This window comes from Streptomyces sp. NPDC050564, assembly GCF_044457265.1.
Classification (GTDB): domain Bacteria; phylum Actinomycetota; class Actinomycetes; order Streptomycetales; family Streptomycetaceae; genus Streptomyces.
In genome coordinates, this window is the sequence record NZ_JBITGS010000026.1 from 114461 (window position 1) to 172131 (window position 57671).

Genomic DNA, 57671 nt, shown 5'->3' on the forward strand with positions numbered 1-57671 from the left:
GGCTGCCACGGGGGCGCACCGGACTCGGCGGAGGCCGCGCGACCCGGCGGGGTTCGCCGGAGGCAGTCGTGCGGTCCGCCCGTCAACCTAGCCAATTTGTGTGCCTCGTGTGAAGGTTGAAGTGCGAAGTGTCCGATATGTATTTGTGACCTTCGCCGTACTGGCCGCCCCGGCCCGAGCGGTTGGTGTGACCCTGCCGGCGTGCTCGCATTCTCCGCCTTGTGTGTGTACACGATGGTCCGCCTGCCCCGAGCTCGTCGCCTGGCTCGGGGCGCCAACGACGCATGACAGTTCAGCTCGGCGTGCGACCGCGACTCTCGGCATGAGATGCGCGGTCACGTCATCGGCTGCATCGACGGCCCGGAGTGCTGCAGTCCTGGCAGCGGCCAGCTCTGGAACGGAGTCAGAACGGCCAGGATCAGGAACGCCACGCCCACCGCGGTGCTGAATGCCGGTCCGAGCCGCCACAGCTTCTCCATGAAGATGACGACCGCGAGTGCGGCCATCGCCGCGATGTTCATGGTGCCCAGCGGGATGAGGACGATCATGAGCCCCCAGCAGCAGCCCACGCAGTAGAGCCCATGGTGGGCCCCGACGTGCAGGTCACGGGCGCCCGGCCGGTAGCCGCCATGGTGCAGCCGATCGTGCCGCAGCCGTTCTGTCCCGCAGCACCTGGCCCACCTGCGAGGACGGGGGTGAACCGAGGGGATGACCCGCGTCAGCGAGCGGATGAACCACCGCTATGACCCGGCCTGTCGTGCGGCTGCGCGGTGACCGCACCCACCGGCGCCGCCGCCCCGAAGGCGTCCGCCGGCGAGGCGCCTGCCCGGCGCGACCACACGTCGGCCCCTTCGAAGCGACTCATAAGATGACCTTATGAGGTCATAGGCCCGGCCCGACTACTGACTTAGGTTTGCCTTAGCTTAGGCTTCCCGGCGAGTACGTCTGTCACCGCTCGAAGGGAACTGATCATGCCTCGCCCCCTGCGGGTAGCCATTGTCGGAGCCGGCCCCGCCGGGATCTACGCCGCCGACGCGTTGCTGAAATCCGCGGCGGCTGCCGAGCCAGGCGTGTCGATCGACCTCTTCGAGCGGATGCCGGCCCCGTTCGGACTGATCCGCTACGGCGTCGCTCCTGACCACCCCCGCATCAAGGGCATCGTCACGGCCCTGCACCAGGTGCTCGACAAGCCGCAGATCCGCCTCTTCGGCAATGTCGACTACCCGGGGGACATCAACCTGGACGACCTGCGCGCCTTCTACGACGCGGTGATCTTCTCCACGGGTGCGACGGCCGACCGGGCGCTCGACATACCCGGCATCGACCTCGACGGCTCGTACGGCGCGGCGGACTTCGTCTCCTGGTACGACGGGCACCCGGACGTGCCCCGGACCTGGCCGCTCGAGGCGGAGAAGGTCGCCGTCCTCGGCGTCGGCAACGTCGCGCTCGACGTGGCGCGCATCCTGGCCAAGACCGCGGACGAACTGCTGTCGACCGAGATCCCGCCGAACGTCTACGACGGCCTGAAGGCCAACAAGGCCCTGGAGGTCCATGTCTTCGGCCGCCGTGGCCCGGCGCAGGCGAAGTTCAGCCCGATGGAGCTGCGGGAGCTGGACCACTCCCCGAACATCGAGGTCATCGTCGACCCCGAGGACATCGACTACGACGACGGCTCGATCGCGACCCGGCGGGGCAACAAGCAGGCCGACATGGTCGCCAAGACCCTGGAGAACTGGGCCATCCGCGATGCCGGCGACCGCCCGCACAAGCTGTTCCTGCACCTCTTCGAGTCGCCGTCCGAGATCCTCGGGGAGGACGGCGAGGTCGTCGGTCTGCGCACCGAGCGCACCGCCCTCGACGGCACGGGCAACGTCAAGGGCACCGGCGAGTTCAAGGACTGGGATGTCACCGCGGTCTACCGTGCCGTGGGCTACCTGTCCGACGAACTGCCCAAGCTGCCCTGGGACGTCGAGTCCGGCACCGTCCCCGACCAGGGCGGCCGGGTGATCGAGGAGAACGGCGAGCACCTGCAGTCGACGTACGTCACCGGCTGGATCCGGCGCGGCCCCGTGGGGCTGATCGGCCACACCAAGGGTGACGCCAACGAGACGGTCGCCAGTCTGCTGGACGATCACGCGAACGGCCGTCTGCACACACCCGCTTCGCCCGTTCCCGAGGCCGTGGACGCGTTCCTCGGCGAGCGCGGCGTCCGCTTCACCACGTGGGAGGGCTGGCACCGGCTGGACGCCGCGGAGAAGGCCCTTGGCGAGCCGCAGGGCCGCGAGCGCGTGAAGATCGTCGAGCGCGAGGACATGCTCGACGCGAGCGGCGCGTAGGACCGACCCTTCCTGCCGAGATGCAGGGGTGGATCGATGACTGACGGACAGTCAGTCGTCGATCCACCCGCGGGTCACCCCGGCGGTCACCGAAAACCCACCTGACCCCACCGCCCGACTCGCCTATCGTCAACGTGATTTCCGGCGGACGCCTCGGCTCATCGGCAGGGACGACGGCGGTGACGAAGTGGAGGGTGAGGGTGCGCTACCGAGAGCTGGGACGCGGTGGGGTGTCGGTGTCCGAGATCGGTTATGGGGCATGGGGGATCGGTGAGTCCGCCTGGGTCGGCGCCTCGGAGGACGAATCCGTACGTGCCCTGCACCGCGCCATCGATCTCGGCGTGAACTTCATCGACACCGCGCGCGGCTACGGCGAGAGCGAGCGGATCGTCGGCCGGGTCGTGCGTGAGCGGGCCGATGACGAGGTGCTCGTCGCGACCAAGGTGCCGCCGAGGAACCGTAGGTGGCCGGCGCCCGACGGGCTGGACCCCGCCGAGACATTTCCGGGCGAGCACATCCGCGACAGCCTGGAGAGCAGTCTGCGCGCCAGTGGCCTCGACCACTTCGACGTACTGCAGTTCCACGTCTGGAGCGACGACTGGGTCGGCCGGGGCGACTGGCTGGAGACGATCACGCAGCTGAAGCAGGAGGGGAAGATCCGCCTCTTCGGTGTGTCCATCAACGATCACCAGCCGGACAACGCCCTCGCCCTCGTCCGCAGCGGCGCCGTCGACTGTGTGCAGGTCATCTACAACGTCTTCGATCAGGCTCCGGCCGACGCGCTGCTGCCGGCCTGCGAGGAGCACCGCGTCGGTGTCATCGTGCGGGTCGCGCTGGACGAGGGCGGCCTCACCGGTCGGATCACCGCCGGCACCACGTTCCCCGAGGGCGACTGGCGCAACCGTTACTTCCGCGGGGACCGGGCGGCGCAGGTCGAGCGGCGGGTGGCCGCGATCGTCGCCGACCTCGGCATCGCCCCCGACGAGATGGCCGAGACCGCGCTGCGGTTCGTGCTGAGTTCGCCGGCGGTCTCCACCGTCATCCCGGGCATGCGCAGCGTACGCAACGTCGTGCGCAACACGGCCCTGAGCGACGGACGGCCGCTCACCGCCGAGCAGCTCACCGTGCTGGCCAAGCACCGATGGCAGCGCAACTTCTACTCCTGATCCGTCGGAGCCGTCGATCCGCCGGAGCCGCCGATCCGCCCATGCGTGGGAGCCGCGGGCCAGCCCGGTCGCGTGGGATTTCGAGATTTCCGGGAGAAGCTGTCGATCCAGCTGCGTCCTGTTCGACGCACGGGTGAGAGCGGGAAACGACGAACCCAAGGAGCACGGCCATGCCCCAGCTGCGCGTACACAACCTCACCGTCTCGCTGGACGGCTTCGCCGCCGGCCCTCATCAGCGTCTGGAGCACCCGCTCGGTGAGGGCTTCGAAGCCATGCACGAGTGGATGTTCGCCGCGATGCGGGACCGCGCCGACGGCAAGAGCGGGATCGACGTCGAGTACGTCGAGCGGAGCGAGGAGAACATCGGCGCCACGATCATGGGCCGCAACATGTTCGGGCCGCAGCGCGGGCCGTGGCAGGACGAGTCGTGGAGGGGCTGGTGGGGCGACAACCCGCCGTACCACAACGACGTGTTCGTGCACACGCACCACCTGCGGCCGTCGCTGCCGATGGAAGGCGGGACCACGTTCCACTTCACCGACGAGCCCATCGAGAGGGTGCTGGATCGGGCCTTCGACGCCGCGGCGGGCAAGGACGTGCGCATCGGCGGAGGGGCGGCCACGGTTCAGCAGTATCTGCGCGCGGGGCTGATCGACGAGCTGCACCTGGCCATCGTCCCGAAACTCATCGGCAGCGGTGAGCGCCTGTTCGACAACCTGGGGGACGGAAACGACGGCTACCGGGTAGCCGAGCTGGTCGGCTCGCCCGCCGTCGCGCACGCCCGGCTGGTACGCCGCTGAGGCCCCTCGCAAGGGGGCCGGCTCAGCCTTCTCGGGCCGGACTCTTCTGCGACCGGCCCGAGGCGGGCGCGCCCCGCTCGCCCGGCCCGTAGGCCTCCGTTTCGCCCGACGCGGGCGCGCCCGCCCGCAGTCCGTCCATCACGAGATCCAGAAGCCGTGTGGCGCGCGGCTGCCAGTCGGCGTGCGGGTCGAGCTGCCAGAGCCCCGCGATGGCGAGCATGAAGTCGTCCTGGGTGACCCCCGGGCGGATCGTGCCGGCCTCCTCGTTCGCCTCGAGGAGCAGCGTGACGGCCGAGCGCACCGATCCGTGTCCCAGTCTGGTCAGGGTGCCGCGCGTCACGGTGGACGAGCGCAACGCGTCGGCCAGTCCTGCCTTGGCCATGCCGTACTGGGCGAGCCGGTCCATCCACTCTCGCAGCGCCCGGTCCGGTGTGCGGGTCTTGAGGAGCTGGGCCGCGGTGTCGGCGACCTGCTGCACCTCGTGGCGGTAGACCTCCAGGACGAGAGCCTCGCGGTTGGGGAAGTTGCGGTAGAACGTGCCCTGTCCGACGCCCGCCTTCTTCGCGATGGCGCTGAGCGGGGCGTCCGCCGAGTTCGTCAGCTCCACCAGGGCCACTTCGAGGATGCGCTCGCGATTCCGCTGCGCGTCGGAGCGCAGCGGCGCGTCCTTCTCGGAGTCCACCCGTCCTCCTTCCGGAATCACGGCCAGGCCGCCCTTGCTAAGCGGACAGCTGTCCGTTAGGTTTCATTGGTAGCGGACAGCTGTCCGCTTAAAGCTCACTCTAGTGGCTGGCCCGCTCCGTGCGTATGGCCGGAACCGATCGCCGACCGGCATTCTCGCCCACCAAGCGAGCTTTCGAGCCGCGACTGTCTCCCCATCGACTTCGACTTCGACTTCGACGCGCAACGCATACGCGAAAGAAGGCTGATCATGGCCCCATCGACGTCCAGCGCCATCACTTTGAACATCAACGGCGAGAAGTACACGCTGCCCGTCGACCACCGCACCACCCTGCTCGACGCACTACGCGAGCAGCTCGATCTGACCGGCACCAAGAAGGGCTGTGACCAGGGACAATGCGGAGCCTGCACGGTGATGCTCGACGGCCGCCGAACGGTGTCCTGTCTGCAACTCGCGGTCGCCGCCGAAGGGCGCGCGATCACCACCATCGAGGGTGTGGCGGACGGTGAGCGGCTGCATCCGGTGCAGCAGGCCTTCCTCGATCTCGACGGTTACCAGTGCGGTTACTGCACGCCTGGCCAGATCTGTTCGGCCCTCGGAGTGATCGAGGAGCATGCGGCGGGCTGGCCGAGCGCCGTGACCGCCGATGTCCGGCCCGAAGCGGGAGTTCCTGCGCTCACCGCCGAGGAGATCCGCGAGCGGATGAGCGGCAACCTGTGCCGCTGCGGCGCGTATGTGTCGATCGTCCAGGCGGTGGCGCGGGCGGCGGAGGCCCAGGTCGCCGGAGCCGGGGACGACACCGAGGAGGCGGCGGCATGAGGGAATTCGGCTACGAACGCGTCCTCGATGTGTCCGGCGCGGTAGCGCTGCTCGGCGACGACCCCGACGCGCGCTTCCTCGGCGGCGGCACCAACCTCGTCGACCTGATGAAAGCCGGCGTGGAGAGGCCGACCCGGCTCGTCGACGTACGCGAACTGCCGCTCGACCGGATCGAGTTCACCCCGGACGGCGCGCTGCGCATCGGAGCGACCGTCACCAACAGCGATCTTGCCGCCCATCCCGAAGTACGCCGCCACTTCCCGGCGTTGGCGCAGGCCGTCCTGGCCGGAGCCTCGGGGCAGCTGCGCAACATGGCCACGGTGGGGGGGAATCTGCTCCAGCGCACCCGCTGCGGCTACTTCACCGACCTGGCGAAACCGTGCAACAAGCGTGCCCCTGGGAGCGGTTGCCCCGCCATCGAGGGCGAGCACCACAATCACGCGGTCCTCGGTGCCTCCGAGCACTGTGTGGCCACCCACCCCTCGGACATGGCGGTCGCCCTCACAGCCTTCGACGCCCTCGTCTCGTACGAAACGGCGGACGGCCCCGGCGAGTTGTCGCTCGCCGACTTCTATCTGCCCGTGGGCGACGCCCCGCACCGCGAGACCGCGCTGCCGGCCGGCGCACTGATCACCGGTGTCACGCTGCCGCCGGCACCGGTCGCCGCACACGCCCGGTACCGGAAGGTGCGCGAGCGCGCCTCGTACGCCTTCGCGATCGGCTCCATCGCCGCCGCTCTCGATGTCCAGGACGGCGTCGTACGCGAAGTGCGGCTCGCCTTCGGGGCGGTGGCGTCGCGGCCGTGGCGGGCCGGTGCAGCCGAGCGGGTGCTGACCGGTGGTCCGGCGAGCGCCGAGGCTTTCGCCGCCGCCGCGGACGCCGAGCTGGCGGCCGCCCGACCCCTGCCCCACAACGGATACAAGGTGCCGCTGATGCGCAACCTCGTCGTGGCCGTGCTGACCGAACTCGCCGAGGAGGCCGCCCGATGACCACGACCACCGGAACCGCCGCGACGACGAGGGCCGTCGGCACCGCACACACCCGTGTGGAGGGCCTCGCCAAGGTGACCGGCGCGGCCCGCTACGCCGGAGAATTCCCCCACCCCGAACTCGCCCACGGCTGGCTGGTGTTGTCGACCGTGGCCCGCGGCCGCATCCGCTCGGTGCAGGACGCCCCCGTGCTGGGCATGCCTGGCGTGCTCACCGTCCTGCACCACGGGAACGCCCCGAGGCTTGAGCGGGACTACACCGTCCCGCTCGGGCAGCCCGACCCCGCCCTTCACCTCTTCCAGCACGACCGGATCCCGTACGTCGGCTGGCCGGTGGCGCTGGTCGTCGCCGAAACACCCGAGCAGGCAAGGGAGGCGGCCGAGGCGCTCGTGGTCGCGTACGACGAGGAGCCGCACGACGTGGCGTTCTTCGCCGGGCGCCCCGGGATGTACACACCGGAGGGCTCCGCGGCGCAGAAGGGCGACCTGGAGGCCGAACTCGCCGCGTCCGCCGTCGTCGTGGACGCCGAGTACACCACGCCGGAAGAGCACCACAGCCCGATGGAGCCGCATGCGGCGACGGCGCGCTGGGACGGCGGTCGGCTCGAAGTCCTCGACTCCAACCAGGGCAGCAGGTTCGTGGCGGACGAGCTCGCGAAGCTGTTCTCGCTCGACCCGGACTCGGTGCGGGTGCGGTCCGAACACGTGGGCGGCGGCTTCGGATCCAAGGGGACGCGCCCGCACTCGGTGCTCGCGGTGATGGCGGCCACCGTCCTGCACCGCCCGGTCAGGGTCGTCATGACCCGCCGTCAGATGTTCTCGCTCGTCGGCTATCGCAGCCCCACCGCGCAACGCGTCAGGCTCGGCGCCGACGCCGACGGGCGGCTGCGCGCGCTGGACCACCAGGCGGAGTGCCTGACCTCGACCGTCTTCGAATTCATCGAGCGCAGCGCAGATTTCGGGCGTCCGGTGTACGACGCGGACGCGCACCACACCACCACCCGTGCCGTACGGCTCGACGTACCGACCCCCACCTGGATGCGCGCCCCGGGCGAGGCGCCGGGCTCGTTCGCGCTGGAGTCGGCGTTCGACGAACTCGCCGAGAAGTGCGGCATCGATCCGATCGAGCTGCGCCTGCGCAACGAACCGGCCGTGGGCCCCCTGTCCGGGCTGCCGTTCAGCAGCCGCAATCTCCGCGCCTGCTTCGAGGAGGGCGCCCGCAGGTTCGGCTGGGCGGACCGCGACCCGCGTCCCGGCGTCCGCCGGGACGGCCGCCTGCTGCTCGGCACCGGCGTGGCCGCGTCCGCGTTCCCCACGCTGTCCGCTCCCTCCACGGCCGCCGTCACCGCGGAGGCGGACGGCACCTTCACCGTACGGGTCACCGCGATGGACATCGGGACCGGTGCGCGGACGGCGCTGACCCAGGTCGCCGCCGACGCGCTGGAGGTGCTACCCGAGCGCGTCCGGATGCGGATCGGGGACAGCGACTTCGGGCCGGCGATCATCGCGGGCGGCTCGATGGGCACCCGTTCGTGGGCCTGGGCGATCATCGCCGCGGCGCGCGAACTGCGTGAGCGACTGGTCCCGGGCGGGGCCATACCGCCCGAGGGAATCACCGCCCGGTCGGACACCTCCGCGGCCATCGGCGCGCTGGCGAAGAAGGAACGGCACACCTTCGGGGCGCAGTTCGCCGAGGTCGCCGTCGACGTCACCACCGGGGAGGTGCGCGTGCGGCGCATGCTCGGCATCTTCGCCGCGGGCCGGATCGTCAACCCGCTCACCGCGCGCGGCCAGTTCATCGGTGCCATGACGTGGGGCCTGTCCATGGCCCTGCACGAGGAGGCGGTCAGGGACCAGGCCTCCGGCGGCCTCGTCGGCGCCGACCTCGCGGGCTACCACGTCGCCGCGCACGCCGACGTACCGGACATCGAGGCGGACTGGGTGGACGACCCGGACCCGGACGACCCGGTCGGGATCAAGGGCATCGGCGAGATCGGGATCGTGGGCGCCGCCGCGGCCATCGCCAACGCGGTCTGGCACGCGACCGGTGTACGCCACCGGAACCTGCCGATCCGGCCCGATCGCGTCCTGCGGGCGGCCGAGGGAGCCCTGGGTGCTTGACATCTCCGGCGAGCTGAACCGGTGGGTCGAGGAGGGCCGGGACTTCGCCGTCGCCACCGTCGTGACCGTCGGCGGCAGCGCACCGCGCGGTCCCGGCGCCGCCCTCGCCGTCGACAGCCACGGAACAGCCATCGGCTCGGTCTCCGGCGGCTGTGTCGAAGGGGCGGTGTACGACCTGTGCGTCCAGGCGCTCCAGGACGGCGCGACGGTCCTCCAACGGTTCGGCTACAGCGACGAAGATGCCTTCGCGGTGGGCCTGACCTGCGGTGGGGTCATCGAGGTGCTGGTCACACCAGTACGGGCGGCCACCTTTGAACGTCCGGACGCGCCCGTGTTCGCGGCATGGCTGGCCGCCGCTGCCCGGGGCGAGACGGTGGCTCTCGCCCGGGTGGCCCGCGGGCCTGCCGAACTGCTGGGCAGGGCGCTGCTGGTGCACGCCGACGGCTCGTACACGTCGTACGAAGGGAGCCTGACCATCTCGTACGACGGCGGTCTCGTCGATCCTTCGGAGACGGACCGGACCGCCGCCGCGCAGGCCCGCGCGATGCTGGATGCGGGGCGCACCGGCACCGTCGAGATCTCCGAGGACGGATCGGGCTGCCCGGGCGGTATGACGCTGTTCGTCGAGTCGAGCGTGCCGCCGCCCCGGATGATCGTCTTCGGTGCCGTGGACTTCGCGGCGGCGCTGGTACGGGCGGGCAAGTTCCTCGGCTACCGAGTGACCGTGTGCGACGCCCGGCCCGTCTTCGCCACCCGAGCCCGCTTCCCCGAGGCCGACGACATCGTGGTCGACTGGCCGGACCGCTACCTCCGGCGCACCGGCACCGACCACCGCACCGTCCTGTGCGTACTCACCCACGACGCCAAGTTCGACGTCCCCCTCCTGGAGACAGCGCTGCGCCTGCCGGTCGCGTTCGTCGGAGCGATGGGCTCCCGCCGCACCCACGAGGACCGCAACCGCCGCCTGCGCGAAGTCGGCGTCACGGAGCGGGAGCTGGCCCGCCTGCGGTCACCCATCGGCCTCGACCTCGGCGCCCGTACCCCTGAGGAGACGGCCCTGTCGATCGCGGCGGAGATCGTCGCGGCCCGGCGGGGCGGGAGCGGCGTTCCGCTCACCGGCTCGCGGACGCCGATCCACCACGACCGGGTGACGGTGTCGGCGACCGCAGTCGGATGACTCGTGCGGAACGACGCCTCACACCGCAGTCTGGAGGTAGGGATTGCGGAGCCGGAGGTCTGGAGGTCGACATGAGCACGATGCATGCAGTGCGCGGTCACCGTCGCGGCGGGCCGGAGCAGCTGACGTACGAGGTCGCACCGCGTCCAGAGGCGGGCGAGGGGGAAGTGCTGGTCGCCGTGCGATCGGCCTCGATCACGTTGGGTGAGCTCACCTGGGACGCGACCTGGACCGACAGCTTCGACGGCAGTGGCAGCTCGCGCACGCCGATCATCCCCTCCAAGGAGGTCTCCGGGATCGTCGCCCGGGTGGGTCAAGGGGTGACCGACTGGGACGTGGGCGACGAGGTGTACGGGCTGATCCCGTTCACCAGGGACGGAGCCGCCGCCGAGTACGTCGCCATCCCCGCGGCCGTGCTGGCGGCCAAGCCGTCGCGGCTCGACCACGACCGTACGGCGGCCCTGCCGCTCGCCGGGCTGACGGCCTGGCAGGCGTTGGTCGGGCACGGCGGGCTGCGCCCCGGCTCCCGTGTGCTGGTGCACGGCGGCGCGGGCGGTGTCGGTTCCGTCGCCGTGCAGCTGGCGGCCGCGCTGGGTGCCTCCGTCACCGCGACGGCCTCGGCCGGATCCGCGGACTTCGTACGCGAGCTGGGTGCGGGGCACGTCGTCGACTACCGCACCGAGCGCTTCGAGGAGCACGTCAAGGACATGGACCTGGTCCTCGACACCGTCGGCGGCGACACACAGGAGCGCTCCTGGCAGGTGCTGCGCCCGGGTGGTGCGCTGGTGAGCATCGTCTCTCCGCCGGACCCCTCGCGGGAGGGCGGGGTGTTCTTCATCGTCGAGCCCGACCGGGCCGGTCTCGACGAGCTGACCCGACTGGTCGACGACGGCAAGCTGGAACCGCGGGTCGAGCGTGTGATGCCGCTGGCCGAGACCGCCCAGGCGTACAGGGCGCTGGAGGAGGGACACCGGCTCGGGAAGATCGTGCTCCGAGTGGCGTGAGCGAGAGGCGGCTGAGCCGCCGGCGTGCACGGGCGGGGCCTGTTCGCAGGCGCCTCACCACGTGTCGATGAAGGAGCGCCCGCGCTCCTCGGGGAGGTCTGGGCCGCCTTCCAGCGCCGCCAGAATCCACGCGCGCGACTCCGCCGGATCGATCACCGCGTCGATCTCCAGCGCCGCCGCCGCGTTGACCGCCTTCCCGTGCTCGTACAGCTCGGCCACCCGCGCCTCGAAGGCCCGCTCGCGCTCCTCGGGGTCGGTGATCGCCGCCAGCTCCTTGCGGTAGCCGAGGCGGACCGCGCCCTCCAGGCCCATGCCGCCGAACTCGCCGCTCGGCCAGGCGGCGGTGGCCAAGGGGGCGCGGGTGGAACCGCCCAGCATGGCCATGGCGCCGAGGCCGTATGCCTTCCGCAGGACCAGGCCGACGAGCGGTACGCGGAGGTTCGCGCCGGTTACGAAGAGGCGGGCGAAGTGCCGCACCGTGGCGGTGCGTTCGGTGTCCGGGCCCACCATGAAACCCGGGGTGTCGCAGAGCGAGACGACCGGGAGCCCGAAGGCGTCGCAGAGCTGCAGGAAGCGGGCGGTCTTGTCGGCGGCGTCGCGGTCGACGGCGCCGCCCAGGTGGCCCGGGTTGCTCGCGATGAGCCCCAGTGGGCGCCCCTCGATACGGACGAGGTAGGTCAACACCCCGGTTCCGAAAGCCTGTCGGAGCTCCAGCAGCGATCCCGTGTCCGCCAGCGTCTCGACGGCCGTGCGCATGTCGTACGCACGGCGCCGGTTCTCGGGGACGACATGCCGGAGCAGACGCTGGTCCGGTGCCTCCCAACTGGCCTGTGTGCCTTGGAAGTACGACAGGTACCGACGAGCGACCCGGACCGCCTCCGCCTCGTCGGGCACCGCCAAGTCCACGACACCGTTGGGGACTTGGACCGAGAGCGGACCGACCTCCTCGGGGCGGTACACGCCCAGGCCGCCGCCCTCGATCATGGCGGGGCCGCCCATGCCGATCGAGGCGTCCGGCGTCGCGATGACGACGTCGCAGCAGCCGAGCAACGCCGCGTTGCCCGCGAAGCAGCGGCCGGAGGCGATCCCGACCAGAGGTACGAGGCCGCTGAGCCGGCCCATCCGCTGGAAGGTGGTCACGTCCAACCCGGCGATCGAGGTGGTGTCCGTGTCACCGGGACGACCGCCGCCGCCCTCCGCGAACAGCACGACCGGCAGCCGCCGCTCCTCCGCCAGCGCCAGCATCCGGTCGGTCTTGCGGTGGTTCTGCAGACCCTGCGTGCCCGCGAGCACTGTGTAGTCGTACGACATCGCCACGCACGGCGCGCCGCCCACGTGCCCGGTGCCGGTGACCATGCCGTCGGCCGGCGTCGATCGGATCAGGTCGTCCAGCGGGCGCCGCTGTCGCTGAGCGGCGATCGCCAGCGCGCCGAACTCGGTGAAGGTTCCCTCGTCGCACAGGTCCTGGATGTTCTCGCGGGCGGTGCGACGGCCGATGGCGTGGCGCTTCGCGACGGCCTCGGGGCGGTTCTCGTCCAGGCCGACGGCATGACGGCGCACGGCCTCGGCCAGATCGGGGCGCACGGCGTCCAGGTCCGGCGTCTCGTCGGGGCGCGCCCCGACGCTCACGTCGCTCCTCTCCTCCCATGCCAGGAGAGGCCGGCCTTCGCCCACCGTTTCGCCGACACCTGCGTACAGGGCGCGTACGACACCGGCGACCGGAGCACGGATGACGTGCTCCATCTTCATGGCCTCCAGGACCAGCAACTGCTCCCCGGCGCCCACCGGTTCGCCCGGCGCGACCGCGATCGAGACGACCGTGCCGCTCATCGGCGCGGACACCGTCCCCTCGATCGACACCGGCTGGTCGTTCTCGGGCGGCAACTGCGCCAAGTGCTCCTCGACGAAGCCGGTGTGCTGCCAGAACCCCGGTCGGTCGAGGACCGTCCGCAGCAGAGGGATTCCGGTCCGTACGCCCGCGATCCCGAACTCGTCGAGCGCTCTTCGGGCGCGTTCGCAGGCGGCGGCCACGTCGTGCGGCACATGGGCGATCACCTTGGCGAGCAACGAGTCGTAGCGGACGTCCACTTGGGACCCGGCACGCATCGCCGTGTCGACGCGCACGCCCGGCCCCGTCGGCACGTCGAACCGCGTGAGCCGTCCGGCCGACGGCCGCACCGTCCCGTCGGCGGACGTGACCTCGGCGTTGACCCGGGTCTGGACGGCGAACCCGCGGGGCGCCGGCGGGGGTCCCGCGAGCCCCAGCTCCTCCAGCGTCCCGCCCGCGGCCAGCCGCAGTTGGGCGGCGACCAGGTCGACGCCCGTCACCTCTTCGGTGACCGTGTGCTCGACCTGGAGCCGCGGATTGGCCTCGATGAAATGGAACTCCTCGCCCTGTCCCCGGACGAGGAACTCGAAGGTGACGAGCCCCGTGCAGCGTGTGGCGCGGGCCATCCGCAGGGCGGCGGACAGGAGCATCTGCCTTGTGGAATCGGCCAGTTCGGGAGCGGGAGCTATCTCGATCAGCTTCTGGTGACGGCGCTGGGCGCTGCAGTCCCGCTCCCAGAGGTGCGTGACGGCTCCGGTCGCGTCGCCGACGATCTGCACCTCGATGTGCCGGGCGCCCTCCAGCAGCCGTTCGACGTACAACTCTCGGCGTCCGAAGCTCTGTTGGGCCTCCGAGCGGCACCGTTCCCATGCCTCGGCCAGCTCCCGGTCGGATCGCACCACCCGCATGCCGCGTCCGCCGCCCCCGCCGACCGCCTTGATCATCAGCGGGCCTCCGGCCAGGAACTCCCGTGCCTCCTCGAGCGTGGCGGCACCGTCGGTGCCCGGCAGGACGGGCACTTGGAGCCGCACGGCGAGCGCACGCGCGCGTGCCTTGTCGCCGAACAGGTCGAGGACCTCGGGGGAGGGGCCCACGAAGGTGATCCCGGCCGCGGCGCAGCGCCGTGCGAAGGCGGCGTCCTCGCTCAGGAACCCGTACCCGGGGTGCAGGAACGCACAGCCGGTGTTCCGTGCGGCGGTCACGATCGCGTCGGCGTCGAGGTAGTCCTTCACCGGCACGGCCTCGTCGGCCCGCCGGAGATGGGGGTCGTCACCGTCCGCGTACACCGCGACCGTGCGCAGCCCCAGCTCGGAGGCGGCGCGCAGCACGCGTACGGCGATCTCCCCGCGATTGGCGACGAGTACGGCGGCAGCACCCATGAGTCCACCTTCCCGGAAGTTGTGGAAGTTCAGGATGCCGGAGTCGTGCTCGCGAGCCAGTCGTGGGCCGACTGCGCAGTGAACTCGGCCTGGCCGCCGCGCAGCAGCAACCCGGCTGTCGCGAAGGCGGGGTCGTCGGCCTGCGCGGCGACGTACGGGATCGCGATGCAGCGCATCCCGGCCGCGTGCGCGGCAGCGGCACCCGGCGCGGCGTCCTCCACGACCACGCAGTCCGCCGGGGCGGCACCCAGGCGACGCGCCGCTTCGAGGAAGACATCGGGGGCGGGCTTGCCGTGCGCGACCTCATCGGCCGAGACGACCGTCGCCAGAAGGGAGGCGAGACCCGTGCCCGCAAGGATCGCCTCGATGGCCGCCGGCGAGGAACCCGAGGCCACGGCCATCGGGACACCCTCGGAGGCCAGCAGCTCCACGAACTTCCGCATCTCCGGGTACGCGTGCGTGGAGGCGCGGGCCAACTCCAGATAACGCCGGTTGTTCTCGGCGAGCAGGGTCTCGAGCGGGGTCGTCAGGCCGTAGCGCTCCCTCCAGAGCACGAGTGTCTCTTGGGTGCTGATGCCGACGTACTGCTCGTGTTCGGCCCAGGTGAAATCGGTGATGCCCAGCCCGGCGAGTGTCTGCCGCCCCGCTTCGAAGTAGTTCGGCTCGCTGTCCACGAGCGTTCCGTCGAGATCGAAGATGACCGAGGTGCCGCAGAGAGTGCTCATGGGGTCAATGATGCCAAGGAGCGACGGCCGGCCCTGCGGCTCCGGTCAGCTCTTGGAGGCCCGCCCGATCGACTCCACCAGCGGCAGCACCCGGTGCGGAACGCGCTCGCGCAGGGCCACCTCGGTGCGCGTGCGGACGACGCCCGGAAGGCTGATCAGCGACTGAATGACATCCTCCAGGTGCGCGTTGTCGCGTGCCACGACCCGGGTGATCAGATCGCCGCCGCCGGTGATGGAGAACGCCTCGATGATCTCCGGGACGGCGGCGAGCGCGTCGCCCACGTCGTCGAGATGGCCCTGCGTGACCTCGATGTGCACAAAGGCGAGGACCGGGTGGCCGAGGGCCGCGGGGGACAGGGACGGGCCGGTCCCGGTGATCACGCCGTCGCGCTCCAGCCGGTCGAGGCGGGCCTGGAGGGTGCCGCGGGCGACGCCGAGCATGCGGGCGTACTCGCGCACGCTGGTGCGCGGCTGCTCCAGCAGCAGCCGCAGGATGCGGGTGTCGAGCTCGTCCACGGCCATGGTCCGTTGGCCTCCTTGCGGCCTGAAGTGATCACCATCGACTGTACCAATGGCTCAGCCCGGACAGAGCCTGTTGAGCCACTTCCCGTCTGCCGCTTACCTTGTCTGTATTGATGGCGCTGCGCAGCGCCGGACGGCAAGGACGCCGCACCGGACCCGCGGCGCCATTCGCATGTGTCGAGGTCTGCGGACCACGAGGTCAAGAGCGAAGTGGGGGCGGGCCGCCGACGGTGAAGAAGATGTTCATGGCTCCGGATCCGGGACTGTTCCGGCTGCGGGTCTCGCTGCGGGCGGTCGTCGGCATCGGCCTCGCGGTGACCCTGTGCGAGCTGGCCGGGCTCTCGCTGCCGGCGTCCATCACGGGCGGACTCGCGGCGCTTCTGGCGCTGTTCACGGTCGGCGACCCGACTGTGCGCGGCCAGGCCCTCACCACCGCACTGCTACCCGTGGTGGGCCTTCCGGTCCTCGCGCTCGCGACCGCCCTGCACGGGATGCCGCCGTTGCGTGACGGGACCTGGCTCGCGGTGATCTTCTGCGGGGTGTACGCCCGCCGCTGGGGCCCGCGCGGGCATGCGCTCGGCATCTTCGCGTTCATGATGTTCTTCACCACGCAGTTCCTGCACGCCGTTCCCGGCCAGCTCCCGCAGCTGTACGCGGCTCTCGCGCTGTCGCTGGCGGCGTCCTCGGCGGTGCGCTTCGGCGTGTGGTGCATCGAGCGGCGCACTCCGCTGCCCGCCGCCCCGGCCCCGCTCGACGGACGCGGGCTCGCGCGCCCCGCGACGCGCCAGGCCTTCCAGGCGACGGCCGCCTGCGCCTTCGCGCTGTTCGCGGGCCAGGTGCTCTCGCACGACCGCTGGTACTGGGCCGTCGGCACCGCCTGGTGGATCTTCGTGAACACCGCCTCGCGTGGAGAGACGCTCATCCGGGGCTTCCGGCGCGTTCTCGGCACCGTCACCGGCATCGTGGCCGGCCTGCTGATCGCCGTACCGCTGCACGGTGCTCCGGCACCGACCGCCGTGCTCGTCGCGGTCTGCGTCTTCGGGATCTTCTACACGGCCGCACCCTCGTACAGCTGGATGATGTTCTTCGTCACCGTCATGGCGGGCCTGCTGTACGGGCTGCTGGGCGTGCTGCACCCCGGGCTGCTCGGCCTCCGGTTCGCCGAGACAGGCGTCGGCGCGCTCGGCGCGGCCCTCGCCGTCCTGCTGATCCTGCCCATCACGACGCATGCGGTGACCGACCGGTGGGTCGAGCGCGCGTTGCACGCGGTGCACGGCTGCACCGCGGCGGCGGCGAGACGGCTCGCGGGCGACGCTCAGGCCGACCCCGCGCCGCGCGCGGTGGAGCTCGAAGCACTTCTGGGGCGCGTACGCATGGCTCTCGCGCCCCTGGTGCATCCGCTCAACCCGATGCGGGCGCGCAAGGCCCGGGCCCGCCAGATCCTCGCCCTCCTCGACGACTGCGCCCGTGAGGTACGCGGGCTCGCGGCCGTCGCCGCCGACCCTGACGCCTCGCACGACGCCCGCCTCGCGGCAGCGTGCCGACGCGTCGAGACCGCGATGGAGACCCTGGTCGGCGCCGTGCCGGAACGCGCCCCGACGGCTCATCCGGCCGCTCCGGGACACCACCCCGGCGCCGAGCAGGCCCTCGCCCACCTCCACGGGCTGGAGAGCGCGCTCGTCGCGCTGGCCGCGCCCCTGCGCCGCTCGCGGCTCATGAGCGTCTGACGCTTCCCCGCGCGCGTCCGACGGCGACGCCTGGACACCAGGCGCCGGAATGAGGCACTTTTACCGGCCACCTACAGGGTGGATCACCGCACCTGCCGGGTAACCCCGCGGCTATCAGACGCACGGAGCCCGCGGACCGTGCGGGATCGGCCCGCGGGCCGATCCGCTTAGGGGTGGCACCATGCGGGACTTCCCTCGCAGAACCGGACACGCAGAGCGCTGGGCCGGCGACGGAGATGCGGGGTGCTCGGTCTTCGGGGGCGACGGTCCGGGCGGCTGGCTGGACCGGGTCCCGGCAGGCCACAGGCGGGACGGTACGGCCCCGAGCGCACCGTACGCGCAGGCCGGCGCCGACACCGTGACCCGGACCCCGGGCCTCACGGGACGGCTGATCGGAGGCGGTTCCCCCACGGCTCACGGCACGTTCCCCGCCGGCTCCGTGCCCGCACCCTACGAACTCCTCCACGCCGCCACCGAGTTCCTCGCCCTCCACCACACCGAGGAGCGCCTCGGCGACCCGGCCCGCCGGATCTCCGCCGTGCGTGCGGAGATCGCGGACACGGGGACATATCGGCACACCACCGAGGAACTCGCCTTCGGAGCCCGCGTCGCGTGGCGCAACGCCAACCGGTGCATAGGACGGCTGTATTGGCACTCCCTGTGTGTGCGGGACCGCAGGGACGTGCGGGACGCGGAGGACGTCGCGCAGGCGTCGGCGGACCATCTGCGGGAGGCCACCCGGGACGGCCGGATCCGGGCGCTCATCACGATCTTCGCGCCCGATGCGCCGGGCCGCCCCGGCCCCAGGATCTGGAACGAACAGCTCGTCCGGTACGCGGGCTACGCACGCCCGGACGGCGGCGTGACCGGCGACCCGCGCAACGCGGGCCTCACCGCGCTCGCCCGGCGGCTCGGCTGGCCCGGCGGCCCGGGCACCCCCTTCGACGTACTTCCGCTGGTGATCCAGGGCACCCACGACAAGCCCCGCTGGTTCTCGCTGCCGGCCGACGTGGTGCTCGAAGTGGAACTCGCGCACCCCGAGTACAGCTGGTGGCGCGCGCTCGGACTGCGCTGGCACGCGGTCCCCGCGCTCGCCAACATGTGCCTGGAGATCGGTGGCATCTGCTATCCGGCGGCCCCGTTCAACGGCTGGTACATGGGCACGGAGATCGGCGCCCGCAACCTTGCCGACACCGATCGCTACGACCTCCTGCCGTACATCGCCGACCGCCTCGGCCTCGACACCCGCTCCGACCGCTCCCTGTGGAAGGACCGCGCGCTCGTCGAACTCAACCGCTCCGTCCTGCACTCCTTCGACCGCGCCGGCGTCACGGTCACCGACCACCACACCGAGTCCCGGCGCTTCCTCGTCCACCTCGGCCGCGAGGAGCGCAAGGGACGCGGGGTCGGCGCGGACTGGTCGTGGATCGTGCCGCCCATCTCCGGCAGCGCCACGCCCGTCTTCCACCGCACGTACGAGGCCGTGGAGCGGCGCCCCGCGTATGTTCACCATCCGGAGGCACTCGAACGGGCGCGGGGCACGTCCTCGTTCTAGGCCCTGTTGTCGAACTCCCGCCTGCTCCGCGACGCCTGGCACGCTCCCCACTGCCTCAAGGGCGTGGGAGGTGCCCCCACTCGCCGCACCGGGCACGGACCCGAGTACATCCAGTACGAGGGCCTGCACCCGGCACGCCGAGAGCACGCACCGGACGCCGCGGAGCCCGCCCTCCGGGCGGACGACGGGAGTTCGACGACAGGACCTGGTACGCCGCTCCAGGACGCCGACCCGGATCACCACCTTGGTCTAGACCGCCGATCTTCGACTGCTACCGTCGCCCCGAACGGCGCGGGATCGAGAGGGGACAGCAGTGGCAGACGGCGGTAGGCGGCAACAACGGGCGTTCATCGGCTCGTTCACGGCGGCGGGAGGCCTCGGCGTCGTCACCGCGGCCGTGGACCCGGGCAGCGGCGCGCTGACCGTCCTGAACACGGTGGACGGCGTTCCCGACCCCTCGTACCTCGCCCTCTCGCCGGAGCGGGACATGCTCTATGCGGTCAGCGAGACGGCCGACGGCGCGGTGGCGGCCTACCGCGTGCACGGCGACAAGCCGGAGCTGGCCGGGCCGCCCGTGCCGGTCGGTGGCAGCGGCCCGACGCACCTCAGCGTCTTCGCCGAACACGTCCTGACCGCCAACTACGGCTCCGGCAGCGTCACCGCCGTGCCCGTCCGCCCCGGCGGCGCGCTCGCGGACGGCGTGTCCAGCGTGCTCCAGCACACCGGCTCGGGCCCGCACACCCCGCGCCAGCACGGGCCGCACGCGCACCAGGTGCAGCCCGACCCGAGCGGCCGCTGGGCGGTGAGCGTCGACCTGGGCACGGACTCCGTACGCGTCTGCGCGCTGGACGGCGGAACGCTCACGCTGCACCGGGAAATCGCGCTGCGCCCCGGCTCCGGGCCCCGCCACCTCGCCTTCCACCCGCGCGGCGAGCACGCGTACGTACTCAACGAACTCGCGCCCACCGTCACCGTCTGCCGCTGGGACGCCGCCGAGGGCGGGTTGCGTCCGGTCGGCGAGACACCGGTGCTGTCGGGCGTCCCGAAAGGCGACGCGTACCCCTCGGGGATCGTCGTGTCGCCCGACGGCCGCTTCGTATGGACCGCCACACGGGGCCAGGACGTCGTCTCCGTGCTCACGCCCGACGCGGTCGGCGAGGGGCTGCGGCTGATCGCCACGGTGCCCTGCGGCGGCACCTGGCCGCGCGCGCTGGCCCTCGACCCCTCGGGCCGCTACCTGTACGTCGCGAACGAGCGCTCCGGCGACGTGACCTGGTTCGTGGTCGACCCGGACACGGGCATGCCGCGACGGGGCGGCTCGGTCGAGGCTCCCGCCGCGTCCTGCGTGGTCTTCGGCTGACCTCAGGGGCGTCGACGCCGACAGGGCCCGCTCCTGGAAGAGGAGCGGGCCCTGTCGGCGTTCTGGAACCGGCGTGCCGGACGGCTAGCGGACCGGCGTGCCCTGCGACGGCTGCGGGGCGATGCCCAGCGCCGTCGTGTACTTGGCCAGCGCGAGCTTGCCGATCGCCGGATAGGGGCCGAGCGCCTCGGCGGCGGAGCAGCCCGCCTCCGCGGCGGCCGCGTCGAGCAGTCCGGCGTCGAGCTCCGGACCGATCAGGTACGGCGCGAGCGCGAGCTGCTGGGAGCCCGAGCCGCGCAGCTGCTCGGCGGTGGCCGCGATCGCGCCCTCTTCGTCGAGCGCCGCCGCCATCACCGGCACGGCGAGCCGCGCGGCGAGCAGCATGCCGGTGATCCCGGCCGCCTGCACGGCCTCCTCGCCACCCACGGAGGCGAGGATGATGCCGTCCGCGGCGGTCGCCACGGTGAACAGCCGGGCGCGGTCGGCGCGGGCCAGACCCGCCTCGGACAGGCGCACGTGCAGCGCCTCGGCGAGCAGCGGGTGCGGGCCGAGCACATCGGTCAGCTCGGCCGCGACACGGCTGTCCATGACGGCCTGGCGGACCCGGCGCAGCAGCGCGTTGTCCGGGCCGGCGAGCAGCGGCACCACGATGGCGACGGGGCCGTCGGGCTCCGTCACGTCAGCACCGGCGGCGCGGGCCTGCTCGAAGCGCGCGACCCGCTCCTCGGCGGCGTGCGTCAGCACGGACTGCAGCGTGCGGAACTCGGCGTCGTCCCCGTCGAGGTACCCGATCCGGGCGTCGAGGCCGGGGAGCTCGGAGCGCGCGATGCTCACGACCTCCTCGGCGAGGCTGCGCGTGGCCGCGCTGGGGGTGCCCGGCACCGCGAGGACGAGCGCGGGCGCGCCCTCGGGAGCCGCCAGGGGTTCCGGGCGGCGGTGCCGCCCGGGCTGGCGGGGTCGCGGCATTCGTACTGGCAGGCCGGACGCGGGCCCAGTGGGGGAGCTCATGGCGCCGCATGTTACTGGCTTCTTGGGCTCCCCTGTTCGGGGAGGGTGCAGGTGAGCGGTTTCCGTCCGCTTTTGTCTGATGAGTTACGTAAGGATCAGAAGTGATCAGTATGGAAGGACCGCCCGTCCTGTGGTGTGCGCCAACTGCACTTGTCCGACAGGGCGGATCAATCCGTCCTTTCGGTCACTACGTACAACATCCGCTGGTCACGGGGGAGTGCGAGCTCGCCGTTCGCGAGGTCGACGGCGATACGCACGGCGCCGTCCACCGGGTTGCCGGCGGCCGGTACCTGGTGGGCGTGCGGCAGTTGTTCCGCCAGCTCCTCACCCAGGGGCACGAGAAGGGCGTCGCCCATCTTGAACAGGCCGCCGGTGAAGGCGACTTGGACCTGGCCGCCGGCCGGGCACACCGCGGCCGCCGACTCGGCCATGTGCCGGGCGGCCGCGCGCAGGACGTCAGCCGCCATCCGGTCGGTCCCGGCGCAGGCGGCCACCTCGGGGGCGAAGGAGGCCAGGACGGCAGGCCGGTCGGTGCGCGGGTACAGCTTGCCCGGCAGGTCCGATACCGGACCGAACATCTCCTCCGCGCGCTCCAGCAGCGCCGCCGAACCGCCCAGGCGCCCGTCGAAGGCCCGCAGGGCAGCCTCCAGCCCCGCGCGGCCGATCCACGCCCCGCCGCCGCAGTCGCCGAGCAGATGGCCCCATCCGTCGGCCCTGCGCCAACTCGCCAGATCGGTTCCGATGGCGATCATGCCGGTGCCCGCGGCGATCACCGCGCCCGGCCGATGGCCGAGTGCACCTGTGTACGCGGTCACCGCGTCGGCGGCCAAAGCGAGTCGACGCACGCCGAGTTCACGCTCCAGCGCCGACGGCAGCTCGGCGCGCAGCTCGTCGCCGAGCGTGGCCAGTCCCGCGGCGCCGACGGCGACGGCTCCGAGCCCGTCGACCCCTGCCTCCGCCATCAACCGCCTGGCCATCGGCAGCAGTTGCTCCAGTAGATGCCCGGCGTCGATACCGCTCGGGCCGGTACGGACCGGCTCCTTCGAGGCCAGGGGCGCACCGAAGGGCTCCCCCCGCACCGCGAGCACCACGCGCAGCCCCGACCCTCCCGAGTCCACGGCCAGCACACCTGGCAGCGCACCGCCGGGGGTCACGGCAGGCGCCAGTCCACCGGCTCCGCTCCCTGCCCGGCCAGCAGGTCGTTGGCGCGGCTGAAGGGGCGGGAGCCGAAGAAGCCGCGGTCCGCCGACATGGGTGAGGGGTGCGCGGACTCCACCGAGGGCAGGTCGCCGAGGAGAGGACGCAGATTGCGGGCGTCGCGGCCCCACAGGATCGACACCAGCGGACGCCCTCGCGCCGCCAGCGCCCGGATCGCCTGCTCGGTGACCTCCTCCCAGCCCTTGCCGCGATGCGCGGCCGGGCTGCGCGGAGCCGTGGTGAGCGCCCTGTTGAGCAGGAGCACGCCCTGCTCGGTCCACGGGGTCAGGTCGCCGTTGGACGGCTGGGACAGCCCGAGGTCGGTGTTGAGCTCGCGGTAGATGTTGATCAGGCTGCCGGGCAGCGGACGGACCTCCGGCGCGACCGAGAACGACAGTCCCACCGCGTGCCCCGGTGTCGGATACGGATCCTGCCCGACGATGAGGACGCGTACCTCGTCGAAGGGCTGTTGGAAGGCCCGCAGGACATTGGCCCCCGCCGGGAGGTAGGTGCGTCCCGCGGCGATCTCCGCGCGCAGGAAGTCGCCCATCTGAGCGATCCGTCCGGCCACGGGTTCCAGGGCTTTCGCCCAGCCGGATTCGACGATTTCATGCAACGGTCGTGGTGCCACGGGCGTCACCCTACTGCCGCACACGCGGCGGAGATCAACCCGGTGTCCGAGCGGCGACCGAGGATGACCGATCCGTCGACGAACCGGGTGCCCCTGGGACAAGGTGCGCTGCTTCATGCTCCGTTGGAGCCTCCCGAAGGGTCTGGTGGGGTCGGCATGGTCCGGTGGCGTCTTCCGGGCCTCAGTCCACGACCGCGGCGCGGACGCACAGCACGTCCGGAAGGTGCGAGGCCAGCTGCTGCCAGCTGTCGCCGTCGTCCGACGACGCGTACACCTCGCCGTTACGGTTGCCGAAGTACACGCCTGCCGGGTCGGCGCCGTCTGTGCACAGCGCGTCGCGCAGCACCGTGCCGTAGTGGTCCTCGGCGGGCAGCCCCGCCGCCAGCGGCTCCCAGCTCTTGCCCGCGTCCGCCGTGCGGTAGACACGACATCGTCGGCCTGCCGGGACACGGTCCGCGTCGGCGTTGATCGGGAAGACGTACGCCGTGTCGCCGCGGTGCGGATGCGCGGCCGCCGCGAACCCGAACGTGGACGGCAGGCCCTCGCCGATGTCGGTCCACTGCCCGCCCGCGTCGTCGCTGCGGTACACCCCCCAGTGGTTCTGCAGATACAGCCGGTCCGGAGTCACCGCGTCCTGCGCGATCTTGTGCACACACTGGCCGAACTCAGGGTTCGGATCCGGCAGGAACACCGCGGAGACACCCGAGTTGGAAGGAGCCCAGCTCGCGCCCCCGTCGTCGGTGCGGAACACCCCGGCCGTGGAGACGGCGACCGTCACGGCGCGCGGATCGCGCTGGTCGGTGAGGATGGTGTGCAGCCCCTCTCCGCCGCCGCCCGGCACCCACTGCGAGCGGGTGGGGTGCTCCCACAGGGGACGGACGAGCTCGAAGGACTCGCCCCGGTCCTCCGAGCGGTACAGCGCGGCAGGCTCCGTGCCCGCGTACACCACGTCCGGTTCGGCGGCCGCCGGGTGCAACTGCCACACGCGCTCCAGCGAAGCCCCGGTGTCCTTGGGGAACTTGACGGCGGGACGGGCCGGTTCGGCCCATGTCCGGCCCAGGTCGTCGGAGTGGAAGACGGAGGGGCCCCAGTGCGCGCTGTCCCCTCCGGCCAGCAGCCGCGGCCTCTCGCCCCGGGTGTCGATCGCGACCGAGTACACGGCCTGCGCGTTGAAGTACGGACTCTCGTCGAACTCCCAGGCGCCGCCGCGCCGTCGCCCGATGAAGAGGCCCTTGCGGGTGCCTACGGTGAGCAGTACGTCGGCCATGCCGACCACCTCCGCGACGTCGTTGTCTTGGGTACGGGCCAGTCTGCACCCAGCCACTGACAGTCACCCCTGCTCGGGGCATTCCCTCAGGTCAGGGCGGTGGTGTCGGGCCTCGGCCCGGCTTCTCGCCCGTCGTCACCGGGCTCGGCCGCGGGGCGCCGGGGCGGCTGGGGTGCAGGAGTGGGGGAGCGCGGCGTGAGCATCGGGCGGGCCGAGCGCGTATGGGAGGGAGATGTGGCGGGTTGGCGCGGTTGTGAGGAGGATGCCATTGATGGCGGCATTCCGTGGTCCGAAGGTGTGGCTGTGGCGGTGGCGGCGCAACCCGCTACGGCGGGGCAGTGATGCCCTGGAGGCCTGGATCGTGCTCGTCGCCTGGGCGCTCACCGTGCTCGGCGGCCTGTTCGCGGGGCTTGCGGCCACGCAGACCGTGGAGCACGGTCTCGCCCAGCAGCGCGCCGAGTATCGCTCCGTCCCGGCCCTGCTCACCGAGGACGCGCCCGATGCGAGCGCCACGGAGACCGGCGGCGACCTCGTGTGGGCGAAGGTGCGCTGGACCGCGGCGGACGGGTCGCCGCACGCGGGGCAGGCGAGAGTGTTCGCCGGCACCATCGCGGGCACCTCGGTCACCGTGTGGACCGACCCCCACGGTCGCCTCGTCACGAGGCCTGCCACCGCCTCCCAGGCCCAGCTGCGGGCCTCCCTGGTCGGCGTCCTGGTCGGTGTGAGCGCCGCGGGCGTTCCCTTCGTCGGCGGGAGACTCCTCCGCGGCAGGCTGGAGCGGCGGCGTATGGAGCGGTGGGACGCGGAATGGGAGCGGGTGGGGCCGCTGTGGGGACGTATGACTAGCTGAGGGGCCCGCCGCCGTGCCCCGGGCTGGAGCCGTCGCGGGCCGACCGGGCCCTCGGCTGGGCCGGACGGCCCGTGCCGGACCAGGCCTCACGGCGCGACGCTGAGGGGTGGACAACGCAGAGAGGCTTCTGCGGCGGCTCCGCCCACTCCGCTGGCCGACCGCCGACCCGGCCTCCGGCCTCGGAGGGCCGCCGCAGAGCGCAGGAGCAGGGGGAGGGTGCCCGGGGAGCATGGAGGGACCGGGGGACCGCCACCGAGGGACCGCTTCGGGGCAACGCCCGACCCCGGTCGCGCGAGGAAAACATCGCCGAGGCGCAGGTACCCGGCATGGAGACGGGTACCCGGCCTCTCCCGTGCGGCACATCAGAGCGCAGGCCCGCGCCGTGCCGCACCGCGTCTGCGCGTCCACGGCACCGGACGCGCAGACGTGTCTCCACCCCGCCGGCTGAAGGACTACCTGGAACTCAACCCCGCAGATTCGTCGGTGACCTGCTTCCCCGCCTTCCTCGGTGGCGCCGCGGACGAGTGACGCATCCGGTCCGACCCCTCGAAGCTCTTCGCCGGTCTGCAGCACGTGGCCGAGGTCATCAACGGCCACACCGTGAAGACGACCCGCCGGCCAGAGGAGGTCATCTTCAACGAAAAGTGAGCCGGAACCGACGCGGGGTCGACCCCGTCGGCGACTTCCCTCCTCCGGCAAGGCCGGCGTCGGCGCCGGTACGGCGCAGTGCACCCAGCTGTCGCTGGTGATGAAAGTGCGTGCCGCACGCGCGGGTGCTGACCGTGACCTCGCGGAAGCGGTGAGTGACGCCCGGTGTGCGGGCGCCCCCCGCCGGGCGTGCTGAGGGCCCGGTTGGGACGTCCCCGAGGCGTGACTACCGCATGGCGGCCAGCGCCGCGCGGCAGCTGTGCAGGAGCGATTCGTCCTCAAGGATGTCGTGGCTGCCGTATCCGCCGGAACGGGCCCGGTGCCGTCGTGGCCCGCTGAGTTCGGCCTGGACCAGATCCCGGGCGGGGGTGGCCGCCCTGCCCATCCGGGCGAGGTAGGTGGCGATCGTGCCACGGGTGTACGCGTTCTGCCGCCAGGCGGAGCGGAGCACCGGGAGAACCGGCTGCGGATCCCGGGCGATGTCCCACAGCGCGCATGCGGCGGCCGTCCGCTCCCACACCTCGGTGGAGGCGGCCAGGCGGTGCAGTTCCGGAAGCGCCGGGGCGGCCGACGGCCCCACGCGGCCGAGGGCTTCGGCGGCGGCCCGGGGGTGACCGTCCGACGCTCGATCGGCCGCCAATTCCCTCAACAGCACAGGAAGTACGGCATCTGCGTCCCCCGTCACCGACCAGAGCGCGTCGGCCGCCGTGACGGCGCATTCGCTGTCCAGCAGCTCGCGCAGCGCCGGTACCGCCTGATGCCCGCCCGCCCCGAATGTCCCAAGCGTCCGGGCCAGCGCCTGCACGAGCCAGTCGCGGCGCCGCAGTTCACGCGGCACGCCGTGCAGGAGCCGCAACACCTCCGGCAGGGCGGCGTCGTACCGCAACCTGCCGAGCGCGAGCAGCAGGGGCGCCGCCCGGTCGTACGTTTCCGGGGAGTCGAGGGGGACGTCGCGGAGCCGCTCCCGCAGCAGCGGGGCCAGCTGCTCGCCCGCCGGGCCCAGGTACTCGATCGCGTAGCCGACGTCGTTCGGCACGACGGGCTCTGCCAGCACCTGGGCCAGCGCGGGTACCGCCCGGGGATCTCCTGCCCTGGCCAAGGCCTTCAGGGGGCGCCCCAGCGTCGGCGTCCCGCGCCCCCAGGACTCCGGGGCCGCCTCCACTAGGGCGGCGAGGCGGTCGGCGGCCGGGGCCGCCAGAGTGAAGAGGGACTCCAGGACGGACACCGCGGCATCGCACAACCGCTCCTCGTCCGAGGTGAGTTGCTCACCGATGAGGGCGACCGGTTCCGCGTAGTCGGCGCGCCATTCGCGGAACAGCCCCGCGGACATCCACACGGCATTGCACCGGTCGGCCGGATCCGCGCTGGTCAACTGCCCCTTGAGCAGGGCGATCCGGTCGGCGGTGCGGCCGCCGAGCCCTGAGTGGAGCGTCCGCAACAACTGGGAGCCCTCCTCGTCCGCGGGGCGCAGCCGCCGCAGATGGCCGATAAGCGTGTCGGTGTCGGGCCGTTCGGGCTCGGCCGGCACCCGGGGGCGCCGTGATCTGGCCCGGAGCAGGGCGATGACCGTGGGCACGAGGTCGGCCGGCAGGCGATCGGGTGCGCAGCCGGCGAGCTGACCGAGCGCGGCGAGCCGCAGTCCCGGATCGTCCGGAGCGGCGCAGAGCGTCACCAGACAGTCCACTGCCGGAGCGGCGGACTCGGTGTGCAGCCGCGCGAACAGGCCGAGGCCCTCGGCCAGTGCGAGCCGGACGCCGCCCTCCTGCTCGGCGCCGAGTCGCTCCCTCAACAGGGCGAGCACGCGTGCCGGTTCGTCCAGAAAACGCACGAGCGCGCTCGGCGCCGCGCGGCGTACCTCCGGGTCCCGGTCTGCGATCAGTGCGACGAAGTCCGTGGCGCCGGCCCGTATCGCGGTCCGTGCCATCGCGTAGTTGTCGTCGGCACCGTCCTCCTCGTCGGCGTCGGCCAGGGCATCCTCCTCGCCGTGGTGGAAGCCGTCCGCGGCGTCCCCTCCGCCGATGCTGACGAGCAGTTCCACGAGGGCGCCCCGGTCGGGGAGTTCGGCGTGTGCGACGAGCGCGAACAGGAACGGGATGGACGCGAGCGTGGAGTCGTACACATCGCCCTGGTGGTGCACGGCCCCGTACATCCCGTCGAGGGCGGTCTCCCGCTCCTGCGGGCACGGCGAGGCCAGTCCTCGCAGCAACTCCGGCACGTCCTCGGCACTTCCGTACGCATGCTGCATCGAGGCCCAGTCGACCTCGTCGATCCCCGTGAACACGGCGTCCTCCCCAGGCGTAAGGCAACTGATCGCGAGTGTGCACCACTGCACTGACAGTGACGCCCGGTACGCCGTCGAGGGCGCCCTAGACTGGTGCGATTCAGCCGGGACGGCCGGTCGTACGAGACGGTCGGGTCGACGGGACGGGAGGACAGAGAGGTGGCGGCAGAGGCTGGCGGCTTCGAGGACCCGTCCGCCGAGGTGCTGGCGGAGGCGGCCGCGGCCTTCGGGCTGCTCGCGTCCTCGGCGCGGCTGCACATCGTCTGGGCGCTGGCGCAGGGCGAAAGCGATGTGACCGGGCTCGCGGAGCGGGTCGGCGGGGCGCTGCCCGCGGTGAGCCAGCATCTGACCAAGCTGAAACTCGCCGGTCTCGTACGGTCCCGGCGCGAGGGCCGACGGCAGGTGTACTTCGTCGACGACCCGGACGTGGTGACCGTCGTACGGCTCATGGTCGGCCAGCTGACCGACCGCGCGGATCGCGCCGGCCGTAACGACCGCGCGGCGCACGGGTCTGCGCGCCGCATCCGTGGCCTTGGCCTCTGAGACCGCCGCGACGCCGGTCGGGCAGCAGCACCCGCGGGGGAGCGCCTCGCCCGCCGACGAGGCACCTCAGGACCTCACCGCGCTGACCTCTCTCCAGGTGCTGCGGCACCTGGACACCGGACCGCGCGGGCTGACCGAGACCGAGGCGGCCGAGCGGCTGGACCGCTTCGGCGCGAACACGGTTGCGGACCGGCGGACCCAGTCGTGGCCGCGCCTGTTCGTCCGTGGACTGCGGGACCCCTTCACCGCGGTGCTGCTCTGCCTGGGGCTGGTGTCGACGACCGTGACGGCCTGGGGGACGGCAGGCGTCATCCTGTGTCTGGTCCTCGTGAGCTGCGTGCTGCGCGCGTCCGGCGAGCACCGGGCCGACCGGTCCATGGCCGGGCTGCGCGAGCTGGTCGTCGGCACCGCGACCGTGCTGCGGCGCGCCGAGCCGGACGGGCTGCCGCGGGTTCGGGACGTCCCGGTCGGCGAGCTGGTGCCGGGCGATGTGATCCGGCTCGGGCCCGGGGATCTGGTCCCCGCCGACGTGCGGCTGCTGCGCGCGAGCGGTCTGACCGTGCGGCAGGCCCCATTGACGGGCGAGTCGACGGCGGCCGCCAAGGCAGCGGTCGACGCCCCTGACCCGTGGCATCCGTCGGATCCCTCGCGCGACGGGTTCTTCGCGCAGCGACAGTTGTGCTTCCAGGGCAGCGGCGTGGCCACCGGCAGCGGGACCGCGGTCGTCCTCGCGACCGGGCCACGGACGAGACTCGCCACGGCCTACGGCAGCCCGGCGCACAACGGCTCGCCCGGGCACCACGACCCCGGCGCCAACGCCGGTGCCTTCGACCGTTCGGTGCAGGGCATCTCCTGGGTGCTCATCCGGTTCATGCTGCTCACGCCGCCGTTGGTGCTGATGGCCAACGCGGCGCTGCGCGGGCGGGGCGTGGAGACCTTGCCGTTCGCCGTCGCGGTGGCGGTCGGGCTGACGCCCGAGATGCTGCCCGTCATCGTCACCACGTGTCTGGCGCGCGGTGCGGCGCGGCTGGCCCGTACGCACAAGGTGATCGTCAAAAGGCTGCCCGCGCTGCACGACCTCGGCGCGGTCGACGTGCTGTGCCTGGACAAGACCGGCACCCTCACCCAGGACCGGCCGGTCGTCCACCGCGCGCTGGACGCAGCGGGGCGGGACGACCCCGATGTCCTGCGTTGGGCCGCCGTCAACTCCTGGTGGACCCTCCAGCTGGCCGAACTGCCCGCGCCGGACGCTCTCGACGAGGCGGTACTGGACGCGACCGCCCCGGAGCACGAACCGGACGACGGGGTGGCGGCACTGCCCTTCGACCCGGTACGCCGCCTTGCCACAGCCGTCGTACGCCACCCGCGCAGGCTCGGCGTCCACACTCTCGTGGTCAAGGGCGCCGTCGAGGACGTGCTGGAGAGGTGCGCTCTGGAGGAGACCGAACGGGCGCGCCTGCTCGGCCTCGCCGCACGCGAGGCCGACGACGGACTGCGGGTGCTCGCGGTCGCCCTCGCCGAACGCCCCGCCCGCGGCCGCGACTACACACCCGCCGACGAACGCGGCCTGACCTTCCGCGGATTCCTCACCTTCCGCGACGCGCTCACCCCGACCGCCGCCGACGCGCTGAAGGTCCTCGTCGAACGGGGTATCACCGTCAAGATCCTCACCGGCGACCACCCCGGCACGGCGGCCCGCGCCTGCCGCGACCTGCGACTCGACCCCGGTGAGCCGATGACGGCCGACCGCGTCGGCGCCCTCACCGACGCCGAACTGGCCGAATCCGTCCGTCATACCACCGTCTTCGCCCGCTGCACCCCGGAGCACAAGGCCCGGCTCGCCGCCGTCCTGCGGGCCGGCGGGCACACCGTGGGCTTCCTCGGCGACGGCGTCAACGACCTGCCCGCGCTGCGTGCTGCCGACGTCGGGATCGCTCCGCGTGACGCCGTGGACGTGGCGCGGGAGAGTGCCGACGTGGTCCTCTCCGGAAAGGACCTCACCGCGATCGAGCACGCGGTCGTCGCCGGACGGCGCAGCAGCGTCACCATCGCCACGTATCTGCGCAGCACGCTCTCCTCGAACCTCGGCAATGTCATCGCGATGCTCGCCGCGGGCCTGCTGCTGCCCTTCCTGCCGATGCTTCCGGCGCAGGTCCTGGCGCAGAACCTGTGCTTCGACGCGGCACAACTCGCCTTCGCGTACGACCGTCCGCACCCGGACGCACTGCGCCGCCCCAGCGTGCTGCGGCCCCGCGCCTTCCTGCGCTTCATCACGGGCTTCGGCGCGCTCAACGCCGTCGCCGACCTGGCCACCTTCGGGATCCTCGCGCTCGCCCTGAACGGGCCGGAGACCATGGACGACGCCACGGTGTTCCACTCCGGCTGGTTCACCGAGAACCTGATGACCCAGGCCCTGGTCATGCTGCTCCTGCGCATCGGGCGCGGTACGGCCCAGGACGGTCGGCTTCCCGGCCCGGTCGGCTGCGCCGCGGCCGCCCTCGCCGCCGCCGGTCTGCTGCTGCCCCTCTCCCCGCTCGGCCCCCTCCTCGGTATGACCGTCCTGCCGGTTCTCTACTACGTGCTCCTCGCCGCGGTCCTCACCCTCTACGGCGCCGCGCTCTCGCTCGCCAGGAAGGGGTCGGCGGCGGGCGGGCCATCTACCTGATAGTTGTACAGTTGCGCAAAGTAGCAACCATCATGGGTGGCGGCCGATCGAGCGCGCCCCCGACCGATGCGAGGAAGGTGGGGGCGCGATGCTCCGCAACGGACTGGAACCCTGGCACCTGCTGATCGTGGCGATCGTGCTCGTCGTGCTGTTCGGCTCGAAGAAGCTGCCGGACACCGCCCGCGCGCTCGGCAAGTCGATGCGCATCCTCAAGAGCGAGGCGAAGGCGATGAAGAGCGAGAACGCCGAGCCGGAGGCACCGCAGGCGACACCGGTGGTTGCTCGCACGGCTGCCGAGCCGGCCGCGCCGCACCCGACGACGCAGGCCTCGGGCGCCGCACACTGAATCCGGCACGCGGCAGGGCGGGCGGGGCGAGGAAGCCTTCCGCGCGGGCTGCCGCGATGCCGATGCGGGGGAGGTCGCTGCTCTTCTCGAAGAGGATGTAGCGCGGTTCCCAGACGGGCCGGTACTTGGCATTGGCCCGGTAGAGGGACTCGAGCTGCCACCATCGGGAGAGAAATGTCAGCACCGAGCACCACAGGCGCAGTACGGGTCCTGCGCCCAGCCGCGTGCCCCGCTCGAAGACGGACCGGAACATGGCGAAGTTCAGGGACACGCGCTCGACGCCGATCTCCTGGGCGCGCAGCAGCAGTTCGATGACCATGAACTCCATGAGGCCGTTCTCGGAGTCGCGGTCACGGCGCATCAGATCCAGCGACAGCCCCCGCTCGCCCCACGGCACGAAGCTCAGCACGGCCCGCGGCTCGCCTTCGCTGTCGTGGCACTCCAGCATGACGCAGCGGCCGTCGGCAGGGTCGCCGAGCCGTCCGAGCGCCATGGAGAAGCCGCGCTCGGTCGCGCCGTCGCGCCAGTGCTCCGCGTTGTCGGTCAACGAGGCCATCTCCGCCTCGGTGAGGTCCGCGTGCCGCCGGATGCGCACGGTGTAACCGGCCCGGCGCACCCGGTTGTGCGCCTGCCTCACGCCCCGCATCGCGCGCCCCTCCAGGGTGAAGTCGGCCCGGTCCACGATGGCTTCGTCCCCGAGTTCCAGGGCGTCCAGGCCGTGCCGGGCGTAGATGGTGCCGGCCTCCTCGCTCGCGCCCATCACCGCGGGCGTCCAGGCATGCCGGCGTGCCTCCTCGAGCCATTCCTCGATCGCGCCGGGCCAGGCCTCGGGGTCGCCGATCGGGTCGCCGGAGGCCAGGGTCACGCCGCCGACGACCCGGTAGGCGATGGCCGCCTTGCCGCTCGGGGACCACTTGACCGCCTTGTCGCGGCGCAGCGCGAAGTACCCCAGTGAGTCCCGTTCGCCGTGCCGGGCGAGCAGCTCCCGCAGGCGCGACTCGTCCTCCTCGCCCAGGAGTTCGCGACCGCGCGGCGCGCGGAAGCACGCGTACAGCACCAGGAGGAAGGTCGCGGCCATCAGAACGTTGATCAGGACGTCCACCCAGCGGGGCGCGACCACGCTGTCGAAGCGGTCGGCGAGCGGGCCGACGCTGACCCCGCGCAACAGGGTGTACGCGATCCGGTCGCTCAGCGGTGTCCCGGTCACGTGGTTGGTGGCGCTCACCAGCAGGGTGCCGAGGGTGGCGCTGACCAGCAGCCCACCGGCCCCGGCGGCCAGGGCCAGTCGAGGGTTGGAGCGGTCCCCGACGGCGTGGAACTCCTTGCGCCCGAGCAGGAGGGCGGCGACGAAGAGGCCGGTGAGCAGGGCCGAGATCCAGTTGAAGGCGTGCCGCTGATACCGCTCCTGGGTCAGCGCCGCGGCGTACAGCGCGAAGAGGGGCCCGGCCATCAGCAGGTTGAAGATCCACGCTGCCCGTTTGCGGCGCCGCATCACCAGGGCGAGGAACAGGGCCAGCGCCGCCGAGATCAGCCCGGCGGTGGCCAGATACGGGGTGAAGAACCCGCCTCCGTTGTGCTCGTGCACCTCTTGGCGGAACGGCAGCGAGACCACCGCGACGATATTGAGCAGCGCGAGCAGCCGCAGATACCAGACGGTGAACGCGGCGGCGCGCAACCGCGTGCCGATGGCCGCTCGTCCGGCCGGGTCGGCCCGGCGCGACTTCGGGTTCCGCTGTTCCGGGAGGAGCGCTGACTGTTGTTCGGGCACCGTGGAGCATCACCTTGGGGGAGGCCGGGCGAACCGGTGGGGGACAGAGGCGGGGAACCCTACATGTTGTAGGGAAGAGAAGGGTTATCGCGAGGTCAGGGGGTAAGGGGGCGGTAAGAATTGGCGCTCCGATAGGCCGACCGAAGGGCCGGGCCAGTTGCTCCGCCGTGCGGCGAAGTCGCACCCGTTGTCGACTTCCGCGCCCGCCGCATTGCCGCTTCACTGCGATATTTCCGCAGGCCAGAGTCGTTTGGGCGGGTCCTGTCGGCGTGCTCTGCCGCGTGGCCGAGCCCAGTGCTCGCGGTGTGCTGTGGCCGCTACGGCGGATCACCCGTCCGGTGCAGGGGTGTTTGTCCGCCGCGTTGACGACTAGTTAGGCATGCCTACACTAAGCCGCGTTTGTGGCCGCCCGGCCGCGAACGCGCTGCTTCGGAGAGGCCTGTGGTGTGGGACGACGCGTTTCCCAGCTTTCTGATCGGTCTTCGTGAGGGACTGGAAGCGGGGCTGATCGTCTCGGTGCTGGTCGCCACGCTCGTCCGGTCGGACCGGCGCGCCCGGCTGCCCCACGTGTGGACGGGCGTTGCCGCCGCTGTCGGGCTGTCCATGAGCTTCGGCGCGATCCTGACCTTCACCTCGGCGAACCTGTCCGGGAAGGCCCAGGAGGCGTTCGGGGGCACGCTCAGCCTGATCGCGGTCGTGTTCGTCACCGCCATGGTGTTCTGGATGCGCCGCTCGGCCCGGAGCTTCTCCGGAGAGATCAAGGAGAAGGTCACCGCCGCACTCGGCATGGGCGCGGGGGTGCTGGTCGTCACCTCGTTCCTCGCCGTGGGGCGCGAGGGACTGGAGACCGCGCTCTTCCTGTGGACCACCGCGCAGGCCGCGGGCAGTTCGTCGGGTCCACTGGCCGGTGGGGCAGCCGGTCTGCTGATCGCCGCGGCGCTGTGCTGGGGCCTGTACCGGCGCGTGCTGCACATCAACCTGACGAAATTCTTCACGATCACCGGTGTGGTGCTGATCGTCATCGCCGCGGGCGTCCTCGGGTACGGGATGCGCGACCTGCAGGAGTCCACCCTGCTGCCGGGCGGGACGGCGTACGCCTTCGACCTGACGGCGCATCTCGACCCCGGTTCCTGGTACGTGACGGTCATTCAGGGAACGCTCAACCTCACCCCGCAGATGACCTGGCTCCAGATATCCGTCTACGTCGCCTATCTGGCGATCGTGATGACGCTCTTCGTACGCGGCGTACGGGCCACGGCGCCGGCCCCCGTGAAGCCGGCCCCCGAGGCGAAGCCCGCACCCACGACGGCGCAGTCAGAGCCCCCGCGGCCCGAGCCCAAGGCCCCCCGGCGCATCCCGCGCTGGACGATCCCGGTAGCCCTCCTCTGCGTCCCGGCCCTGATCGCAGGCGTGGCCATCGCGGTGAGCGGCGGGAAGCCCGCCTCGGGCACGCCGGTCGTCGAGGTCGCGGCGGCCGACTGCGGCAAGGGGTTCACCGCGCCGAAGCCCGGCCGTCAGACGTTCCAAGTGCGCAACGGCGGCAGCCGTACCTCCGAGATCTACCTGATCGACCCGGTCAGCAATGCCGTCTACGGTGAGGTCGAGGGCATCGCCCCCGGCACCACCCGCGCGCTGATCGCCACCGTCGGCACCGGCTCGTATGCCTGGCGCTGTGTCCCCAACGGCGGGAAGGCGGTCACCTCGGCCGCCGTCCGGGTCGGTTCGGGCGGCACCACCAGGGCCGTACTCCCGGTCTCGGAGAAGGACCTCTCGGCGCCGCTGGCCGCGTACCGGAAGTACGTCGACCAGGGACTGGCCGACCTGCTGACCAGGACGCGCGCCCTGCAGAGCGACATCGACGCCAAGAAGCTCGACAAGGCCCGTGAGGACTGGCTGACCGCGCACCAGCGGTACGCCTCGCTCGGCGCCGCCTACGGCACGTTCGCCGACTTCGACGCGAAGATCAACGGCCGTACCGCCGGACTCGCGGGAGGCGTCGCGGACCCGGCCTTCACCGGCTTCCACCGCATCGAATACGGTCTGTGGCACGGTGCATCCGTCACTGCACTCGCGCCGTACGCCAAGCGACTCACCTCCGATGTCGCCGCGCTGCGCGAGGACTTCCCGAAGCAGGACTTCGCCCCCGGTGACCTGCCGCTGCGCACCCACGAGATCCTCGAGAACACCCTGCACCGCGAACTGAGCGTCAACGCCGACTACGGCAGCGGCACCGAGCTGGCCACCACCGAGGCCAACCTCGACGGCACCCGCGAACTGCTCGACCTGCTGCGCCCGTTGATCGACAAGCGCAACGCCCAGGTCACCCCGGCCGTGGACACCTGGATGAAGCGCACCGAGCGGCTGGTGATCGCCCAGCGGGCCAAGGACGGCACCTGGACGCCGCTGGACAAGCTCTCCGTCACCGACCGGCAGCGCCTCGACGGCTCGCTCGGCCGGCTGTTGGAGGAACTCGCCCCGATCCCGGACCTCCTGGAGATCCGCAAGGCCGCGTGAGCAGCCCGTCAGCGCCGACCCATCACCCGCACCGCAGCACCGGGACCCGCGCCCGCAGGAAAGGACCCGCCCGATGACCACCCCGAGCCAGGACCGAGCCCCGCAGGGCGGTTGCCCCTTCGGCCGTCGTACGTTCGCCAAGACGGCGCTCGGCGTGGGCGCCGCGGGCGCCGCGCTGGCGGGCGCCGGACTCGCCGGGGCCGGCATCGCGGGCGGCGCCACCCCGGCGGCGGCCGCGACCGGCAGTGGCACGGTGGGCTTCCACGGCGCCCACCAGGCCGGCATCACCACGCCCGCCCCCAAGGCGGCCGCCATCGTCTCCTTCGATGTCATCGCCGACAACCGGGCCGAACTCGCCGACCTGCTGCGCACGATCACCGAACGGGCCCGCTTCCTCACCGCCGGCGGCACCCCCGCCGACCTCGGCGTCGGCGCCCCGCCCTCCGACAGCGGACTCCTCGGCCCCGACATACCCGCCGACGGCCTCACCGTCACCGTGGGCGTCGGCGCCTCGCTCTTCGACGACCGCTACGGCCTCGCCGACCGCAGGCCGCGTCACCTCAAGCCGATGCGGACCTTCCCCAACGACGACCTCGACGCCGCCGAATGCCACGGCGACCTCTCCCTCCAGCTGTGCGCCGCGAACTCCGACACCGTGCTGCACGCCCTGCGCGACATCGCCCGTCACACGCGCGGCGCCATGCAGATCAAGTGGCGCGTCGACGGCTTCCAGAACCCGTCCCGGCCGACCGGCGCGCAGCGCAACTTCCTCGGCTTCAAGGACGGCATCGCCAACCCCGACACGGCCTCCGCCCGCGAGATGGACAAGCTGGTCTGGGTCACCGACACCGCGGGCGAACCGGACTGGGCGGTCGGCGGCAGCTACCAGGTCGTGCGGATCATCCGCATGCTGGTGGAGTTCTGGGACCGGGTCTCGCTCACCGAGCAGGAGAAGATGATCGGCCGCCGCCGCGACACCGGAGCCCCGCTCGACGGCGCGCGAGAGACGGACATCCCGCGCTACGGCAAGGACCCCCAGGGCCAGGCGATTCCGCTCGACGCCCACATCCGTCTCGCCAACCCCCGTACGGCGAAGACCGACACCACCCGGATCCTGCGTCGCGGCTACAACTACGACCGGGGGATCGACAGGGCGGGCAACCTCGACATGGGACTGCTCTTCTGCTGCTACCAGCAGGACGTGGTCCGCCAATTCGAGGCGACCCAGGAGCGGTTGATCGACGAGCCGCTCGTCGACTACATCAGCCCCACCGGTGGCGGCTACTTCTTCGCCCTGCCGGGTGTGCGCGGCCACTCGGACTGGCTGGGCCGCGGGCTCCTCAAGGCGTGAGGCGGGCAGGGCTCTCCGTCGTCCCCGACCGGACGGTCGCGCTTGGCCGCCCACCAGAGGAGATCGCCCAGGGCCGCGCCCGCCATCACCACGGCCATGATCACGCCCGCCACGGTCAGTCCGTCGTCGAGGTGCGGGCGCCCGTGCACGGCGTGCAGATCGAAGCCGCACAGGTGGTACACGCCCACCGCGGCGATCCCGAGGCTCGGCACGAGCAGCGCCAGCACGGACAGCGGCCCGCGTCCCGTGCGTCTGGTGTCATGATCCTCCATGGGGTCCCCCGATCCGTAAGAGGCTGATGGTGGAACCCTACGATATGTAGGGTCGCCCCGGCGGCCTCGGGTGACGCGCGCCATACAACGCCCTCGGAACCACCTCCGCAACCGGCCCGACTCCTGGGGCGTGACGACTCGGAAGCTCGGCCCACCGCCCGCCCTCTGCGGCTGCCGTCCCCGCGGACGGTACGGCGCACGTCTATCTGGAGGCGGCGGTCGGGGTGCCGCTGTTCGTACTGGCCGGGCGGTTCCTGGAAGCGCGGGCGCGGCAGGGGACCGGGGCGGCACTGCGGTCGCTCGTCCGACTCGCGGTCAAGGAAGTCTCGGTGTGCGAGGGCGAGGGCGAACGACTCGTCCGCATTGAGGAGTTGCAAGGCGCGGGCACAACGGCTCGCCGACACGGTGGCCGGGGTGTTTGTGCCGGTGGTGCTCGCGCTGGCGGTCACGGTGCTCTGCTTCTGGCTCGGCGCCGGGGCCGATCCACAGGCGGCGATCACCGCGTGCGTGGCGGTGCTCGTCGTGGCCTGCCCCTGCGCGCTGGGCCTGGCGACACCGACCGCCCTGATGGCCGCGACCGGCCGCGGGGCCCAACTGGGCGTGCTGGTCAACGGCCCGCAGGCGCTGGAGGAGCTTCAGCACATCGACACGGTGGTGCTCGACAAGACCGGCACCCTCACCTCGGGCCATATGACCGTCGCCCGCGTCACGGCTGCGCTGGGTGGGCTCGGGCGGAACGCCGTGCTGCGGCTGGCCGGGGCCGTGGAGCAGGGCTCGGAGCACCCACTGGGACGGGCGATCACCTCATAAGCCCGTCGGTCCATGCCCGAGCAGCCGCTGCCGGACGCGAGCGATTTCCGTGCCCTGCCGAGCCGGGGAGTCCGCGGCCGGGTCGAGGGCCGGCTGGTCGAAGTCCTGGCGGCGGACGAGGAGTTGGCCGCGACATTGGCCGACGCCCTCCCGGCGGCGGAGGCCGCCGCGCACACGCCCGTGCTGGTCCGGGTGGACGGGGTGGCCGAGGCTCTGATCGAGGTCGGTGACGTCGTACGTCCCGGAAGCTATCGGGCGGTGGACCGATTGCGGCGCCTCGGGGTGCGCCCGGTGCTCGCCACCGGCGACCTGGAGGCGCCGGCCCGGGCGGTCGCGGCCGCGCTGGGCATCGACGAGGTGCACGCTCGCTGTTCCCCCGAGGACAACGCCGATCTCGTACGGCAGCTGAGGGCGGACCGCCGTCGGGTCGCGGTGGTAGGGGACGGTGTGAACGACGCCGTGGCGCTGGCGGGTGCCGACCTCGGGATCGCCATGGGCAGCGGCACGGACGCGGCGATCGGGTCCGCGGATGTGTCGCTGGTGCGCGGTGACATCGAGGCGCTGGGGGATGCGGTTCGACTCGCCCGGCGCACCTTGGGCACGATCCGTGCCAACCTCCCGTGGGCCTTCGGCTACAACGCCGTGACCGTTCCGCTCACCATGGTGGGCCTCCTCCACCCGATGGTGGCCGCGGCGGCGATGTCCTTGAGCTCGCTGTTGGTGGTCGGCAACAGCCTGCGGTTGCGCGCCTGGCAGCGGGCGCCCGCCAGAAACCGGGGACCGTCGTCGCCCCGCAGCCGCACGCCGTCGCCCGCTCGGAGCCGCAACCGATGACCGACCACCTCCGGCGGCCCACCCGCCGCCGGCTCACCGACACCCTGCTCACCGTGCTCGTGCCGTCGCCGCGTGCAGCCTCGCCCTCGCCGGGCTGACCGCCTGGGCCGGCTCCGGCAACGCGGGCAGCCCGGCACGGATCGAGGTCACCTCCGGGCGCGTCTTCCTCCCCTACGGCGCCGCCGGGACACCGCCGCGTTCTTCCGGATCTCCAACTCCGGAGGTGCGGAGGACCGGTTGGTCGACATCACCTCGTCCGCGCTGGACGGCGACATCACGCTCCCACGCCAACGCACCACGAGCGGCCAAGCGGCGTACCGGGACCCGGTGGACTCGGCCGTCGTGCCGGTCCGCGGCGGTCTCACCATGTCGCCGCACGGTCTGGACGTGGCGGTACGGTCCGGTCCGTGGTGGCGCGCGGGCGATCTTGTGCCGTTCACCCTGCACTTCCAGCGCAGCGGGTGGATCAGGATCGTGGCCGTCGTGGTCCGCCCGGGGCGAGGGCGCGCCCTGATCGTCCGGCTGCCACCGTGACCGTACGGTCGGCCGCGTCACCGTGCGATCCACGCTTTGACCGTACGACTACCGCCATGGCCGTACGGCCATCGGCACGTCCCGGAAGACGGCGCGGCACGGCGACCGTGGCCTCGTACCGCGTTTCGTCCAGGATGCCCTGCGGTCGATGGGCGACTAGCATCTATTGGTGAAGGCCGCAATGCGGGGTACGCCCACCGGTGGCGCAGTCCCTGATCACCAGGGAGCCGACAGCCCCGCTTCTTCCGGCGGCAATACTTACGACCGCGCCTGGGCTTCGGTCCTGTGGCCGCGGCCATCCGTCTCGTGCCTCGAAAACCGCACGTGGGGGTGGAAGGAAGGTAAGTCCATGAATGCACAACGCGCGAGGCGTCTCGTCGTGGTGTCCGCCGTCGGCGTTCTCATGGCCGGCGGAACCGCGATCGGCGCAGCAGGTACGGCCTCGGCAGCCGTCCCGACCCAGGCCTCCAGCGATTTCCACCGTGACTGCGGGTACGGCTACGGCGGCTGGTGGAACGACTGCGACTACGGCTACGGATACGGTCACCGGGGCGACCGTGGAGACTTCCACCGCGGATTCTTCGACAACAACCGCGGCTACTTCGACAACGGTTCCTTCATAGTGATCGTGGTGGGCTGAAGGGGAGCGACGGAGCCGGGTGAGGGCCGCCACCTGCACGTTCTCGGGTGGCGGTCCTCACCGTCGGCCCTGCCGGAGCCCTTTGGTGCACACCTGTTCACCGATTCGATCGCGCAGCTCGTCCCGTCCGCCTCGCCGCGAGATCCCGGCTCGTCGAGCACGACCGGCATCCGCGAGGCGCTCCTGGAGCCGGACTGTCGACTCGTCACCCACAGCTGGGGCCGGCTCGGAATCGACGTCGATACCCGTCGGTGTCGTGTTGAGCTTCCGGCGAAACGCTCGGATCAGGGTGTCGGTCGTGCCGAACCCGCAGTTGGACGCGATGCGTTCGAGGGTGCCTTGGGCGGATTCGAGTTGCCTGCGCGCTGTTTCGACGCGGGCTGATTCGATGTAGGCACTCGGCGTCATGCCGAGTTCGGTTTTGAAGATCCGGGTGAGTTGCCGCTCGCTGACGTGGACGTGGGCGGCGAGGTCCGCGACGCTGAGCTTTTCGGCGATGTTGCGCATGATGTGGTGGCGGAGATCTTCGATGCGCCGTGTCGTGGAGACGGGTTCGAGGGGAACGCTGAACTGACTCTGTCCACTCGGCCGTTTCAGGTACATAACGAGCTGCCGGGCGACGCGCAGCGCCATGGCCTCGCCGAAGTCGTCGGCGACGAGGGCGAGCGACAGGTCGAGGCAGGCGCTGATTCCCGCTCCGGTCCATGGCCCATGCTGTGCATGCCGCGTGAGTGGTCTGTCCGTCCGGGTACAGGGGTCGGCCCGAACTGCGGTGAGTTCCCGCCCAGTTCAGTGATGTGGATCACGGGCTCGCGCTTGACGGGACTCACGACAGTTTTCCGTACCCACTCATGGCGACCGAACCTCGGATGCAAGGATGAGGGCCGTCATGACTGCTGGATGGTGTTCTCGCACGGTACGGGCCGCGATGTTCGCGGCCGTCTGTGTGCTGCTCGCCGCCCTGGGGCACGTCATGATGTCCGGCTCCCTGGTGGCCTGGTGGGCGATGGCAGGCGGAGCCGTGGCTGCGGGCGGCGTGGGCTGGTGCCTGGCCGGCCGGGAGCGCGGGCTTGCGCTGATCGTGTCCGTGGTGGTGGTCGCCCAGGGGGCCCTCCACTCGGCGTTCTCGCTGGCGCAGTCGGCGAGTTCGGCCTCGGGCTCGGGCTCTCTGGGCATGAGTGGCCGGCCGATGGGGTCCATGGGACATGACATGGACTCCATGCCCATGGACTCCATGGATATGGCGCACATGGGCCACATGGGCTCGGACGACATGGCTCACCTGGGGTCCGGTGCGAGCGGCATGTCCTCGTTCGGCATGCTCGCCGCCCACCTGCTGGCCGCGCTGCTGTGCGGCCTCTGGCTCGCGTACGGCGAGCGCGCCGCGTTCCGCATCCTGCGGGCCGTGGCCGGCCGACTCGCCGCGCCGCTGCGGCTGCTGCTCGCGCTGCCCACGCCGCCGCACCGTCCGCGTATCCGCAGGCACCGCGGCTCCTTGGACCGCGCGCCCCGGCGCCTTCTCCTCGTTCACGCGATCACTTCTCGGGGTCCGCCCGTGGGGACCGCTGTCGCCTGAGACAGCCGGTTCCCCGAAGCGCCTGTGCGCGCTTCGGGCATCGGCCGTACCTCCCCGTACGGCCGTACCTCACACCGGACCGCCGCGCTCTCGTGCCGGTCCGGATCACGGATGACCCGAGAAGGACACCTGGTGATCACTCCTGCCCTGCCCGTGTCGCGCGCCACAAGCGACAAGAGCGAGTACACGGCATCGATCGACGAATCGATTACCGCCTGGGCGCTGGCTGCCCGTGGCGGTGACCCGGATGCCGTCGAACGCTTCGTGCGCGCCCTGCACCGCGACGTCGTGCGCTACGTCGCCCATCTGTCCGCAGACCCACAGGCCGCCGACGACCTGGCCCAGGACACGTTTCTGCGGGCGCTGGGCAGCCTGCACCGGTTCGAGGGGCGTTCCTCTGCCCGCGCGTGGCTGTTGTCCATCGCACGCCGTGCGGTGATCGACAGCTTCCGGCACGCGGCCGCCCGGCCGCGGTTGAGCGACACCCGCGACTGGCAGGTGGCGGTCGAGCTCGCCCAGCCGTGTGGCCTGCCCGGCTTCGACGAGGGCATCGCGCTCCTCGACCTGCTGGCCGCCCTGCCCGAGGACCGTCGCGAGGCGTTCGTCCTCACCCAGTTGATGGGGCTGCCCTACGCGGAGGCCGCCGAGGTCAGCGGCTGTCCCATCGGGACCGTCCGCTCTCGCGTTGCGCGCGCCCGGGCGACGCTGGTCGGCCTGCTCGCCGAGGCCGAGGCGCCGACCGCGCTGGCCGCCTGACAGGGACCGCTGCCGGGAAGGGTGCCGGTGTGCGCCGTACGCGCGGAACACCGGCACCCTCTATCCGTACTCATTCCGCGTCCAACTCATGGGAATTCACCCGCAGTCGGCGCCGACGGCGCCCGGTACCGGCTTCCCGCTCGGCAAGGGCACCCCGCCCGCCGCGCTGGACGCGCAGGCGCAGAAGGTCCCGGTCCTCGGCCGGATCGTGATCCCCGAGGAGAAGCTCCTCGGCTACGGCGCCGACCTCTATATCGACACCTCTCGTCGATGGCCCGCATGGGGGACGGAATGGGCGAGCGCCGACGGCACTTGGACCCTGATGCCGCGCGCCGCGGCCGAGCGGCGGGGCCACCTGATCCACCGGGACGACCGGCCCAGCGACTTCCAGGAGAGCTGACCCGGGTCTGGGGGCCGGATGCTCACCCTGCACGGGCTTTCATGGTGACGGTAGCTCAGTTGGCCAGAGCGTCGTCCTCGTAAGACGGTAGTCGTGCGCTCGAGTCGCGCCGGGAGCTCTGGGGGCGATCCACGAGAGACCGCCCCCGGTTGCGCTAGCTCCCGTGCCTGACGTACGTGGCGGCGCCGATGCCGACGGCGAACGCACTGACGAGAGCGCTGACGCCTGCGCTGACGGCCCCCATCGGGCTCGCGTTGGTGACTACGGCAACAAGAACAGCAACGAGCGCCACCACCGTAGCGCCAAGGAAGACTGCGGTTACCTCAAGCGCGCGATGGTTACACACGCGCGACTGAGCCGGGCTGGTCGTCGACATGGATACCTCCGTTTGTTGTGCTCAACTCGCCGGGTTGGACACACTTCACCTAGGTGAGTGACCCGGCATTGGTGGTGAGGCGCTATGCCTCTGGGTGCTGGGCACCTCTCCACCGAGGAGTGAGCTGCAACAGAGCCTCCATGGACGGAAGTTGGACGGCGGAAGGCTACAGGAGTAGCCAATGCCCGCGCAACGGGACGTAGTTCAGAGGTCAGAGCACCCGCTTTGGTAGCGGGGAGTCGCAGGTTCGCGGCCGTGAAGCGGTTCATCGACTACGGCGACGTGGACGTGAGCGGATTCTCCCCCGCTGGCGGCTGATCTTCGCTGGTCACTCATGAATCGGAGGGGCCCATATCTGCAAGGGCTCGGGACCCGCTCACCATGTGTCGTCGGGATCGGGATCGGGATCGCGCACAGTCATGCAATCTCCCTACCCGTCTTCCAGCCTCGACGTTGCCCGCCGTGCCATCACGGATCGGCTGCGGGAGATACGGCTCGACCTGAGCTGCCCCGTCCGTCTCCCCATCCCCGTGGAGACGGACGGGGCTTTTGGCTGGAGAGCGCACTGACACTAGGTGAGACTGGCGTGCGCGAGCTGGATCGCCGGCGCTGTGGCCTCGCACCCCTTCCGGGTGCTGCGCGGGAGCGGAGTGATCCGGCAGATCTACCGGGGCAGGGCCCCGATGAACGCCCTGCGCTCGGACGACCTGGACGACCTCTTCCCCGGCCTTCTCGGCAGCGTTCTCGGCGCCGCCGCCCGCCAGGCCGCCCGTCTGAGCTCAGGCTGAAGCGGCACCGGCCTTCGGCTCGGCGCCGACCTCGGCCGAACTCGCCTTCCCCGGCAGGTGGTTGAAGAGCAGATTCAGGACGATCGCGGTCAGGCAGCCCGCACTGATCCCGCTGTTCATCACGGTCTGGAACCAGTCGGGGAACTTCGCGTAGATCGTCGGCACCCCGACCGGCAGCATGCCCACCGCGACCGAGACGGCCACCACCGTCAGGTTGTTGTTGCCCTTGAAGTCCACCTCGGAGAGGGTGCGCAGACCGCTCGCGGCGACCGTTCCGAACATCACCAGACCTGCGCCGCCCAGCACCGGCGCCGGTATCGCCGCGACCACCGCGCCCAGCTTGGGCAGCAGGCCGAGCAGCACGAGGATGCCGCCCGCCGCGGCGACCACCCAGCGGCTGCGCACCCGGGTCATGCCCACAAGGCCCACGTTCTGCGCGAACGCCGTGTAGGGGAAGGTGTTGAACACCCCACCGAGGACCGTCGACAGACCGTCGGCGCGCAGTCCGTCCGCGAGCGTCCGCGGCTGGATCGGCCGGTCGGTCATCTCACCCACGGCGATGAAGTCACCGGTCGTCTCGGTCATCGTCACCAGCGCCACGACCAGCATCGAGATGATCGCGGAGGTGTGGAACGACGGCGTCCCGAAGTGGAACGGCGTGCTGATCCCGACCCAGTCGGCATCCCCGACCCCGTCGAAGTCCGTGAATCCGAAGGGGACGGCGACCGCGAGGCCCACGGCGATGCCGATGAGCACCGCGATCCGGCTCAGGAAGGCCGGCGCGAACCGCTGCACACCCAGCACCACGGCCAGCACGAAGGCCGCGAGGGCCAGGTTCTTCGGCGCGCCGAAGTCCTTCGCGCCCACGCCGCCGGCCGCCCAGTTGCCGGCCACCGGCAACAGCGAGACACCGATGATCAGAATGACCGTGCCGGTGACGAGCGGCGGGAAGAATCGGAGCAGCTTCCCGAAGACCGGGGCGAGCAGGACGATCGCGAGGCCCGCGACGATCACCGACCCGTAGATCGCGGGCAGTCCGCCGCCCGTCGTCCCGATGAGCACCATCGGCGACACGGCCGCGAAGGTGCAGCCCTGCATGATCGGCAGCCGCACCCCGAAGCGCCAGAAACCCAGGCACTGGATCAGTGTCGCGATCCCGCACACCAGCAGATCCGCGGTGATCAGATAGGCCAGATCGGCGGGCGACAGCTTCATGGCGCCGCCCACGATCAGCGGCACGGCCACCGCTCCCGCGTACATCGCGAGTACGTGCTGCAGCCCGAAGGCAGCCAGTTGGCGTACGGGTGGGACCTCGTCGACGGGATGCACGGGTGCTGTGGTCGCCATGGGCACTCCTGGAGCGGCGGGTGGGGACGGACGGTTCAACAGCACGAGACCGTAAGGGTCTTGAACAGTTTGTTGATTTCCGGTGTGTTGCCGTCAGATGTCATGCCCACAGAGGCCGCGCGACTCTGCTACGAAGCCGCCGTCCGCGCCGCCGCCAGCAGCGACTCCCAGTCCGGAAGCTTGACCACACCACGGCCGAACGAGGCCCCGAGCTCCGCCTCGGCCCGCTCGATCGCCTGCCAGCCGGCCCACTCGACCGGTTGGGCCCCCGCCGCCCGCAGCGCCGCGAGCGGATCCTCGGGCACGTCCCGTCGTACGAGGCCGGGAGCGTCCTCGAGCAGTGAGGACACCGTCTCCTTCGCGCACGGCCGGTTGCTGCCGATGACACCCGTCGGACCCCGCTTGATCCAGCCCGCCACATACTCGCCCGGGGAGATCGAGCCGTCCCGCAGGATCCGCCCCGCGAGATTCGGCACCGTGCCGCGGTCGGCATCGAACGGCAGCCCTTCGAGCGGCACCCCGCGATAGCCCACCGAGCGCAGCACCAACTGCGCCTCGATGTCCTCGTACCGCCCCGTGCCCGTCACCCCGCCCTGCCCGTCCGGCACCGTCCGCTCGAAGCGGACCGCACCCACACGGCCTCCCTCAAGCGCTCGGTTTCGGTCGACCGGCGACGTACCTCCTTCGCGGAGCAGTTCGACGGGACGCAGGAAGAAGCGCAGCCGGATCCGTCGCGGACGGCCCTGCGGCGGCGCGGCAGCCCAGCCCCGGAGCACCTCCACATTGCGGCGCTGGGCCGCGGGCAGGCCAGACGGGTCCAGATACGCCGGATCGAGGGCCAACTCCTCGGGGTCGACCACGACGTCGGTGTCCGGCAGCGCGCCCAGTTCGCGCAGCTCCTTGGTGGTGAAACGGGCCTGTGAGGGGCCGCGTCGCCCGACCATGCTGATCTCCGTCACCTTGCTCGAGGCCAGCGCGGTGAGCGCCGCCTGCGGCATGTCGGTGGGGTTCAGCTCCGCCGCGCCGCGGGCCAGCATTCGGGTGACGTCGACGGCCACGTTCCCGACACCGATCACCACGGCCGACCGTGCGCCGAGGACGAATCCATTGGCCACGGAGTCGGGGTGCGCGCTGTACCAGGACACGAACTCGGTCGCCGACCAGCTGCCGGCCAGCTCCTCGCCGGGCACCGAGAGGTGGCGGTCGGTGGCGGCGCCCACGCAGTAGACCACCGCGTGGTACAGCTCCCGCAGTCGGGCCACCGGTACCCCGCCCGGGCCGACCTGGACACCGCCCAGGAACCGCACCCGCTCGTCCTCCAGGACCGCCCGCAGATTGTTCTGCAGTGACTTGATCTTCTCGTGGTCGGGCGCCACTCCATAACGCACCAGGCCGTACGGGCACGGCAGTCGGTCCAGGACATCCACCCGGACTCCGGGATCCTGGCTCTGCTGGACGAGACTCTGTGCGCTGTAGACCCCGCTGGGCCCCGAGCCTACGACGGCGACATGCAGCACGGCCGAACTCCTTACCCGAGGGATCACGGAGAACGCTGACAGGAGATCGCTGTTGGTTCCAGCATCGCACCGCCGGTGCTCCGCTGACAGGGTGCGGCGCGCGACGCGCGTGTGCGTGTCCGTTCTCATGGAATGTGATCATGCGGTTACGTTCCGTATGTGCTAGAAGCATCCTTTCTTAATCTGTCCGACCGGTGCCGATCGGACGGTGCGGTGTCCGTGTGGCCCGCGTGGGAAGTGCGGGAGCACGAAAGCGTCACGTCGTGGTTCTACGTCCGGCCGGCCTTCGAGGACGGCGCCCAGGTCGACGTGCTCGCCGTGGCGTGCGAGGCGGACGTGTCCGTCGAGGACGTACGGGCCCAGCCGCCGCTCTCCCTCGACGACCTCGCGGTGCTCGCCGACTGGATCGAGGAACCGCTCTTCGCGGCGATTGGCGCGCCGACCGCCCCGTCGTGTGCACCGGAGGAAGCGTCGGCGCGCCGTGCCCGGCCCCCGTGGCCGAGCGGTATCGAGGGACGGTGGCTGGTCGCCGCGGAGTACCGCGCGGCGCAGGGAGACGGCATCGACCCGGTGCTCGCGGTCATGTGCGCCACCGGGCACAGTCGGCGCAAGTCGCTCAGGCTGATCGCGGGAGCGCGCGACGCGGGATTCCTGGCCCCCCGTCACGCTCGGCGGTGAGCACGGTGGTTACGCCATGGTGCGCATCCGTGTGATCTCACTCGTCTGTTGCGCGATCACGTCGTCGGCCATCTCCTCGATCTGGATGTTGTTGCCCCGCGCCTTCACGTCCATGGCCATGGTGATCGCTCCATCGTGATGCGTGATCATCAGCTTCAGGAAGAGCTCGTCGAACGCCATGCCCTTGGCCGCGCGCAACTTCCTGAGCTGGGCCTCCGTCGCCATGCCGGGCATCGTCCCGTGTTCGTGCTCCGCGCCGGCCTGCTCGCCGTCGTGTGCCTTCAGCCAGCTCTTCATGGTGGTGATCTCCGGGCCTTGCGCGGCCGCGATCCGTGCGGCGAGCCGCTTCACCTGGCCCGACTCGGCCTGTTTCGGGGCGAGTTCGGTCATTTCCAGGGCCTGTGAGTGGTGCTCGATCATCATCCGCGCGTACCCGAAGTCCGCCGAATTGGGGGAGTCGTCGTCGGCCCGCTGCTGTGCGGCGTCCTTCGCGGAGAGCGTCTCGGCCGCCTCGCCGGGCTTGCCGGGTGCGATCAACGAAGGCCCGCTCGCCTTCCCGGACCTGGTCTCTGAGTCGGAGTCACAGCCTCCGAGCGCGAGCGCGGCGACCAACAGTGACACCGCGAGCAGGGACGCACGGGCCGTACGGCGAACAAGCACAGCGACCTCCTGTGGCACACGAAGGGGCGGACACCTCAAGGGTGTTGGGACCGTCCTAGCACGCTTCCGCACCTGACTGATCAAAAACATTCATTACGAGTACGTTGCCATCTGTTGATCTCCCGATGGGGCGGACGATACTTCAGGGGTCCGTGAACCGTTCGACTGCGAACGGCTACAAGGGAGGACACAGTGATCCTGTTGAACGACCCCCGAACGCGGCGCAGACGTCTGGGAGTTGCCGCAGCCGCGGCCGGACTCCTGGCGGCGCTGCTCACGGCCGGCCCGGCGGCCGCGACCCCCGACCCCGGGGACAGTCCCGCCGCGCGGGAGCAGGTCTCCAAGAGTGACGCCGCCGAGGCGAAGGCCGCGATGGCCGGCGGTGAGATACCGGGGCAGGACGAGATCGTCCACTCCGACAACATCGAACACCTCGCCAATGTCCCCAAGGAGGCCTTCACCGGGCTCAATTCGGACCTGGCGTTCCAGGGCAAGTACGCGTTCGCCGGCAACTACGACGGCTTCCGCATCTTCGACATCAGCAACCCGAAGGCGCCCAGGACGGTCGCGCAGGTGCTCTGCCCGGGCTCTCAGAACGACGTCTCCGTCTCCGGCAACCTGCTGTTCCTGTCCACCGACTCCTCGCGCAGCGACAACTCCTGCAACAGCACCTCGCAGCCCGCGACAGAGAAGTCGTCGTGGGAGGGCATGAAGATCTTCGACATCAGCGACAAGGCGAACCCGAAGTACGTCGCCGCCGTCGAGACCGCCTGCGGCTCGCACACCCACTCGCTGGTGCCCGAGGGCAAGAACGTCTACATCTACGTCTCGTCGTACTCGCCGAGCGCCACCTTCCCCGACTGCCAGCCGCCGCACGACGGCATCTCGGTCATCAAGGTGCCGCGCAACGCCCCTGAAGAGGCGGCCGTCGTGAACTTCCCGGTGCTGTTCCCGGGCGAGGGGCCGGACGGTGGCGGCAACCCCGGCGCGCCCACCAACCCGGGCGTCTCCAAGACCACCGGCTGCCATGACATCACGGTCCTGCCGTCCAAGGACCTGGCCGCGGGCGCCTGCATGGGCGACGGCATCCTGTTCTCCATCAAGGATCCGGAGAACCCGAAGGTCATCGACCAGGTCGAGGACAATGTGAACTTCGCGTTCTGGCACTCGGCGACCTTCAATCAGAAGGCCGACAAGGTCGTGTTCACCGATGAGTTGGGCGGCGGCGGCGCGGCCACCTGCAACGCGGCGATCGGCCCGAACCGCGGTGCCGACGGCATCTACGACATCGTTGGCAAGGGCGACCACCGCAAGCTCGTCTTCAAGAGCTACTACAAGATCCCGCGCCACCAGGCGGACACCGAGAACTGCGTGGCTCACAACGGCTCGTTGATCCCGGTCAAGGGCAAGGACCTCATGGTCCAGGCCTGGTACCAGGGCGGCGTCTCCGTCTGGGACTTCACCGACTCGGCCAACCCGAAGGAGATCGCCTACTTCGAGCGCGGCCCGCTGACCACCGACACCCTCCAGATCGGCGGCTCGTGGTCGGCGTACTACTACAACGGCTACATCTACTCGAACGACATCGCCAAGGGCTTCGACGTGCTCAAGCTCAGCGACCGGCGCACGGATCCGGCGAAGCGGGTCCATCTGCGTGAGCTCAACGTCCAGACGCAGCCGGACTACTTCGACTGACCGACGGGCCGATCGGACTGATCAATCGGGCCGATCGGAGCGACCGTCGGACTGTTTGGGCAGACCGCCGGCCGGATCGGGGCGATCGGCCGTCCGATCGGGCTGATCGTCGCTCGGACGGCCGGTCGCGAAGAACCGAGACAGATCCGTCTCGCACGTCCCGCCGGGCACCTCGGTGTCCGGCGGGACACCCATCTCCCAGTCGAGGCGGTAGCGCTTGAACAGCTCCGCCCTCAGGGTCGGGATCGGCATCGGCACGCCGGGCACCAGGGCCGCGTACACCGCGCCCATGAGCAGCGCGCGCAGCATCGGGTAGTCGGTGGCGGCGTCCGGCGAGCCGTGCCCGGCGACGGCGTCCCGCAGCAACTGCGCGAGCCGCTGCTGCTCCGGGCACTGCACGAACCCTTCGGCCTGCAGCAGCCCGGCCATGTGCTGGCGCATCAGCACGGGCTGGCTCCCGGCGAGCCCCAGGATCGCGTCGATGGCCCGCGCCATCCGCTCCCGGCCGTCCTCGGTACGCGGCTCGCGCTCCAGCGCCTCCTCCAGCGTGCGGTGCATCAGCCGGTGCACGGCGGACTGCAGGAGCTGGCGTTTGCCGGGGAAGTAGTACGACACCAGTCCACGCGCCGATCCGGCGCGATCCGCGATGTCGCCGAGCGTCGTCGCCTCGTAGCCGCGCTCGCTCACCAGCTCCACCGCGGCCTGCAACAGCCGCTCCCGGGAACGCCGCCGCAACTCTTCATTGACCGAGGCGCTGCGCGGGGACATGCTGTAACTCCTGCGTTGACTGGCTGCCAGCCAACTATACTCAACGCGTTCGGGCCGAGACCCTTCCAGGGTCGGCTTCGAGCTGCCGTCTGCCCTGGGCGACGCGGGGGATCGTCCAGGGTGGGCGCGCAAAAGCGCCGATGGTGTGCTGAGGCTACTTTCGGCTGCCGATACGTCTCGCAGAGCCACCGCGTCCTCCTTACAGTGGGCTGGAGTCCCCGAGGAGGCGTATGGACATGGATCAAGAGCAGATCCTGGCCAGGATCACGGCGATGGTGGAGGACGAGCGACGACTGCGCGACGCCCTCGCTTCCGGGCAGATCGACAGCGAGACCGAACACGAACGGCTGGGAGAGCTGGAGCGCCAGCTCGACCAGTGCTGGGACCTGCTGCGCCAGCGGCGCGCGAAGTCCGAGTTCGGTGAGAACCCGGACGAGGCGCGCGTCCGTCCTTCGTCGCAGGTCGAGGACTATCAGGGCTGAGGGCGCGCAGGAGGCGTCAGCTGATCAGGTCGAGGACCGGTCGCAGTCCGTCCGGGCGGTCGGTCACCGGCAGGTGATCCACGAAGTGCACCCCGCACCCCAGGACTGCCGCACCGCCGTCCGCCCGGCGGTCGTCACCGACCATCAGCGTGTCCTCGGGGGCGACCCCGAGCGCGTCGCAGGCGGCCTTGAACAACCGCGGGTCCGGCTTCTGGATGCCGCGCTCGTACGACAGGACGTACGCGCCGACGTACGGGTCGAGGCCGTGCTCGCGGAAGACGGGCCGCAGATCCCAGCCGATGTTGCTGACCACACCGACCGCGACTCCGCGCTCGCGCAGCGTGTCCAGCACTTCGGCCGCGTCGGGATAGGGGCTCCAGGCGGCCGGTGCCATATGGCGGTCGTACAGCGCGTCGTGGAGCCGGGGGTCGGGCAGCGGAACCTGGCGGGAGGCGCCGGTGTACGCGGCGCGGTGCAGCTCGGCGGACTTGTCGCGGACCTTCCAGATCTCGGCGAGGTCGTCCGGGAGCGGCTGTGACGCGAAGGCACCGCCCGGCAGCGCGCCGGCGGCTTCCAGGGCCTGCGCCGTCCGGGTCAACTCCGGTTCAGGAAGAGTGAGTTCGGCTTCGGCGAGCACTGCGCGCAGCCATGAATCGCTGGACTCGATACGGAAGAGGGTTCCGGAGAAGTCGAAGAGGACGCCTTTGATCGTCATGAGGGTGATCCTTCGGGGCATGGCTCCCGCGGGTCAAGGGCGTGGTGATCGTCGCGGGTCGAGGCGGCGTCGGCCGGGCCACCGTTCGTAGAAGGTCACCGCCAGCGCGACGATCAGCGCGCCGATGAGCCAGCCCCCCACGACGTCCGACGGCCAGTGCACGCCGAGCCAGACCCGTGTCAGACCGACGCCCACGACGGAGACCACGGCCAGGGCGAGCCCCGTACGCCGCAGGGCGGGTCCGGCGCCGTACAGGTGGAGCAGCCAGAGGAGCAGCCCGCACACCACGGTGGCCGTCAGGGCGTGCCCGGAGGGGAAGGCCGCGTAGTGGGCGCAATCCACGGGGTCGGGCCAGACCGGGCGCTCGCGGCCGACCGCCGACTTCAGGACCTGCTGCACTCCTGTGCCCAGCGCACATGTGGCCGCCACCCATAGCGCCAGCCACCATGCCGCGTGGCTCCATACCAGCCACAGCACGGCGGCGGCACACACCGCGCGCATCGTCCAGGGGTCCCACACCCAGTCGGTGAGGATCCGGAAGGCATGGGTGGCGCCGGGTTGGTCGACCGCCCAGGTGTGCGTGGTGCGGGCGATGTCGCCGTCGAGGGTGAGCAACGGGTGCCAGGAGAAGGCGACCAGCAGCAGGAGCAGCACGGCGGACACGGCGAGAGCGACCGCGATGCGGGCCGAGATGCGCGGACGACCCGGAGGGTAGGGCGGGGAGGGCATAGGGGTGATCCTCGCCGACTCGCGAAGCGGGCGGCCAACCTCGGCACACCGGGCCTGGCGGCGAACGCGGCCAACCTCGGCACACCGGGCCTGGCGGCGAACGCGGCCATGCCGCAAGCCCCCACTCACCCGAAACCACGCACGCACGGATGCGGCCACCCGCAGCCGCGGACGTACGGACGAGTGGGGGCCGCGGGCCCACTCACCGGCAGCCGCGGACGTACGGGTGGGTTCGGGCGAGGGCCCCACTCGCCCGCAGTCGCGAGCGCACGGAAGGGGTGGCGCCGCGGGCCCACTCACCGACAACAGCGGACGTACGGGTGGGTCTGGGCTGCGGGTCCCACTCGCCCGCAGCGGCGAGCGCACGGAAGGGGTCGTGCCGAGTGCCGCACTTACCCGCAGCCACAGCCGCAGCCGTGGACGCAGCCGTGGACGTACGGGTGGGTCTGGGCTGCGGGCCCCACTCGCCCGCAGCGGCGAGCGCACGGAAGGGGTCGTGCCGCGTGCCGCACTTACCCGCAGCCGCAGCCGCAGCCGCAGCCGTGGACGTACGGACGGGTCCGGGCCGAGGACCTCACTCGCCCGCAGTCGCGAGCGCACGGTAGGGGCCGTGCCGGTACATCGAATGCCCGTCGCTTACGTTCGGATCTGGAAACAGCTCCCCACGATCCAACGTCTGATCCACCGGCGACGGGCGGATGTACCGGCACGGCCCCGACCCACCCACCGGCCGCAGGCATGCGGGCGCGCGGGTCCGCGGGCGCGCGGCGGGGCGGAGGAGGCGGCTAGCCCAGCGCCCGCAACCCCGGCACGAACGCCACCAGCAACGGAATCACCGGCACCAGCGCGGCCGCCGCCGTCAGGCGCAGCCGACGTGCCGCCGTGAGCCGGTCCGGGGGAGTGAGGAGCCGGTGCACGCGCTGCGGTACGTGGGCACCCGGAGTGGGGCAGGGGCCGAACACGCCCCGGTCCTCGTTGAGTTCCACGAGGGCGAGTGCGATGGTGAGGCGGCCGAAGCGGCGCGACGCCATGTCGTCGGCGGCGAGTTCGACCAGGCGGTGCATCTCGCCGCGGAACGCGGCGAACACCGGCACCTGCGGAAAGCCGGTGGCCAGCGCGGCCGAACAGTGCAGCAGCCAGTCGTGCCGGGCCCGCGCGTGACCCTGCTCATGGGCGAGTACGGCATCCAGCTGACGCCCCTTGAGGCGGCGCAACGCGGCCGTGGTGATGACGAGTTGAGGTGCCGCACCCGGCAGCCACCAGGCATCGGGGCGCTCGCCCTCCAGGACCACCAGTCGATCCGGTCCGGGCTCCTCGCCGGGCAACAGCGGGGCGCGTACGAGGAGTTCTGCCCGCCGCTGCCGACGGCGCGCCCGGGCCCGTACGACTTCGCGGGCCAGCATCGCGGCGGTCCACGCACCCCCGCAGGCGAGTGCCACGGCGGTTGTCGCCGCCCAAGTGCCGCCCGTGCTCAGCGCGTAGGCGTCCACCACCGAGCGCGGCGCCGAGCCGAACACATGGCCGCGCACCGCCATCCACGCGGCGGCCGCGCTCAGCGTCATCGACAGCGCGCAGCACAGCAGAACGGCCGCCACCACGCACTGCCACACCCACAGGGCGACCACCGGTTCACGGTCCGGCCAGTCCGCCCGGGCGAGCAGTCGCGGAGCCACCACGGCGGCCAGGGCGCCGAGCAGCAACAGTGCCGCGGGGACCATCATGGGGCGAAGCCTATGAGCGGTGCGTCGCCACTGGATACGGACGGCGACGCCAAGTGACGTACGCCACGGTTTCGTACAGGGATGGCTGATCAGCTCGCACGGGCGGAAGGCCGCTCACCGCGCTGGGACTGACGGATGTGCCGCCACCTACCCCAAGGGCACATCCGCAGGCCCGGGAATCGTGGCGTTCGCGGCGGTTGCTCAGAGCGTGACCAGCATCGCCAGCATCGCTATCCCCATGGACAGGCGGCAGGCCTGTGAGAGTTCGGGGCGGTCGCCCCAGCCGAGGGTGCGAGGGGCTCCGGATGCGGCCGTGGCCAGGGGGAGCAGGCGGACGCCGGAACGGAGGACGTAGCCGGCGAAGTAGAGGAGGAGTGCGCCGGTCAGCAGGGGGACACCCGAGTCGCCGTGGTGGTGTCCCGGGGAGGCGGCCATCACACCCGCCATGTAGACCATCGCGACGGCGCCCATCAGGTGATGCAGGTGGTGCGGGCTCGTGCGGGACGTCCACAGGGCGCGTACGGCGGTGGCGCCGAAGACAGCGGCATAGGCGAACCAGGCCCAGCGCGGCGGAGTGGCCACCGCCGCGGGTACGGCCATCGCGGCCATGCCGAAGCCCATGAGCGCCTCGCCGCCCGCGGTGCGGCGCTGTTCCTCCACGGGGCTGCGCATCCGCAGCAGGCAGTAGGCCCCGGTCGCCGCGCACAGCACCACGAGCAGCCAGCCCGGCGAAGCAGGTCCATGCACCGCGTACCTCCCCGCTCGACGATGTCGGACATCGGACATCGGACAGTCGGTCGACAGTTGGTCAGGGCATGCCCGCGGCGGGCGGTGCGCAAGCGAGCGCAAGGGTGTACGCGGGGGAGCGTGCGGGGGTGCACCGCAGATGGGGAATGTGATCCGCGAGATATTTTATGAGTAAAACACCTGCTAAGGTTATGGGTATGAGTAGTGCGACCAGCCCCATGCCCCCCCGTGTGCAGCGCCTCCCGCTGACCGGTGTCCTGCGCCTCGGCCGGCCCTCCGACATCTGGTTCAAGCCCGCGCTGAGCGCCGTCGTCGCGGTCGCTCTGCCGAATCTGACGCTCCTGGCGCTCGGCCGGCTGGACCTGGCGATGTACACGATGGCCGGGTCGCTCTGCGCGCTGTACGCCCACAACCGTCCGTACGCGGCCCGAGCCCGCGCCCTCGCCTGGGTGGTGCTCGGCATGCTCGGCGGTCTCGCCGTCGCCCTTGTCACGGCCTCGCTCACCTCGGACGCCGTCGTACTGGTCACGGTCGGTGCGCTCCTGGCCGCCGTCCAGAAGGTGCTGTGCGACGCCACGCGCATCGGTCCGCCCGGCCATGTGGTCCTCGCCTTCATCTCCTCCGCATCCCTGTTCGCGCCGCAGACCCTCGGCCAGGTACCGGGCCATCTCGCGCTCGGCGCCGCGGCCGGCGCCTGGGCCTGGATCGTCGGCATGGCCCCCGGGCTCGTCCGCCCGCACGGGCCGGAGCGGCGTGCGACCGCACGCGCCCTGAACGCCGCCGCGGTGTACGTCGAGACACCGAGGAACGCCCGTGCCCGAGCCGCCGCGGCCGCCGCCGTGCACGGTGCCTGGCAGTCGCTGCTGTCCACCGGAGCCCGTTCCGCACCCCGGCGCGCCCTCGAGCGGCTCGTCGTGCGGGCCGAGGTCGCGCTCGCCGCGCCCGCCGACACGGAGCCCGGGCGGCTGCGCGGATGGGCCCGCGAACTGCGCGGCACCGGACCCGTGCCGCGCCCGGACGACCTCGCGGACACCGCCGACGAACTCCTGGGCGTGGAGGCCGCGCTCGCCTTCGGTGAACGGCCGCTGCTGCGCCGGCTGAGCCCCCTCGCCCCCATCGCCCTGCGCACCGCGCTCGGCTGCGCCCTCGCCGGTTATGTCTCGCTCGCGCTGGGCGTCGGCCGCCCCTACTGGGCGCTGGTCACCGCCGCCTCGCTCTACCAGGCCAACGTCACCCTGACCTGGAGCCGTGGCGTGCAGCGCGTCGTCGGCAATCTCGTCGGCGTACTGGTCTTCGCGGCGGTCGCCCCGCTCGCCCACCTCAGTCAGACGGTCCTCGTGCTGTGCTGCCTCGCCTTCAACTTCGGTGCCGAGGCGCTGATCGGCCGCAACTACTGGCTCGGCAGCATCTGCGTGACCCCGATGGCCCTGCTGATCACCGAGTTCGCGCGGGTCCAGCAGCCCGGCGAACTGATCACCGACCGGGTCGTGGACACCGTCGTGGGCGCCCTCGTCGGCTTCGTCGCCGCGATCGCCGTCACCAACCGGCGGGCCGGCGACCGCATCGAGCGCGCTCTGTCCGCGGTGGAGCGTGCTCGCGACCACGCCGACGCGACGCTGGCCGAAGAGCGTCCGGGGCCGGGCGCCCTGGAGTCCGCCCGACGCGGCCTGGCCGCCGCCGTCGTCGACCTGCGTGCCGCGGCAGACGCCGCGGCCGGCGAATGGTGGCAGCGCGCCCTGCCGGAAGAGCGGGTCATGCGGGCGGAGCAGGCCGGACACCGTACGCTCGCGGCGACGGTACGACGGCAGGGACTGCACTCCGTGGAGGGCGCACAAGCATGACGACAGCGGATGGGCGGGCGGAGACGGACGGCACCTCCGCCGGGCGGGGCGGGACGGAGGGCGCCCCTGCCGGGCGGGCGGAGACGGACACCACCCCGCCCCGACGGGCCGAGGCGGGGAGCGCCCCCGCCGGGCCGACGGAGGCGGACGGCAGCCCGGCCGGCCGGGCCGAGACCGGCGGCGCCCCCGCCGGACGGACCGCGCCCGGAGACACCGTCGCCGCCGTGGTGCGGCAGTGGCATACGGTGCGTCCCGACCTCGACACCGGCCCCATGGAGGTCATCGGCCGCGTCAACCGCTGCGCCGCGCTCCTGCAGCAGGCCGAGGACGCCCCGCTGCGCCGGGCCGGGCTCACCCGGCCGGAGTTCGACGTCCTCGGCACCCTGCGGCGCACCGGACACGAGCTGACGCCCAGTGAGATCGCCCGCGAGACCTTCTCCTCCGGTGCCGCCGTCACCAAGCGGCTCAAGCAGCTGACCGAGCGCGGCCTGGTCGAGCGGCGCGGTGACACTCGCGACCGCCGGGTC

General features: G+C 71.6%; 45 protein-coding genes, 5 pseudogenes and 1 riboswitch (2 of these 51 running past the window's edge). Of the genes and pseudogenes, 29 read left to right on the forward strand and 21 right to left on the reverse strand.

Annotated elements, in window-relative coordinates; genetic code table 11:
* A riboswitch (cyclic di-AMP (ydaO/yuaA leader) is annotated at positions 1-26 on the reverse strand (it extends 135 nt beyond the left edge of the window).
* Between the two features lie 309 nt (positions 27-335).
* Positions 336-653: pseudogene (locus tag ACIBK0_RS34565) on the reverse strand (DUF2182 domain-containing protein); the annotation flags it as partial.
* 318 nt (positions 654-971) lie between these two features.
* Between ACIBK0_RS34565 and ACIBK0_RS34570 the strand changes: the two are divergent.
* The 3 genes from ACIBK0_RS34570 to ACIBK0_RS34580 all read left to right on the forward strand — a co-directional run bounded on the left by ACIBK0_RS34570 (position 972) and on the right by ACIBK0_RS34580 (position 4302).
* Positions 972-2336: an FAD-dependent oxidoreductase gene (locus ACIBK0_RS34570; protein WP_399088559.1), complete on the forward strand. Its 1365-nt coding sequence runs from the start codon at positions 972-974 to the stop codon at positions 2334-2336.
* Positions 2337-2536: 200 nt separating this feature from the next.
* Positions 2537-3502: an aldo/keto reductase gene (locus ACIBK0_RS34575; RefSeq protein ID WP_399088650.1), complete on the forward strand. Its 966-nt coding sequence runs from the start codon at positions 2537-2539 to the stop codon at positions 3500-3502.
* A 170-nt stretch (positions 3503-3672) separates the two neighbouring features.
* Positions 3673-4302, forward strand: a complete 630-nt coding sequence (locus ACIBK0_RS34580) for a dihydrofolate reductase family protein (RefSeq protein ID WP_399088561.1) — start codon at positions 3673-3675, stop codon at positions 4300-4302.
* 22 nt (positions 4303-4324) lie between these two features.
* Here ACIBK0_RS34580 and ACIBK0_RS34585 read toward each other — a convergent pair whose 3' ends face one another.
* Positions 4325-4984 (reverse strand): TetR/AcrR family transcriptional regulator, encoded by a 660-nt coding sequence (locus ACIBK0_RS34585; protein ID WP_399088563.1) that lies wholly within the window; start codon positions 4982-4984, stop codon positions 4325-4327.
* A 249-nt stretch (positions 4985-5233) separates the two neighbouring features.
* On the opposite strand from ACIBK0_RS34585, the gene ACIBK0_RS34590 reads away from it, so the two are divergent.
* The 5 genes from ACIBK0_RS34590 to ACIBK0_RS34610 all read left to right on the forward strand — a co-directional run bounded on the left by ACIBK0_RS34590 (position 5234) and on the right by ACIBK0_RS34610 (position 11093).
* On the forward strand, positions 5234-5803 hold the full coding sequence (locus ACIBK0_RS34590; RefSeq protein WP_399088565.1) for a (2Fe-2S)-binding protein: 570 nt from the start codon (positions 5234-5236) through the stop codon (positions 5801-5803).
* Complete coding sequence (locus tag ACIBK0_RS34595) at positions 5800-6792, forward strand: FAD binding domain-containing protein (protein WP_399088567.1); 993 nt, start codon at positions 5800-5802, stop codon at positions 6790-6792. The genes ACIBK0_RS34590 and ACIBK0_RS34595 overlap by 4 nt, the downstream gene beginning before the upstream one ends.
* On the forward strand, positions 6789-8912 hold the full coding sequence (locus ACIBK0_RS34600; protein WP_399088569.1) for a xanthine dehydrogenase family protein molybdopterin-binding subunit: 2124 nt from the start codon (positions 6789-6791) through the stop codon (positions 8910-8912). Before ACIBK0_RS34595 ends, ACIBK0_RS34600 begins: the two co-directional genes overlap by 4 nt.
* On the forward strand, positions 8905-10089 hold the full coding sequence (locus ACIBK0_RS34605) for an XdhC family protein (RefSeq protein WP_399088571.1): 1185 nt from the start codon (positions 8905-8907) through the stop codon (positions 10087-10089). Before ACIBK0_RS34600 ends, ACIBK0_RS34605 begins: the two co-directional genes overlap by 8 nt.
* Positions 10090-10160: 71 nt before the next feature.
* Positions 10161-11093: an NADP-dependent oxidoreductase gene (locus ACIBK0_RS34610; protein ID WP_399088573.1), complete on the forward strand. Its 933-nt coding sequence runs from the start codon at positions 10161-10163 to the stop codon at positions 11091-11093.
* A 54-nt stretch (positions 11094-11147) separates the two neighbouring features.
* On the opposite strand, the gene ACIBK0_RS34615 is transcribed toward ACIBK0_RS34610, so the two are convergent.
* From ACIBK0_RS34615 to ACIBK0_RS34625, 3 genes are read right to left on the reverse strand one after another with little or no spacing between them, the layout of a single operon-like run.
* On the reverse strand, positions 11148-14300 hold the full coding sequence (locus tag ACIBK0_RS34615) for a carboxyl transferase domain-containing protein (protein ID WP_399088575.1): 3153 nt from the start codon (positions 14298-14300) through the stop codon (positions 11148-11150).
* A 29-nt stretch (positions 14301-14329) separates the two neighbouring features.
* On the reverse strand, positions 14330-15025 hold the full coding sequence (locus ACIBK0_RS34620) for an HAD family hydrolase (RefSeq protein ID WP_399088578.1): 696 nt from the start codon (positions 15023-15025) through the stop codon (positions 14330-14332).
* 45 nt (positions 15026-15070) lie between these two features.
* Positions 15071-15547 (reverse strand): Lrp/AsnC family transcriptional regulator, encoded by a 477-nt coding sequence (locus ACIBK0_RS34625; RefSeq protein WP_399088580.1) that lies wholly within the window; start codon positions 15545-15547, stop codon positions 15071-15073.
* A 239-nt stretch (positions 15548-15786) separates the two neighbouring features.
* On the opposite strand from ACIBK0_RS34625, the gene ACIBK0_RS34630 reads away from it, so the two are divergent.
* The 3 genes from ACIBK0_RS34630 (at position 15787) to ACIBK0_RS34640 (ending at position 20189) form a co-directional block, all read left to right on the forward strand.
* Positions 15787-17274, forward strand: coding sequence for an FUSC family protein (locus tag ACIBK0_RS34630; protein ID WP_399088582.1), 1488 nt, complete (start codon positions 15787-15789; stop codon positions 17272-17274).
* Between the two features lie 181 nt (positions 17275-17455).
* Positions 17456-18829: a nitric oxide synthase oxygenase gene (locus ACIBK0_RS34635; protein WP_399088584.1), complete on the forward strand. Its 1374-nt coding sequence runs from the start codon at positions 17456-17458 to the stop codon at positions 18827-18829.
* 313 nt (positions 18830-19142) lie between these two features.
* Positions 19143-20189, forward strand: a complete 1047-nt coding sequence (locus ACIBK0_RS34640; protein ID WP_399088586.1) for a lactonase family protein — start codon at positions 19143-19145, stop codon at positions 20187-20189.
* Positions 20190-20273: 84 nt separating this feature from the next.
* Here ACIBK0_RS34640 and ACIBK0_RS34645 read toward each other — a convergent pair whose 3' ends face one another.
* From ACIBK0_RS34645 to ACIBK0_RS34660, 4 genes are all read right to left on the reverse strand, one after another.
* The gene (locus ACIBK0_RS34645) at positions 20274-21197 is read right to left on the reverse strand and encodes a sirohydrochlorin chelatase (RefSeq protein WP_399088588.1); all 924 of its coding nucleotides are present in this window, start codon (positions 21195-21197) and stop codon (positions 20274-20276) included.
* Positions 21198-21364: 167 nt separating this feature from the next.
* A complete protein-coding gene (locus ACIBK0_RS34650; protein WP_399088652.1) occupies positions 21365-22324 on the reverse strand; it encodes an N-acetylglucosamine kinase in 960 nt (319 codons plus the stop codon).
* A gap of 23 nt (positions 22325-22347) precedes the next feature.
* The gene (locus tag ACIBK0_RS34655) at positions 22348-23025 is read right to left on the reverse strand and encodes a uracil-DNA glycosylase (protein ID WP_399088590.1); all 678 of its coding nucleotides are present in this window, start codon (positions 23023-23025) and stop codon (positions 22348-22350) included.
* Positions 23026-23206: 181 nt separating this feature from the next.
* Complete coding sequence (locus ACIBK0_RS34660; RefSeq protein ID WP_399088592.1) at positions 23207-24349, reverse strand: WD40/YVTN/BNR-like repeat-containing protein; 1143 nt, start codon at positions 24347-24349, stop codon at positions 23207-23209.
* Positions 24350-24563: 214 nt separating this feature from the next.
* On the opposite strand from ACIBK0_RS34660, the gene ACIBK0_RS34665 reads away from it, so the two are divergent.
* Complete coding sequence (locus ACIBK0_RS34665; RefSeq protein WP_399088594.1) at positions 24564-25142, forward strand: hypothetical protein; 579 nt, start codon at positions 24564-24566, stop codon at positions 25140-25142.
* A gap of 874 nt (positions 25143-26016) precedes the next feature.
* Here the strand turns inward: ACIBK0_RS34665 and ACIBK0_RS34670 are convergent.
* The gene (locus tag ACIBK0_RS34670) at positions 26017-28071 is read right to left on the reverse strand and encodes a HEAT repeat domain-containing protein (protein ID WP_399088596.1); all 2055 of its coding nucleotides are present in this window, start codon (positions 28069-28071) and stop codon (positions 26017-26019) included.
* A gap of 159 nt (positions 28072-28230) precedes the next feature.
* On the opposite strand from ACIBK0_RS34670, the gene ACIBK0_RS34675 reads away from it, so the two are divergent.
* From ACIBK0_RS34675 to tatA, 3 genes and pseudogenes are all read left to right on the forward strand, one after another.
* Positions 28231-28614 (forward strand): ArsR/SmtB family transcription factor, encoded by a 384-nt coding sequence (locus ACIBK0_RS34675; protein ID WP_399088598.1) that lies wholly within the window; start codon positions 28231-28233, stop codon positions 28612-28614.
* Complete coding sequence (gene mgtA / locus ACIBK0_RS34680) at positions 28604-31279, forward strand: magnesium-translocating P-type ATPase (protein ID WP_399088600.1); 2676 nt, start codon at positions 28604-28606, stop codon at positions 31277-31279. Before ACIBK0_RS34675 ends, mgtA begins: the two co-directional genes overlap by 11 nt.
* 88 nt (positions 31280-31367) lie before the next feature.
* Positions 31368-31601: pseudogene (gene tatA, locus ACIBK0_RS34685) on the forward strand (Sec-independent protein translocase subunit TatA); the annotation flags it as partial.
* On the opposite strand, the gene ACIBK0_RS34690 reads toward tatA, so the two are convergent.
* Positions 31489-33393 (reverse strand): phosphatidylglycerol lysyltransferase domain-containing protein, encoded by a 1905-nt coding sequence (locus ACIBK0_RS34690; RefSeq protein ID WP_399088602.1) that lies wholly within the window; start codon positions 33391-33393, stop codon positions 31489-31491. The pseudogene tatA and the gene ACIBK0_RS34690 sit on opposite strands and share 113 nt — an antisense overlap.
* A gap of 444 nt (positions 33394-33837) precedes the next feature.
* On the opposite strand from ACIBK0_RS34690, the gene efeU reads away from it, so the two are divergent.
* Both efeU and efeB read left to right on the forward strand, forming a co-directional pair.
* Entirely contained in the window at positions 33838-35907 is a 2070-nt protein-coding gene (efeU, locus tag ACIBK0_RS34695) for an iron uptake transporter permease EfeU (protein ID WP_399088654.1), read from the forward strand.
* A gap of 73 nt (positions 35908-35980) precedes the next feature.
* Complete coding sequence (gene efeB, locus ACIBK0_RS34700) at positions 35981-37258, forward strand: iron uptake transporter deferrochelatase/peroxidase subunit (RefSeq protein ID WP_399088604.1); 1278 nt, start codon at positions 35981-35983, stop codon at positions 37256-37258.
* Here the strand turns inward: efeB and ACIBK0_RS34705 are convergent.
* A complete protein-coding gene (locus ACIBK0_RS34705) occupies positions 37189-37530 on the reverse strand; it encodes a hypothetical protein (RefSeq protein ID WP_399088606.1) in 342 nt (113 codons plus the stop codon). The two genes, efeB and ACIBK0_RS34705, sit on opposite strands and share 70 nt — an antisense overlap.
* Before the next feature lie 158 nt (positions 37531-37688).
* On the opposite strand from ACIBK0_RS34705, the pseudogene ACIBK0_RS34710 reads away from it, so the two are divergent.
* The 3 genes and pseudogenes from ACIBK0_RS34710 to ACIBK0_RS34720 form a co-directional block, all read left to right on the forward strand.
* Positions 37689-39174: pseudogene (locus ACIBK0_RS34710) on the forward strand (heavy metal translocating P-type ATPase); the annotation flags it as partial.
* Positions 39175-39411: 237 nt separating this feature from the next.
* Positions 39412-39708 (forward strand): hypothetical protein, encoded by a 297-nt coding sequence (locus ACIBK0_RS34715; RefSeq protein WP_399088608.1) that lies wholly within the window; start codon positions 39412-39414, stop codon positions 39706-39708.
* 349 nt (positions 39709-40057) lie between these two features.
* Positions 40058-40348 carry a hypothetical protein gene (locus ACIBK0_RS34720; protein WP_399088610.1) on the forward strand — a complete coding sequence of 97 codons (291 nt, stop codon included), beginning with the start codon at positions 40058-40060 and terminating at the stop codon, positions 40346-40348.
* Between the two features lie 205 nt (positions 40349-40553).
* Here ACIBK0_RS34720 and ACIBK0_RS34725 read toward each other — a convergent pair.
* Positions 40554-41053: pseudogene (locus tag ACIBK0_RS34725) on the reverse strand (GlxA family transcriptional regulator); the annotation flags it as partial.
* Positions 41054-41237: 184 nt separating this feature from the next.
* Here ACIBK0_RS34725 and ACIBK0_RS34730 point away from each other — a divergent pair.
* The 4 genes from ACIBK0_RS34730 to ACIBK0_RS34745 all read left to right on the forward strand — a co-directional run bounded on the left by ACIBK0_RS34730 (position 41238) and on the right by ACIBK0_RS34745 (position 44244).
* Positions 41238-41924, forward strand: a complete 687-nt coding sequence (locus tag ACIBK0_RS34730; protein WP_399088612.1) for a hypothetical protein — start codon at positions 41238-41240, stop codon at positions 41922-41924.
* A 132-nt stretch (positions 41925-42056) separates the two neighbouring features.
* The gene (locus ACIBK0_RS34735) at positions 42057-42680 is read left to right on the forward strand and encodes a sigma-70 family RNA polymerase sigma factor (RefSeq protein WP_399088614.1); all 624 of its coding nucleotides are present in this window, start codon (positions 42057-42059) and stop codon (positions 42678-42680) included.
* 88 nt (positions 42681-42768) lie between these two features.
* Positions 42769-43080: a hypothetical protein gene (locus ACIBK0_RS34740; protein ID WP_399088616.1), complete on the forward strand. Its 312-nt coding sequence runs from the start codon at positions 42769-42771 to the stop codon at positions 43078-43080.
* 951 nt (positions 43081-44031) lie between these two features.
* Positions 44032-44244, forward strand: a complete 213-nt coding sequence (locus ACIBK0_RS34745; RefSeq protein ID WP_399088656.1) for a hypothetical protein — start codon at positions 44032-44034, stop codon at positions 44242-44244.
* Here the strand turns inward: ACIBK0_RS34745 and ACIBK0_RS34750 are convergent.
* Together ACIBK0_RS34750 and ACIBK0_RS34755 are read right to left on the reverse strand one after the other, a co-directional pair.
* A pseudogene (locus tag ACIBK0_RS34750) lies at positions 44167-45591 on the reverse strand (nucleobase:cation symporter-2 family protein); the annotation flags it as partial. The gene ACIBK0_RS34745 and the pseudogene ACIBK0_RS34750 sit on opposite strands and share 78 nt — an antisense overlap.
* A gap of 128 nt (positions 45592-45719) precedes the next feature.
* Positions 45720-47108 (reverse strand): FAD-dependent oxidoreductase, encoded by a 1389-nt coding sequence (locus ACIBK0_RS34755; RefSeq protein WP_399088618.1) that lies wholly within the window; start codon positions 47106-47108, stop codon positions 45720-45722.
* Positions 47109-47321: 213 nt separating this feature from the next.
* Here ACIBK0_RS34755 and ACIBK0_RS34760 point away from each other — a divergent pair, with 213 nt between their 5' ends.
* Positions 47322-47786, forward strand: a complete 465-nt coding sequence (locus ACIBK0_RS34760; RefSeq protein ID WP_399088620.1) for a DUF6214 family protein — start codon at positions 47322-47324, stop codon at positions 47784-47786.
* Between the two features lie 9 nt (positions 47787-47795).
* Here ACIBK0_RS34760 and ACIBK0_RS34765 read toward each other — a convergent pair whose 3' ends face one another.
* Positions 47796-48446 carry a DUF305 domain-containing protein gene (locus ACIBK0_RS34765; RefSeq protein ID WP_399088622.1) on the reverse strand — a complete coding sequence of 217 codons (651 nt, stop codon included), beginning with the start codon at positions 48444-48446 and terminating at the stop codon, positions 47796-47798.
* Positions 48447-48638: 192 nt separating this feature from the next.
* On the opposite strand from ACIBK0_RS34765, the gene ACIBK0_RS34770 reads away from it, so the two are divergent.
* Complete coding sequence (locus ACIBK0_RS34770) at positions 48639-50141, forward strand: LVIVD repeat-containing protein (protein WP_399088624.1); 1503 nt, start codon at positions 48639-48641, stop codon at positions 50139-50141.
* Positions 50142-50162: 21 nt separating this feature from the next.
* Here the strand turns inward: ACIBK0_RS34770 and ACIBK0_RS34775 are convergent, their stop codons facing one another.
* Positions 50163-50909, reverse strand: coding sequence for a TetR/AcrR family transcriptional regulator (locus ACIBK0_RS34775; RefSeq protein WP_399088626.1), 747 nt, complete (start codon positions 50907-50909; stop codon positions 50163-50165).
* Between the two features lie 236 nt (positions 50910-51145).
* Between ACIBK0_RS34775 and ACIBK0_RS34780 the strand changes: the two genes are divergently transcribed.
* Positions 51146-51391, forward strand: coding sequence for a DUF2630 family protein (locus ACIBK0_RS34780; RefSeq protein WP_399088628.1), 246 nt, complete (start codon positions 51146-51148; stop codon positions 51389-51391).
* Between the two features lie 16 nt (positions 51392-51407).
* On the opposite strand, the gene ACIBK0_RS34785 is transcribed toward ACIBK0_RS34780, so the two are convergent.
* The 4 genes from ACIBK0_RS34785 to ACIBK0_RS34800 all read right to left on the reverse strand — a co-directional run bounded on the left by ACIBK0_RS34785 (position 51408) and on the right by ACIBK0_RS34800 (position 55303).
* Positions 51408-52106 carry an HAD family hydrolase gene (locus ACIBK0_RS34785; protein WP_399088630.1) on the reverse strand — a complete coding sequence of 233 codons (699 nt, stop codon included), beginning with the start codon at positions 52104-52106 and terminating at the stop codon, positions 51408-51410.
* 33 nt (positions 52107-52139) lie between these two features.
* Positions 52140-52835, reverse strand: a complete 696-nt coding sequence (locus ACIBK0_RS34790) for a phosphatase PAP2 family protein (protein WP_399088632.1) — start codon at positions 52833-52835, stop codon at positions 52140-52142.
* Between the two features lie 785 nt (positions 52836-53620).
* Positions 53621-54556 carry a M56 family metallopeptidase gene (locus ACIBK0_RS34795; RefSeq protein ID WP_399088634.1) on the reverse strand — a complete coding sequence of 312 codons (936 nt, stop codon included), beginning with the start codon at positions 54554-54556 and terminating at the stop codon, positions 53621-53623.
* Between the two features lie 201 nt (positions 54557-54757).
* On the reverse strand, positions 54758-55303 hold the full coding sequence (locus ACIBK0_RS34800; RefSeq protein WP_399088636.1) for a DUF5134 domain-containing protein: 546 nt from the start codon (positions 55301-55303) through the stop codon (positions 54758-54760).
* A gap of 197 nt (positions 55304-55500) precedes the next feature.
* On the opposite strand from ACIBK0_RS34800, the gene ACIBK0_RS34805 reads away from it, so the two are divergent.
* A complete protein-coding gene (locus ACIBK0_RS34805) occupies positions 55501-57144 on the forward strand; it encodes an FUSC family protein (protein ID WP_399088638.1) in 1644 nt (547 codons plus the stop codon).
* Positions 57141-57671: the 5' portion of a MarR family winged helix-turn-helix transcriptional regulator gene (locus ACIBK0_RS34810; RefSeq protein ID WP_399088640.1), read on the forward strand. It continues 177 nt past the right edge of the window; the window shows 531 of its 708 coding nt (coding positions 1-531); it begins with the start codon at positions 57141-57143; the stop codon falls past the right edge of the window. The genes ACIBK0_RS34805 and ACIBK0_RS34810 overlap by 4 nt, the downstream gene beginning before the upstream one ends.

What these genes read in the sequence shown, in the direction of transcription:
- ACIBK0_RS34570 (WP_399088559.1), top strand. Translation starts at nt 972, where the DNA reads ATGCCTCGCCCCCTGCGGGTAGCCATTGTCGGAGCCGGCCCCGCCGGG.
- ACIBK0_RS34580 (WP_399088561.1), top strand. Translation starts at nt 3,673, where the DNA reads ATGCCCCAGCTGCGCGTACACAACCTCACCGTCTCGCTGGACGGCTTC.
- ACIBK0_RS34590 (WP_399088565.1), top strand. Translation starts at nt 5,234, where the DNA reads ATGGCCCCATCGACGTCCAGCGCCATCACTTTGAACATCAACGGCGAG.
- ACIBK0_RS34595 (WP_399088567.1), top strand. Translation starts at nt 5,800, where the DNA reads ATGAGGGAATTCGGCTACGAACGCGTCCTCGATGTGTCCGGCGCGGTA.
- ACIBK0_RS34600 (WP_399088569.1), top strand. Translation starts at nt 6,789, where the DNA reads ATGACCACGACCACCGGAACCGCCGCGACGACGAGGGCCGTCGGCACC.
- ACIBK0_RS34610 (WP_399088573.1), top strand. Translation starts at nt 10,161, where the DNA reads ATGAGCACGATGCATGCAGTGCGCGGTCACCGTCGCGGCGGGCCGGAG.
- ACIBK0_RS34615 (WP_399088575.1), bottom strand. Translation starts at nt 14,300, where the DNA reads ATGGGTGCTGCCGCCGTACTCGTCGCCAATCGCGGGGAGATCGCCGTA.
- ACIBK0_RS34620 (WP_399088578.1), bottom strand. Translation starts at nt 15,025, where the DNA reads ATGAGCACTCTCTGCGGCACCTCGGTCATCTTCGATCTCGACGGAACG.
- ACIBK0_RS34625 (WP_399088580.1), bottom strand. Translation starts at nt 15,547, where the DNA reads ATGGCCGTGGACGAGCTCGACACCCGCATCCTGCGGCTGCTGCTGGAG.
- ACIBK0_RS34630 (WP_399088582.1), top strand. Translation starts at nt 15,787, where the DNA reads ATGTTCATGGCTCCGGATCCGGGACTGTTCCGGCTGCGGGTCTCGCTG.
- ACIBK0_RS34635 (WP_399088584.1), top strand. Translation starts at nt 17,456, where the DNA reads ATGCGGGACTTCCCTCGCAGAACCGGACACGCAGAGCGCTGGGCCGGC.
- ACIBK0_RS34645 (WP_399088588.1), bottom strand. Translation starts at nt 21,197, where the DNA reads ATGAGCTCCCCCACTGGGCCCGCGTCCGGCCTGCCAGTACGAATGCCG.
- ACIBK0_RS34665 (WP_399088594.1), top strand. Translation starts at nt 24,564, where the DNA reads ATGGCGGCATTCCGTGGTCCGAAGGTGTGGCTGTGGCGGTGGCGGCGC.
- efeB (WP_399088604.1), top strand. Translation starts at nt 35,981, where the DNA reads ATGACCACCCCGAGCCAGGACCGAGCCCCGCAGGGCGGTTGCCCCTTC.
- ACIBK0_RS34705 (WP_399088606.1), bottom strand. Translation starts at nt 37,530, where the DNA reads ATGGAGGATCATGACACCAGACGCACGGGACGCGGGCCGCTGTCCGTG.
- ACIBK0_RS34720 (WP_399088610.1), top strand. Translation starts at nt 40,058, where the DNA reads ATGAATGCACAACGCGCGAGGCGTCTCGTCGTGGTGTCCGCCGTCGGC.
- ACIBK0_RS34730 (WP_399088612.1), top strand. Translation starts at nt 41,238, where the DNA reads ATGACTGCTGGATGGTGTTCTCGCACGGTACGGGCCGCGATGTTCGCG.
- ACIBK0_RS34740 (WP_399088616.1), top strand. Translation starts at nt 42,769, where the DNA reads ATGGGAATTCACCCGCAGTCGGCGCCGACGGCGCCCGGTACCGGCTTC.
- ACIBK0_RS34775 (WP_399088626.1), bottom strand. Translation starts at nt 50,909, where the DNA reads ATGTCCCCGCGCAGCGCCTCGGTCAATGAAGAGTTGCGGCGGCGTTCC.
- ACIBK0_RS34780 (WP_399088628.1), top strand. Translation starts at nt 51,146, where the DNA reads ATGGATCAAGAGCAGATCCTGGCCAGGATCACGGCGATGGTGGAGGAC.
- ACIBK0_RS34785 (WP_399088630.1), bottom strand. Translation starts at nt 52,106, where the DNA reads ATGACGATCAAAGGCGTCCTCTTCGACTTCTCCGGAACCCTCTTCCGT.
- ACIBK0_RS34790 (WP_399088632.1), bottom strand. Translation starts at nt 52,835, where the DNA reads ATGCCCTCCCCGCCCTACCCTCCGGGTCGTCCGCGCATCTCGGCCCGC.
- ACIBK0_RS34795 (WP_399088634.1), bottom strand. Translation starts at nt 54,556, where the DNA reads ATGATGGTCCCCGCGGCACTGTTGCTGCTCGGCGCCCTGGCCGCCGTG.
- ACIBK0_RS34805 (WP_399088638.1), top strand. Translation starts at nt 55,501, where the DNA reads ATGAGTAGTGCGACCAGCCCCATGCCCCCCCGTGTGCAGCGCCTCCCG.